Source organism: Enterobacter cloacae complex sp. HYC042_NIDB (assembly GCF_056673315.1).
In genome coordinates this window covers 344304-401974 of the sequence record NZ_CP109650.1, presented here as the reverse complement: position 1 = coordinate 401974, position 57671 = coordinate 344304, and the positions used below count along the sequence as shown (strand labels likewise).

Annotated in this window: 51 protein-coding genes, 1 tRNA gene and 1 pseudogene (1 of these 53 only partly in view); 29 read left to right on the top strand and 24 right to left on the bottom strand. The window is 55.4% G+C overall.

Annotated elements, in window-relative coordinates:
* From dppC to OKF39_RS01880, 7 genes are all read right to left on the bottom strand, one after another.
* Nucleotides 1-654, bottom strand: the 5' portion of a protein-coding gene (dppC, locus tag OKF39_RS01910) for a dipeptide ABC transporter permease DppC (RefSeq protein ID WP_028015093.1). Its footprint begins 249 nt before the window's first position; the window shows 654 of its 903 coding nt (coding positions 1-654); its start codon is at nt 652-654; the stop codon falls past the left edge of the window.
* Between the two features lie 9 nt (nt 655-663).
* The gene (gene dppB, locus OKF39_RS01905) at nt 664-1683 is read right to left on the bottom strand and encodes a dipeptide ABC transporter permease DppB (protein WP_028015092.1); all 1020 of its coding nucleotides are present in this window, start codon (nt 1681-1683) and stop codon (nt 664-666) included.
* A 177-nt stretch (nt 1684-1860) separates the two neighbouring features.
* Entirely contained in the window at nt 1861-3468 is a 1608-nt protein-coding gene (gene dppA / locus OKF39_RS01900; RefSeq protein WP_028015091.1) for a dipeptide ABC transporter periplasmic-binding protein DppA, read from the bottom strand.
* 620 nt (nt 3469-4088) lie between these two features.
* Nucleotides 4089-4165 (bottom strand) — tRNA-Pro (locus OKF39_RS01895).
* A 91-nt stretch (nt 4166-4256) separates the two neighbouring features.
* Complete coding sequence (gene eptB / locus OKF39_RS01890; protein ID WP_028015090.1) at nt 4257-5951, bottom strand: kdo(2)-lipid A phosphoethanolamine 7''-transferase; 1695 nt, start codon at nt 5949-5951, stop codon at nt 4257-4259.
* Between the two features lie 238 nt (nt 5952-6189).
* Nucleotides 6190-7392 (bottom strand): L-lactate MFS transporter, encoded by a 1203-nt coding sequence (locus OKF39_RS01885; protein ID WP_041911599.1) that lies wholly within the window; start codon nt 7390-7392, stop codon nt 6190-6192.
* 236 nt (nt 7393-7628) lie between these two features.
* On the bottom strand, nt 7629-8171 hold the full coding sequence (locus OKF39_RS01880; RefSeq protein ID WP_048998801.1) for a lipase: 543 nt from the start codon (nt 8169-8171) through the stop codon (nt 7629-7631).
* Between the two features lie 160 nt (nt 8172-8331).
* On the opposite strand from OKF39_RS01880, the gene tag reads away from it, so the two are divergent.
* Both tag and OKF39_RS01870 read left to right on the top strand, forming a co-directional pair.
* The gene (tag, locus tag OKF39_RS01875; RefSeq protein ID WP_028015087.1) at nt 8332-8913 is read left to right on the top strand and encodes a DNA-3-methyladenine glycosylase I; all 582 of its coding nucleotides are present in this window, start codon (nt 8332-8334) and stop codon (nt 8911-8913) included.
* Entirely contained in the window at nt 8891-9337 is a 447-nt protein-coding gene (locus tag OKF39_RS01870; RefSeq protein WP_041911602.1) for an N-acetyltransferase, read from the top strand. The genes tag and OKF39_RS01870 overlap by 23 nt, the downstream gene beginning before the upstream one ends.
* Here the strand turns inward: OKF39_RS01870 and OKF39_RS01865 are convergent.
* Nucleotides 9300-11579 (bottom strand): molybdopterin guanine dinucleotide-containing S/N-oxide reductase, encoded by a 2280-nt coding sequence (locus OKF39_RS01865; RefSeq protein WP_248039652.1) that lies wholly within the window; start codon nt 11577-11579, stop codon nt 9300-9302. The two genes, OKF39_RS01870 and OKF39_RS01865, sit on opposite strands and share 38 nt — an antisense overlap.
* 211 nt (nt 11580-11790) lie before the next feature.
* Here OKF39_RS01865 and OKF39_RS01860 point away from each other — a divergent pair, with 211 nt between their 5' ends.
* From OKF39_RS01860 to ghrB, 6 genes are all read left to right on the top strand, one after another.
* A complete protein-coding gene (locus OKF39_RS01860; RefSeq protein ID WP_008502762.1) occupies nt 11791-12453 on the top strand; it encodes an OmpA family lipoprotein in 663 nt (220 codons plus the stop codon).
* A gap of 114 nt (nt 12454-12567) precedes the next feature.
* Nucleotides 12568-13584, top strand: a complete 1017-nt coding sequence (locus OKF39_RS01855; protein WP_028015084.1) for a LacI family DNA-binding transcriptional regulator — start codon at nt 12568-12570, stop codon at nt 13582-13584.
* Between the two features lie 103 nt (nt 13585-13687).
* Nucleotides 13688-14437, top strand: a complete 750-nt coding sequence (locus tag OKF39_RS01850; RefSeq protein ID WP_479983429.1) for a sugar phosphate isomerase/epimerase family protein — start codon at nt 13688-13690, stop codon at nt 14435-14437.
* A 3-nt stretch (nt 14438-14440) separates the two neighbouring features.
* On the top strand, nt 14441-15379 hold the full coding sequence (locus OKF39_RS01845) for a sugar kinase (protein ID WP_126345586.1): 939 nt from the start codon (nt 14441-14443) through the stop codon (nt 15377-15379).
* A gap of 124 nt (nt 15380-15503) precedes the next feature.
* Nucleotides 15504-16784, top strand: coding sequence for an MFS transporter (locus OKF39_RS01840; protein ID WP_028015081.1), 1281 nt, complete (start codon nt 15504-15506; stop codon nt 16782-16784).
* Between the two features lie 26 nt (nt 16785-16810).
* Complete coding sequence (gene ghrB, locus OKF39_RS01835) at nt 16811-17785, top strand: glyoxylate/hydroxypyruvate reductase GhrB (protein ID WP_047366950.1); 975 nt, start codon at nt 16811-16813, stop codon at nt 17783-17785.
* 58 nt (nt 17786-17843) lie between these two features.
* Here ghrB and cspE read toward each other — a convergent pair whose 3' ends face one another.
* Together cspE and OKF39_RS01825 are read right to left on the bottom strand one after the other, a co-directional pair.
* Nucleotides 17844-18056, bottom strand: a complete 213-nt coding sequence (gene cspE / locus OKF39_RS01830) for a transcription antiterminator/RNA stability regulator CspE (protein ID WP_003860775.1) — start codon at nt 18054-18056, stop codon at nt 17844-17846.
* Nucleotides 18057-18303: 247 nt separating this feature from the next.
* Nucleotides 18304-19014, bottom strand: coding sequence for a DUF3053 domain-containing protein (locus OKF39_RS01825; protein ID WP_045260020.1), 711 nt, complete (start codon nt 19012-19014; stop codon nt 18304-18306).
* Between the two features lie 331 nt (nt 19015-19345).
* Between OKF39_RS01825 and OKF39_RS01820 the strand changes: the two genes are divergently transcribed.
* Entirely contained in the window at nt 19346-19633 is a 288-nt protein-coding gene (locus OKF39_RS01820; RefSeq protein WP_028015078.1) for an HTH-type transcriptional regulator, read from the top strand.
* 38 nt (nt 19634-19671) lie between these two features.
* On the opposite strand, the gene OKF39_RS01815 is transcribed toward OKF39_RS01820, so the two are convergent.
* Nucleotides 19672-21291, bottom strand: coding sequence for an ABC-F family ATP-binding cassette domain-containing protein (locus OKF39_RS01815; protein WP_126818417.1), 1620 nt, complete (start codon nt 21289-21291; stop codon nt 19672-19674).
* Between the two features lie 840 nt (nt 21292-22131).
* Here OKF39_RS01815 and OKF39_RS01810 point away from each other — a divergent pair.
* Together OKF39_RS01810 and OKF39_RS01805 are read left to right on the top strand one after the other, a co-directional pair.
* Nucleotides 22132-22311: pseudogene (locus tag OKF39_RS01810) on the top strand (hypothetical protein); the annotation flags it as partial.
* The gene (locus OKF39_RS01805; protein WP_286088285.1) at nt 22239-22649 is read left to right on the top strand and encodes a hypothetical protein; all 411 of its coding nucleotides are present in this window, start codon (nt 22239-22241) and stop codon (nt 22647-22649) included. The pseudogene OKF39_RS01810 and the gene OKF39_RS01805, both read left to right, overlap by 73 nt.
* Before the next feature lie 93 nt (nt 22650-22742).
* Here OKF39_RS01805 and glyS read toward each other — a convergent pair whose 3' ends face one another.
* From glyS to OKF39_RS01790, 3 genes are all read right to left on the bottom strand, one after another.
* Nucleotides 22743-24812: a glycine--tRNA ligase subunit beta gene (glyS, locus tag OKF39_RS01800; protein ID WP_028015075.1), complete on the bottom strand. Its 2070-nt coding sequence runs from the start codon at nt 24810-24812 to the stop codon at nt 22743-22745.
* 9 nt (nt 24813-24821) lie between these two features.
* On the bottom strand, nt 24822-25733 hold the full coding sequence (glyQ, locus tag OKF39_RS01795; RefSeq protein ID WP_003860141.1) for a glycine--tRNA ligase subunit alpha: 912 nt from the start codon (nt 25731-25733) through the stop codon (nt 24822-24824).
* A gap of 160 nt (nt 25734-25893) precedes the next feature.
* Complete coding sequence (locus OKF39_RS01790; RefSeq protein WP_028015074.1) at nt 25894-26199, bottom strand: YsaB family lipoprotein; 306 nt, start codon at nt 26197-26199, stop codon at nt 25894-25896.
* A 182-nt stretch (nt 26200-26381) separates the two neighbouring features.
* Here OKF39_RS01790 and OKF39_RS01785 point away from each other — a divergent pair, with 182 nt between their 5' ends.
* The gene (locus OKF39_RS01785) at nt 26382-27377 is read left to right on the top strand and encodes an acyltransferase (RefSeq protein WP_479983428.1); all 996 of its coding nucleotides are present in this window, start codon (nt 26382-26384) and stop codon (nt 27375-27377) included.
* On the opposite strand, the gene OKF39_RS01780 is transcribed toward OKF39_RS01785, so the two are convergent.
* The 4 genes from OKF39_RS01780 to xylA all read right to left on the bottom strand — a co-directional run bounded on the left by OKF39_RS01780 (nt 27370) and on the right by xylA (nt 31771).
* On the bottom strand, nt 27370-28290 hold the full coding sequence (locus OKF39_RS01780; protein WP_045260023.1) for a GlxA family transcriptional regulator: 921 nt from the start codon (nt 28288-28290) through the stop codon (nt 27370-27372). The genes OKF39_RS01785 and OKF39_RS01780 overlap by 8 nt on opposite strands.
* On the bottom strand, nt 28290-28829 hold the full coding sequence (locus OKF39_RS01775) for an isochorismatase family protein (RefSeq protein WP_028015071.1): 540 nt from the start codon (nt 28827-28829) through the stop codon (nt 28290-28292). The genes OKF39_RS01780 and OKF39_RS01775 overlap by 1 nt, the downstream gene beginning before the upstream one ends.
* Nucleotides 28830-28932: 103 nt before the next feature.
* Entirely contained in the window at nt 28933-30387 is a 1455-nt protein-coding gene (gene xylB / locus OKF39_RS01770) for a xylulokinase (protein ID WP_479983427.1), read from the bottom strand.
* Between the two features lie 61 nt (nt 30388-30448).
* The gene (xylA, locus tag OKF39_RS01765; RefSeq protein WP_088204493.1) at nt 30449-31771 is read right to left on the bottom strand and encodes a xylose isomerase; all 1323 of its coding nucleotides are present in this window, start codon (nt 31769-31771) and stop codon (nt 30449-30451) included.
* Nucleotides 31772-32142: 371 nt separating this feature from the next.
* On the opposite strand from xylA, the gene xylF reads away from it, so the two are divergent.
* From xylF to xylR, 4 genes are all read left to right on the top strand, one after another.
* Nucleotides 32143-33135 carry a D-xylose ABC transporter substrate-binding protein gene (gene xylF, locus OKF39_RS01760; RefSeq protein ID WP_041911619.1) on the top strand — a complete coding sequence of 331 codons (993 nt, stop codon included), beginning with the start codon at nt 32143-32145 and terminating at the stop codon, nt 33133-33135.
* Nucleotides 33136-33207: 72 nt separating this feature from the next.
* The gene (locus OKF39_RS01755) at nt 33208-34749 is read left to right on the top strand and encodes a xylose ABC transporter ATP-binding protein (protein ID WP_479983426.1); all 1542 of its coding nucleotides are present in this window, start codon (nt 33208-33210) and stop codon (nt 34747-34749) included.
* Entirely contained in the window at nt 34727-35908 is a 1182-nt protein-coding gene (xylH, locus tag OKF39_RS01750) for a xylose ABC transporter permease XylH (protein ID WP_333022378.1), read from the top strand. Before OKF39_RS01755 ends, xylH begins: the two co-directional genes overlap by 23 nt.
* 33 nt (nt 35909-35941) lie before the next feature.
* Entirely contained in the window at nt 35942-37120 is a 1179-nt protein-coding gene (gene xylR, locus OKF39_RS01745) for a D-xylose utilization transcriptional activator XylR (RefSeq protein ID WP_041911622.1), read from the top strand.
* Between the two features lie 39 nt (nt 37121-37159).
* On the opposite strand, the gene OKF39_RS01740 is transcribed toward xylR, so the two are convergent.
* The gene (locus OKF39_RS01740; protein ID WP_032644950.1) at nt 37160-37984 is read right to left on the bottom strand and encodes a protein bax; all 825 of its coding nucleotides are present in this window, start codon (nt 37982-37984) and stop codon (nt 37160-37162) included.
* Between the two features lie 313 nt (nt 37985-38297).
* Here OKF39_RS01740 and OKF39_RS01735 point away from each other — a divergent pair, with 313 nt between their 5' ends.
* Both OKF39_RS01735 and avtA read left to right on the top strand, forming a co-directional pair.
* Nucleotides 38298-40328: an alpha-amylase gene (locus OKF39_RS01735; protein ID WP_479983425.1), complete on the top strand. Its 2031-nt coding sequence runs from the start codon at nt 38298-38300 to the stop codon at nt 40326-40328.
* Between the two features lie 200 nt (nt 40329-40528).
* Complete coding sequence (avtA, locus tag OKF39_RS01730) at nt 40529-41785, top strand: valine--pyruvate transaminase (protein WP_048958461.1); 1257 nt, start codon at nt 40529-40531, stop codon at nt 41783-41785.
* 4 nt (nt 41786-41789) lie between these two features.
* Here avtA and yiaJ read toward each other — a convergent pair whose 3' ends face one another.
* Nucleotides 41790-42608: an IclR family transcriptional regulator YiaJ gene (gene yiaJ / locus OKF39_RS01725; RefSeq protein ID WP_041911625.1), complete on the bottom strand. Its 819-nt coding sequence runs from the start codon at nt 42606-42608 to the stop codon at nt 41790-41792.
* A gap of 224 nt (nt 42609-42832) precedes the next feature.
* Between yiaJ and yiaK the strand changes: the two genes are divergently transcribed.
* The 8 genes from yiaK to araD all read left to right on the top strand — a co-directional run bounded on the left by yiaK (nt 42833) and on the right by araD (nt 50408).
* Entirely contained in the window at nt 42833-43831 is a 999-nt protein-coding gene (gene yiaK / locus OKF39_RS01720) for a 3-dehydro-L-gulonate 2-dehydrogenase (RefSeq protein WP_041911626.1), read from the top strand.
* Between the two features lie 10 nt (nt 43832-43841).
* Entirely contained in the window at nt 43842-44309 is a 468-nt protein-coding gene (locus OKF39_RS01715; RefSeq protein WP_479983786.1) for a YhcH/YjgK/YiaL family protein, read from the top strand.
* A gap of 26 nt (nt 44310-44335) precedes the next feature.
* Nucleotides 44336-45262 (top strand): DUF4862 family protein, encoded by a 927-nt coding sequence (locus OKF39_RS01710; RefSeq protein ID WP_045260032.1) that lies wholly within the window; start codon nt 44336-44338, stop codon nt 45260-45262.
* Nucleotides 45263-45304: 42 nt separating this feature from the next.
* Complete coding sequence (locus OKF39_RS01705; protein ID WP_041911629.1) at nt 45305-46624, top strand: MFS transporter; 1320 nt, start codon at nt 45305-45307, stop codon at nt 46622-46624.
* A 76-nt stretch (nt 46625-46700) separates the two neighbouring features.
* A complete protein-coding gene (locus OKF39_RS01700) occupies nt 46701-48206 on the top strand; it encodes an FGGY-family carbohydrate kinase (protein WP_479983424.1) in 1506 nt (501 codons plus the stop codon).
* On the top strand, nt 48203-48856 hold the full coding sequence (gene ulaD, locus OKF39_RS01695) for a 3-keto-L-gulonate-6-phosphate decarboxylase UlaD (protein WP_227442205.1): 654 nt from the start codon (nt 48203-48205) through the stop codon (nt 48854-48856). Before OKF39_RS01700 ends, ulaD begins: the two co-directional genes overlap by 4 nt.
* A 2-nt stretch (nt 48857-48858) precedes the next feature.
* Nucleotides 48859-49719 (top strand): L-ribulose-5-phosphate 3-epimerase, encoded by an 861-nt coding sequence (locus OKF39_RS01690; RefSeq protein WP_045260035.1) that lies wholly within the window; start codon nt 48859-48861, stop codon nt 49717-49719.
* The gene (araD, locus tag OKF39_RS01685) at nt 49713-50408 is read left to right on the top strand and encodes an L-ribulose-5-phosphate 4-epimerase (protein WP_041911632.1); all 696 of its coding nucleotides are present in this window, start codon (nt 49713-49715) and stop codon (nt 50406-50408) included. Before OKF39_RS01690 ends, araD begins: the two co-directional genes overlap by 7 nt.
* On the opposite strand, the gene OKF39_RS01680 is transcribed toward araD, so the two are convergent.
* Complete coding sequence (locus OKF39_RS01680; RefSeq protein WP_045260037.1) at nt 50409-51227, bottom strand: helix-turn-helix domain-containing protein; 819 nt, start codon at nt 51225-51227, stop codon at nt 50409-50411.
* Between the two features lie 225 nt (nt 51228-51452).
* Here OKF39_RS01680 and OKF39_RS01675 point away from each other — a divergent pair, with 225 nt between their 5' ends.
* From OKF39_RS01675 to OKF39_RS01665, 3 genes are all read left to right on the top strand, one after another.
* The gene (locus OKF39_RS01675) at nt 51453-52853 is read left to right on the top strand and encodes an MFS transporter (RefSeq protein ID WP_479983423.1); all 1401 of its coding nucleotides are present in this window, start codon (nt 51453-51455) and stop codon (nt 52851-52853) included.
* Between the two features lie 10 nt (nt 52854-52863).
* Nucleotides 52864-54813, top strand: a complete 1950-nt coding sequence (locus OKF39_RS01670) for a glycoside hydrolase family 127 protein (protein ID WP_479983422.1) — start codon at nt 52864-52866, stop codon at nt 54811-54813.
* 206 nt (nt 54814-55019) lie between these two features.
* Entirely contained in the window at nt 55020-56096 is a 1077-nt protein-coding gene (locus tag OKF39_RS01665) for a type I restriction endonuclease (protein WP_060572008.1), read from the top strand.
* Nucleotides 56097-56099: 3 nt separating this feature from the next.
* On the opposite strand, the gene OKF39_RS01660 is transcribed toward OKF39_RS01665, so the two are convergent.
* The 3 genes from OKF39_RS01660 to OKF39_RS01650 all read right to left on the bottom strand — a co-directional run bounded on the left by OKF39_RS01660 (nt 56100) and on the right by OKF39_RS01650 (nt 57657).
* Nucleotides 56100-56507, bottom strand: coding sequence for a type II toxin-antitoxin system HicB family antitoxin (locus OKF39_RS01660; protein WP_262804742.1), 408 nt, complete (start codon nt 56505-56507; stop codon nt 56100-56102).
* A 14-nt stretch (nt 56508-56521) separates the two neighbouring features.
* Complete coding sequence (locus OKF39_RS01655) at nt 56522-56707, bottom strand: type II toxin-antitoxin system HicA family toxin (protein ID WP_041911637.1); 186 nt, start codon at nt 56705-56707, stop codon at nt 56522-56524.
* A gap of 209 nt (nt 56708-56916) precedes the next feature.
* Entirely contained in the window at nt 56917-57657 is a 741-nt protein-coding gene (locus OKF39_RS01650) for a MipA/OmpV family protein (RefSeq protein WP_136484601.1), read from the bottom strand.
* Nucleotides 57658-57671 lie beyond the last annotated feature (14 nt).

The following is a 57671-nucleotide window of genomic DNA, read 5'->3' as shown; positions in this document are numbered from 1 at the left end:
CGGCGCAAGGCAGTTAGGGAAGATATTAACGAACATCTGGCGCATCGCACCGGCACCCGCCACGCGAGAGGCGGTGACGTAGTCGCGGTTCACTTCCACCAGCACCGCCGCGCGTGTTAATCGCACGTAGTGGGGAAGCGCCACAAAGGTCAGCGCCAGGGCGGCGTTACCGATCGACGGGCCGAAGATCGCCACCAGCACCAGAGCCAGCAGCAGGCTTGGCAGTGCCAGCATGATGTCGACGATACGCATAATTATGTTATCAACGATGCCGCCGAAGTAACCGGCAACCAGGCCGAGGATGATCCCCATAATCAGGGAGAGCACCACCACCAGACAGCCAACCAGCAGCGACAAACGCGCGCCGTACATCAGACGCGACAGCACATCGCGGCCCACATCATCGGTACCCAGCAGGTGCGCCAGACTACCGCCGTCCTGCCAGGCAGGAGGTGCCAGCAACGCATCGCGGAACTGATCCGCCGGGTTATACGGCGCCAGAAAGTTCGCAAACACCGCAATCAGGATCATGATAGCGACATACACCAGCCCGACTACCGCGCCTTTATTGCGCTTGAAGTAGTGCCAGAACTCCTGCAGCGGCGTCATTGGAACCGGTGCAGCAACAGCTTTGTTTTCAGAAACCTGTGACATGATGGCCCCTTACTTCTTATGACGAATACGCGGGTTCACCACGCCGTACAGCAAATCGACCAGCAGGTTGACGAGGATAATCATCGTCGCGACCAGCAGCACCCCACCCTGCACCACCGGATAGTCACGGCGTTGCAGCGCATCAATCAGCCAGCGTCCGAGGCCCGGCCAGGAGAAGATGGTTTCCGTCAGGATCGCCCCCGCCAGCAGCGTACCCACCTGGAGGCCGATAACGGTCACCACCGGCAGCATGGCGTTACGCAGCGCGTGGACGATGATGACGCGCATGCGGGTTAAACCTTTGGCGCGCGCGGTACGGATGTAATCTTCACCCAGCACTTCCAGCATGGAGGAACGGGTCATACGCACGATCACCGCCAGAGGAATGGTGCCCAGCACCATGGCAGGCAGGATCATGTGCGCAACGGCATCAATGAAGTTGCCCTCCTCGCCCCAGATGGCCGTGTCGATCAGCATAAAGCCGGTTAACGGATTGGTATCATCAAGGAAGACCATATCGCTGACGCGTCCGGAGACCGGCGTCAGGTTCAATTGCACCGAGACCAGCATGATCAGCATCATGCCCCACCAGAAGATAGGCATGGAGTAACCGGTCAGCGCCAGACCCACGGCGGTATGGTCGAAAATAGAGCCACGCTTAACGGCAGCCAGTACCCCAACAGGAATACCCACCGCAGTGGCGAAAATCATGGCGCAGATGCCAAGCTCCAGCGTCGCTTTAAAACGCGGCACGAACTCGTCCCACACCGGAAGACGGCTTTTTAACGAAATCCCTAAGTCACCGTGCATCACGCCCCAGATATAGTGGAGGTACTGCTGCCACATCGGCTTATCGAGGCCGAGTTCAGCTAGCAGCTGCGCATGACGTTCAGGGGAGATACCACGCTCGCCCGCCATAATCATTACCGGGTCGCCGGGGATCATATGGACGAAGGCAAAAGTGAGAAGGGTGATACCGATAAACGTCGGGATAACAAGTCCCAGACGTCGGAGGATGAACTGCAACATAACCCGGATTCTCTCTGATGACGCACGGCCAGTGGCGTGACGTCTGTATTGCTCACAAATCTTATTCCCTCCCCTTTCAGAGAGGCAATAAAGCACTGCTGCCGGGTGGCGCTACGCTTACCCGGCCTACATACCGTAGGCCAGTGCAAGCGCAGCGCCGCCTGGCGTTGCTTTTAATTATTCAACCGATACGTTTTCGAAGTGGTGTTTGCCCAGTGGATCAACCACGTAGCCCTTCACTTCTTTACGCACTGGCTCATACACGGTGGAGTGAGCAACAATCAGCGCCGGAGCCTGATCGTGCATAACAACCTGAGCCTGCTTGTAGAGTTCAATACGTTTGTTGTGATCGTCGGTCGCACGCGCCGGCTGGATCAGGTCTTCAAACGGCTTGTAGCACCAGCGAGAGTAGTTAGAGCCGTCTTTCGCTGCCGCACAGCTGAACAGGGTGGCGAAGAAGTTGTCCGGATCCCCGTTGTCACCGGTCCAGCCCATCATTACCGCCTGGTGCTCACCCGCTTTGGCGCGCTTCAGATACTCGCCCCACTCGTAGGTCACAATCTTGGCCTGAACGCCAATTTTCGCCCAGTCAGCCTGGACCATTTCCGCCATACGGCGTGCGTTCGGGTTGTACGGACGCTGTACCGGCATCGCCCACAACTCGACGGTAAAGCCTTTATCCTGGCCCGCTTCTTTCAGCAGCGCTTTCGCTTTCTCAGGATCGTAACTGTAGTCCTTAACGTCGTCGTTATAGCCCCACATGGTTGGTGGGATCAGGTTCTTGGCAGCAACGCCCGCGCCCTGGTAAACGGCCTTGATGATCGCTTCTTTGTTCACCGCGTAGGTCAGCGCCTGACGTACTTTCACGTCATCAAACGGTTTCTTCTCGGTATTGAAGGAGAGATAGCCCACGTTCAGGCCCGCCTGCTCCATCAGGTTGATGTTCTTGTCCTGCTTCATGCGCGCGATGTCTGCCGGGTTCGGGTACGGCATCACCTGGCATTCATTTTTCTGCAGTTTAGCGTAACGTACGGATGCGTCAGGCGTGATGGAGAAGACCAGACGGTCGATCTGCGGCTTGGTGCCCCAGTAGCCCGGGAACGCTTTATACAGAATACGGGAGTCTTTCTGGTACTGCAGCAGCTGGAACGGGCCGGTACCGATTGGGTTCAGGTCCACTTTTTCCGGCGTGCCGGCTTTCAGCATGTTGTCCGCATACTCTTTAGAGAGAATAGAGGCGAAGTCCATGGCCAGGTCAGCCAGGAATGGCGCTTCCGGACGGGTCAGCACGAACTGAACGGTTTTATCGTCTACTTTTTTCACTTCGGCGATCAGGTCAGGCAGACCCATCCCTTCGAAGTATTCGTAGCTGCCGCCAGACACTTTGTGGTACGGGTTCTGGGCGTTTTTCTGACGGTCGAAGGAGAACACAACGTCGTCGGCGTTAAAGTCACGCGTTGGTTTGAATTCTTTGCTGTCCTGCCACTTCACGCCCTGGCGCAGGTGGAAGGTATAGGTTTTGCCGTCTTCGCTGATGTCCCACTTCTCGGCCAGACCCGGAATCACTTCCGTGGTGCCGGTTTTGAATTCAACCAGACGGTTATAGATCGGTACAGAGCTTGCGTCGTAAGTCGTACCAGAGGTAAAGAGCTGTGGGTTAAAGCCTTCCGGCGAGCCTTCAGAACAGTAAACCAGGGTTTTTGCCTGTACGCTTGCTGCCACGGTCATAGCCACCAGGCTCAGACCAAGCTTCAGCATCCCTGACTTCTTCAAGGAAATACTCATTATTCTGCTCCAATGTGATGTTTTGCTTTGTTGTGTTACGCCGCCAGACCTTTATTTATTTTTTACCCGGTCCGGTCGGAGGTGCCCGAAGGCGTTAAAGGGATGGAGAATCCTTTCAGAAGAGCGTTTGAGTTGCAGCGCAGATCGTCCCTGAAATGCCCCTCATGCCCTACAATCTGTCAACAGAATGTGAAAACGTCAATACAGGTGACGGGGATTTGCGCCGAGTGTGAGAAACCGCAAACAAAGATTAAAAAAACCCTGAACGCCAGTTTTCAGCAGGGAAATTTATGCTACTCGCCAACTTGCAGCACAAATATCTTCATATTTCGCAACAATCAGTGATTAACTTTTATTCAGAATGGGTAAATTTTCTTGCAGAATGGTGATTATCTGAGCACTAAATACCGCGAACGTTAAAACGCACAGCGAAAAATGCTGAGGTTATCCATAAGCAACGCGAAAAAAGATCAATCTATATATAAAAAAATACAATGGATTATGTCACAAAATCGTTAACAGGCAGGAAGAAGCGGGGATAAGGGGCATTTTACTGAATCTGGATGAGTAAGCCGTTAATGCAAAAAGGGCTAACCTTGCGGTTAGCCCTTTTCAGAATGTGGTCGGCGAGAGAGGATTCGAACCTCCGACCCACTGGTCCCAAACCAGTTGCGCTACCAAGCTGCGCTACTCGCCGAATGCGGAGCGCATCTTACTGCTGAGGTGCGCCCCCGTCAATCCCTTATTTTCAAAAAGCCATTCAACTGGCGATATTCTCGCCAGAGCAGCTACTGCGCGGCTTTTGCGGTGTTATCAGGGAGTTTACACCAGTTGTTGTTTTCGTTAATCCCACCGTTCGGTGAGGTATAGCCGAGGCAACCCATAATGGTGTCATACAGCTCAACGTGACGGCGCGGCACCTTCATTTCCGCCTCTTTCTTAAGCTGAGCAAACATCTTCGCTTTCTCCGGATTTTCAAGATACTTATCCGACATCCACATGATCATCGGCACGCGGAACTGCTCCGGCGGTGCCAGCTTGCGCGGCGTACCGTGCAGGTGCTCTTTCTCATTAATGGACTCACCGTGGTCTGCGGCGTAGATAACAATCGCTTTTTTATCACGCAGCTGGTCGATCACCCGGCTCAGGAAGGTATCCACATACAGTACCGAGTTATCGTAGGCGTTGATCAGCTCCTGCTTGCTGCAGTCTTTATTAATGCCTACGCACTCAGGCTGCCATTTCGCGAAATCGCGCGTGTAACGCTGGTAATAACTGTAATGCGACCCTTTGGTATGCAGAATGACGAGATGTTTGCCCTGCGGGTGATTCTTCAGAGACTGGGACATCTCCTCAAGCAGCAGCATGTCGTCCACGTTTTTCCCGCGGTTGCGAGGCTCGGCACCAATCTGCTCACGATACGCGATGTTATCTGCCAGCGTGTTGGTGTAGAACCACATCTCACTTTGCATGGCGAACAGATCGGAGCTAAATCCAAGCTGCTTCAGCACGGCAAAGACGTTTTGTTCTTTCAGCGTACGCTGCGGGTTATCGCTCGCCCCGCCTTCACGCACAAACATACAGCGCAACGAGAGCTTCGTGGCGGTATCGCAGGAATAGCCGCGGTAAGCCACCAGATTCTTCTCCTGCGCCAGTTTCGGTGTGGTATCGCGGTCATAACCGAGGATACCCATATGATCCCAGCGCGTCGTTTCACCGATGACAAAGACTACGTAAGTATCATCCAGCCCGTCAGCCGGCGCCTGGTAGGTGAACTTTTTGGTCGGGTTAATCAGTGATTTCACATCGCTGGATTCGTCCGCCTGCGCCCAGGCGTAAAGACCTAACGCGGACAGCCAGTTGGACGGCAGATACGAGTTAGCCACCACGCCGCCATAGCTCGGCATATCCACGCCCGTCGCTTTTTCGATCCGTTTTTGCTGTTTTTCCATCAGGCGAATCGGCGCCCACACCAGCAGGCCCGCCAGCAGAACGACGGCGACGTTGCGGATGCGCTGTCCCCGGGTACGCAGCTGGCGTAACAGGGTATAACGGCAGGTATTACTCCAGATAAAGAAGAGCGGGATTAGGCAGGTCAAAATCGTCCATATGATGAACCCTTGACCCACCACCTCTTTCGAGAGGTCGATGTCCGTGGTCATCACCGAGGCGACAATACCGTAGCCAATGACCACGTTCATGAATGTCATGTAATAGCTTGCGGCGGCAGAGATAATCACCACCAGCGAGGCCAGAATTTGCCATGTACGTCGGCCAAAAAGTGAGAGCAGGCGTAACAGGAAGAAGGTTGCCAGGATAGAGCCAAACACTTCGATGACGGCAAAAATTCCATTTCTTACGCTGAGGTGTTCGAAATAACCTTCCACACGTCTGAACAGTACCGCGCCATTCAGAAACAAACCGATATAGACAGCCAGCATCAGACACAATCTTTGCTGGGTAAGAGACCTAATATATTTCATGCAAACAACCCTGGGGGAAGGGGTATAAAGACCCGCCGAATCTCAGTGAGAAAGCTGACAGAGTAAGTAGATGCGAGCGAAACCGTTATCAGAAACGTCTACAAGCGCGATAAGTAGACCACAGCGGGAAAGAAAAGTGGCAGCAGAGAGTGTGATCGAGGAAATTTTTTACAAAATAACAAGTCCGGAAGTGATGTTGAGATAAAAAAAAGAGGCCCTGAGGCCCCTTTTCATCGAATCATGCATGCGCTTCTTTATACACTTCGCGCTGCGGCTGACGAATCGTTGTGGACAGCGCCAGCGAGATAATCAGCAAGGCAAATATCACGCAGAAGGTCACGTAGAAGCCACCGAACAGCGAGGCAATCAGCGACCCGCAGATACTGCCGATACCGAAGCCGAGATAAATGACGCCGTAGTTTTTCGCCAGATTGTTGAGGCCGAAGAACTCGCTTACCAGCGACGGGAAAACGGTAATGGTGCCGCCGAAGTTAAAGGCGACGCAGGCAATCGCCGCAAAGAAGGTCGCCTCGTTCAGCGGAGCAAACAGCAGCGCCGCCATGCCCACCAGAGAGATGACCTGCCCCAGCGTAATCACGCGGATGCGGGCGATTTTGTCAGACAGGATACCGAGCACCAGACGACCCGAGAGGTTAGCAATGGAGATGACCGTCACCGCATTCGCCGCCGTCGCGGCATCCAGTTTTACCATCCCCTGCGCGATATCTTTCGCCACACCGATGACATACAGACCGCTCATGCAGGCCGTCAGGAACATCACCGCCAGCATCCAGTACTGCGGTTTACGCATGGACTGCGCGAGGGTGAAATCATTCTCCACCACGCCGTTAACGGTTTTCACTTCCTGCTGCGGGGCATCTTTCATCAGCGTGGCGCCAAACAGAATCATCACCAGGACAATAGCCCCCCAGATCATGAACGTTTTTTCGAGGCCAACGGACGCCAGCAGTTGAGAGTCGATAAATTTAAAGCCAAGGCTGCCCAGGCCATAGGAGCCGATAGCAAACGCGGAGATCAAGCCTTTACGCTCCGGGAACCACTTCACGCAGTTCGACAGCGTCAGCAGGTAACCTGCGCCGTCCGCCAGCCCCACCAGCACGCCGGCGCTCAGCCACAGCATCATCAGGTTGCTGGAATGCGCCGTCAGGAAAAAGCCCAGGCCCAGCAGAATGCCGGAGGCCATGGTCACGCGCTTCACGCCGAAGCGTTCCTGAAGTTTGCCCGCCACGGAAGAGGAAATCGCTAATCCAAGACTCAGCAAGCCGAAGGAGAATGCCACCTGGCTTATCGGCGCGCCGAGCTTATCAGACAAGGCGCTGTTAAACAGACTCCAGGTATAAACCGAACCCAGTGCGAACTGGGTAATGATGGTGCCGAATAGCGTCAGCCAGCGCGTGCGGTTATAGGTTGAGGTGTTCATGGCAGTATCCTGCAAGAGAAATTAAGGAAATTCGCTGAGGACACGATAAACAAAACCCCAAAACGCCAGGGGTAAAACGGCATGAAATGCAGGAGAAACGGAATGAAATGCCTGGAAGCGGGAATGAACGACCTTGCCGGAGAAGAAAACGTTTAAAGGTGAGTAACCACTATCACCACAACCCTCGCCGTTATTGTATTAAATATGTTACCGCAGCGTTTAAAAAAGTAACAACCCTAAAATTTGGCGCTTAAGCCCAGGGTATACAAATATTCTTCTTCCGACTGCTGGTTGTAGCTGATCTTCGCCCAGGGGTGTAAATCGCCGTACTGGGTATCAACACGCCACCCCAGCGAGTTCACGCTGGCATGCCAGAGGGGTTCGGTAAGCGACTGCGCGGTGGTTGTATCACTAAACGTATTTACCGTTGAGGGTGGAGTGCCCTCCGTGCGCCACGCCATGACCGGCCCGGTTGTGATATGCCCCGCCACGGGAAAATTCCAGCCAACGCTCAGAACGGTTTCCGCATCCGAACCGGATGGGTCGTTCAGCGCAAAGCCCGCAGCATTCTGCGAATGGTTAATACGCTCCGCGAGAATATCTTCATAACGAGGTTGGTGATCGGCGTCCCATGTATAGCGTTCTGTCGTATTACTTTGTGCATCTGAAACGATATATTCCTGTTGCCACGCAATAGCGGTGTTACATATAAGCAGGCAGGCTGAAACGCCCACCAGGCCAGAAGCAGCATGGCGACCACTGATTTTTTTTATCATCATCAAAGCGACTCCAGAAAGAGCCGAGTTCGGCGATATATGTCATTGTTCGAAGAGGTATTGGGGCATATAGCCCTGTATTAACTATTGTCTCTTTAGCAGACACGTCAAGCCGGGCAGATTGAAATTTTTGCGTTTATCGTATCAGGAAGGGAGATGACCTATGCAACGTTGCGGTTGGGTAAGCCAGGATCAGCTTTATATCGATTATCACGACAAGGAATGGGGCGTACCGGAAACCGACGGTGAAAAACTGTTTGAAATGATTTGCCTTGAAGGCCAGCAGGCCGGTCTGTCGTGGATCACCGTTCTGAAAAAGCGTGAGAACTACCGCAATGCCTTCCACCGGTTCAATCCGGCTGCGGTAGCCGCCATGACCGACGACGACGTGGAAAGGCTGGTTCTGAATCCCGGTATCATCCGCCATCGCGGTAAAATTCAGGCCATTATCGGTAACGCGCGGGCTTATCTGGCGATGGAGCAAAACGGCGAACCCTTCTCAGCATTTGTCTGGTCGTTTGTGGATAACGAGCCGAAGGTGACGCGGGCCGCCACGCTTGCAGAGATCCCAACCTCGACCCCTGCCTCGGATGCCCTGTCGAAAGCGCTGAAAAAACGCGGCTTCAAGTTTGTGGGCACCACCATCTGTTACTCCTTTATGCAAGCCTGCGGGCTGGTCAATGACCATATTACGGGCTGCATCTGCCACCCGGAGGGCAACCATGATCCGCAAATGGCACAGTGAGAATACCGCTCAGCTCCTGAGACTGTGGCTTGAGAGCACCACCGAGGCGCATCCGTTTATCGACGCCGCCTACTGGAAAGCGAACGAAGCGCTGGTGCGGGATGAATACCTTCCCGCCGCCGAAACCTGGGTCTGGGAGGAGAACGGCACGCCGCGCGGTTTTATCAGCGTCATACAGTCGCAGTTTGTGGGGGCGCTGTTCGTTACGCCAGCGTATATCGGAAAAGGCATCGGGCGCGCGCTGCTGAACCATGTTCAACAGCGCTTCCCGCACTTAACCCTGGAGGTGTATCAGAAAAACGTCCGGGCGGTGAATTTCTATCATGCTCAGGGCTTTCGCATTGAAGACAGCGCCTGGCAGGATGATACCCAGCACCCGACGTGGATCATGAGCTGGCAGGCGGATCAAACGCCGTTAAGGTAAGCTCGGGCCCCTCATATTTCTCGACCCAGGCCAGCGCCGTGTTCCCTGCGCAACCATTCCCCAGCTTCGAGCTGGGGAGATCTTTGGTCAGCACGTTAACCGCCCCGTTTTTACAGATCCCACCTTCGGTGGGCTCAAGGTCGGGCCAGGCTCCCTGATGAATACAGATCACGCCTGGCTTAATCCCGTCGCTGACCACCGCCCCTGCCAGCACCTGCCCACGCTGGTTCCAGACGCGCACCACGTCACCGTCCGCAATCCCACGCGCTTTGGCGTCTAAAGTATTCAGCGTAATTGGCTCCCGCCCGGCGACCGCATACTGCTCGCGCAGAGAGGTGTAGTTAAGCTGACTGTGCAGACGATGCGCCGGATGGGCAGACAGAACCTGCAGCTGATCCGGCTGAGCGTTGCCGTGCCACTCGTCCGGCTCCAGCCACGAAGGGTGTGGCGGACAATCGGCATATCCAAAGCTGGCGATGCGCTCGCTGTAGATCACAATCTTGCCGCTCTCGGTTTTAAGCGGATGGTTTTCCGGGTCGCGACGGAAATCGGCGAAACGGACAAATCGGGCGTTCTGTTCGCTTTCCGGCATTTCGAGAATCTGGTTCGCCTCCCAGAATTCAGCAAATGGCGGAAGCGTCACGCCCTGCGCCGCACCGCGCTGTCCGGCGATCTGGTAGAAACTCTCCAGCCACTGCAGGTCATTTTTCCCTTCGGTAAAGCGTTCGCGACCGCCCGCTTCCCAGAGCTCGCTCAGTTCAGCAAACACGTCAAAATCATCACGCGCTTCATCACGCGGGGCCACCACGCGCTTCATCGGCACCATATGCTGGTTGCTGTAATCGCCGGTCATGGTGAGATCGTTACGCTCAAACGACGTGGTCGCCGGCAGCACGATATCGGCATGTTTGGCCGAGGCGGTCCAGAAGCACTCGGAAATCACCACCAGCTCCGGCTTTTGCCAGGCGCGGATCAGGCGATTGGTATCCTGATGGTGCGTGAAGTTTGCCCCGCCCGCCCACCAGACAAATTTAATGTCCGGGAAGTGGCGGTCCAGACCGTTATGCTGATAAAAACCGCCCGGGTTTTCCAGGGCTTCAACGATTCGTGCCACCGGGATTTTATCCACGGCATCCACGCCGCCCTGCACCGAGCCTTGCAGGGACGCCAGCACCGCCGCTTTACGCGTTGGGTTACCGCCGTTCGCAAAGTGATAGGAAAGACCAAAACCGCCGCCCGGCGTACCAATCTGTCCTAGCATCGCGGCAAGGGTCACCAGCATCCAGTGTTTCTGCTCGCCGAACTGCTGACGCTGCATCCCCCAGCCGGACATTAACATCGTGGTATTTTTATGGAACAGTGCCGCCAGTTCGCGGATTTTAGCGGCTGGAACGCCACAAATTTCCGCGGCCCACTCTGCCGTTTTCACTACCCCATCAGATTCGCCCGTCAGGTAGTCGGCGAATTTGTCGAAGCCGGAGGTGCACCGGGCGAGGAAATCGCGGTCGTGCCAGCCATTCTCCACCAGCGTATGGGCGATACCCAGCATCATCGCCACGTCGGTGCCCATATGAGGAGCAATCCACTCGGCGCTGTCGCCGAAGAAATCCATGGTTTCAGAACGCATCGGATCAATGCAGATGATGCGTTTGCCGCTTTTGCGCAGCGCGTCGAAATACCCAATCCCCTGCTCGTCGCTGGCATTCCAGGCAATTTTCAGCGTGTTCAGCGGGTTGGCGCTCCACAGCACCACCACGTCGGTGTGCTGCAGCACCAGCGGCCAGCTGGTCTGCTGCTGGTACACTTCGTTTCCTCCCACGACGTACGGCATGATCGCCTGCGCCGCGCCGGTCGAATAGTCTCCCAGATGACCGGTATAGCCCCCGGCCAGGCTCATGTAGCGCTGCAGCAGGGTCGAGGCCTTGTGCAGCACGCCGTTCGAGCGCCAGCCATAGGAGCCGGCAAAAATGGACGATGGGCCATAGCTGTCGCGAATGCGCTTATGCTGCGTATGGATCAGCGCCAGCGCATCGTCCCAGCTCACGCGAACAAACTCATCCTGACCACGGATCCCCTGCGGCTTATCCGGCGAGGCCAGAAAACCTTTGCGCACCATCGGCCAGCGCACGCGCGTTTTGCTGTGCACCTGATCGCGTACGACGGTCTGTAACGAATTGGGATGTTGTGTTGGCAGTGCCCCACGGGACGACAGAACATTTTCGCCATCGGTTTCGACCAGCATCGGCCCCCAGTGGGCGGCGGTCAGAATGGTTTTTGTTGAGGTGCTCAAGCGTGCGCTCCTGGTTGCGTGCAGGTTTACGGCCTTCTCGTTGAGGCCGTTTATGGTTTGTCACAAATTTCAGAGTTATACCCGGAATTTTCTCCGTATCTGGACGTCATAATCAACTGCCACGCTCGCCGTGGCAAAGAATAAAAAGGATTAAGGAAAGAAGATGAAAAAACGCGTACTCGTTATTGCCGCTCTGGTGAGCGGTGCACTGGCTGTTTCAGGCTGCACAACCAACCCTTACACCGGTGAGCGCGAAGCGGGTAAATCCGGCATCGGCGCAGGTATCGGCTCGCTGGTCGGCGCAGGCGTTGGGGCGCTCTCCTCCTCCAAGAAAGACCGCGGCAAAGGCGCGCTGATTGGCGCAGCGGCAGGTGCGGCGCTGGGCGGCGGCGTCGGTTATTACATGGACGTGCAGGAAGCGAAACTGCGCGACAAAATGAAGGGAACCGGCGTGAGCGTCACCCGCAGCGGCGATAACATCATCCTGAACATGCCGAACAACGTGACCTTTGACAGCAGCAGCGCCACGCTGAAACCTGCGGGCGCGAACACCCTGACCGGCGTGGCGATGGTGCTGAAAGAGTACAACAAAACCGCCGTGAACGTGATTGGCTACACCGACAGCACCGGCAGCCAGGATCTGAACATGCGTCTGTCTCAGCAGCGTGCCGATTCCGTGGCCAGCTCCCTGATAACCCAGGGCGTTGAAGCAAACCGCATCCGCACCAGCGGCATGGGCCCTGCCAATCCTATCGCCAGCAACAGCACGGCGGAAGGTAAAGCGCAAAACCGTCGCGTAGAGATTACGTTGAGCCCGATTCAGTAATCCCCGAGGGAGAGGGCCGGGGTGAGGGCAACAGACCGCACACCCCGGCATGAACCACTTGCCATCGTTGATTTTCCCGCTAAGGTATTCTCACTAAATTCAGGGAAATCAGCGATGAGCAAACCAGCCCGGGCCACCATCAGCGACGTGGCGAAAGCCGCCAAAACCGGTAAAACCAGCATTTCGCGCTACCTTAACGGCGAGAAACATCTGCTGTCCGACGCATTGCTGGCGCGTATTGAACAGGCCATTGCCGATCTCGACTATCGTCCCAGCCTGATGGCGCGCGGGCTCAAACGCGGTCGCACCCGTTTGATCGGCCTTATTATCGCCGATATCACCAACCCCTACTCCGTCAACGTCCTCAGCGGTATCGAGGCCGCCTGCCGCGAGAAGGGCTTCACGCCGCTGGTCTGTAATACCAACAACGAAGTCGACCAGGAGCTGCACTACCTCGATCTGCTGCGCAGCTACCAGGTGGAAGGGATTGTGGTTAACGCAGTAGGCATGCGTGAAGAGGGCCTGAACCGCCTGCAGCAGTCCTCCCTGCCCATGGTCCTCATCGACCGTAAAATCCCGGAATTCGCCTGCGATGTCGTCGGGCTGGATAACACCCAGGCAGCCACAACCGCGACCGAGCACCTGATCGAACAGGGCTTCGAAGCGATTCTTTTCCTGAGCGAACCCCTGGGCATGGTAAATACCCGACGCGACCGCCTGGCGGCATTTCGCGCCACGCTTGCGCGTTATCCCGGAGCGATCGCCGAAAATGCCGAAACGCCGCTTCACGAAGCCGACCAGATCGACAACACCCTGCGCCAGTTCCATACCCGCCATCGCGGGATGCGCAAAGCCGTTATCTCCGCCAACGGGGCGCTGACGCTTCAGGTCGCCCGCTCGCTCAAGCGCATTGGCCTGCACTGGGGCAGCGATATCGGTCTGCTGGGCTTTGATGAGCTGGAGTGGGCGGAGCTCGCTGGCGTGGGTATTACGACCCTTAAACAACCCACCTGGCAGATTGGCTATGCCGCTGTAGAACAAGTGATTCGTCGTATTGAAGGTACCCGCGATGCCGTACGCGAGCAGGTCTTCTCCGGCGAGCTGATCGTTCGCGGCTCCACCGCCCGTTAATTCCCCCTTGTGATAGCGATCATAAATTCGACATCCTGATCTTTTCTTTGGAACCGGTTCCATCTAGCGTAATAGTATTGATATGTTGCGATGGAGTCCGAAGATGGGCAGGAAAATCATGGTGGTCACCGCCGCGTATGGCGCGGAACAGGTGCGACAGGCAGGCGGTCAGCGGGCGATGCTCCCCGTTATTGCAGGCGCAGGGGCAGACGGCGTGGAGATCCGCCGCGAACTGTTTAACAGCGATGAGCTGCTGGCGCTGCCTGCACTGAGCGAATCCATCGAGCTAATGGGTCTGCTGGCGTGCTACTCCGCGCCCGCCGCCCTGTTTATGCCCGACGGCACCCTTAACCCGGACCTGCCCCGCTATCTCTCTGAGGCCAACACCCTTAACGCCCTGTGGCTGAAGGTTTCCCTCGGCCATTTCAGCGACACACATCCTCTCGACGCCCTGCGCGCCCTGCTGAATGCCAGCGGTATGGCGCTTGTTGTGGAGAACGATCAGACCGACTGCGGGCAGCTCGCGCCCATGCGGCGCTTCCAGGCCGCCTGTCGGGAAATGGCGTTGCCCGTCACGCTGACCTTCGACATGGGCAACTGGCTGTGGGTCGGCGACTCCCCCGAAGAGGCCGCACGTCACCTGGCCCCTGCGGTGAGCTATATCCACGTTAAAGCCGCCGTGCCGCATAAAGATAACTTCCGCGCCGTGGCGCCGGACCGCGCAGACGCGCGCTGGCTGGATCTGCTCGGCCAGCTGCCTGTAAATGCTCCGCGCGGTATTGAGTTCCCGCTGGAAGGGGCGGATTTAACCGCCGTTACCCGTCATTACGTCAACCTGCTGCGCGAGGAGTAAATCATGCACAAAACGCTGGATGCCATCACGATCGGCGAGGCTATGGCGATGTTTGTCGCGACCGAAACGGGCGAACTGAGCGCGGTAGAGCACTTTATGAAACGCGTAGCGGGCGCAGAGCTGAACGTCGCGACCGGCCTGGCGCGTCTCGGTCTGAACGTCGGCTGGGTCAGCCGCGTGGGGGATGACAGCTTTGGCCATTTCGTTCTCGACTCGCTGAAAAAAGAGAATATTGATGCCGCAGGCGTCACCCTGGACGGACGCTTTCCTACCGGCTTTCAGCTTAAATCGAAGGTCGAAAATGGAACCGATCCCATCGTGGAGTATTTCCGCAAAGGTTCGGCGGCAAGCCATCTCTCAACGGAAGATTACCACGCCGGCTATTTTGCCTCCGCCCGCCATCTGCACCTGAGCGGCGTGGCGGCGGCGCTCTCTGACAGTTCCTATGAACTGCTGGACCATGCGGCAACGACCATGAAGTCGCTGGGCAAAACGATCTCTTTCGATCCGAATTTGCGCCCGGTGCTGTGGAAAAGCGAAGCGGAAATGGTCGAGAAGCTGAACCGCCTTGCGTTCCAGGCGGACTGGGTTCTGCCGGGCCTGAAAGAGGGGATGATTCTGACGGGTGAAAATACGCCGGAAGGCATTGCTGATTTCTATCTGAATCAAGGGGTAAAAGCGGTGGTGCTGAAGACCGGTGCCGATGGTGCATGGTTCAAAACGGCAGACGGCGAACAGGGCGCGGTCGCGGCGGTGAAGGTTGAGAACGTTGTCGACACCGTCGGCGCGGGCGATGGCTTTGCCGTAGGCGTCATTAGCGCCCTGCTGGAAGGCAAACCGCTGCAGCAGGCCGTCGCGCGGGGCAATAAGATTGGCTCGCTGGCGATTCAGGTGCAGGGAGACAGCGAAGGATTGCCAACGCGAGCAGAGCTCGGCGTTTAAATTCCCTCTCCCGCGAGGGAGAGGGCCAGGGTGAGGGTGAGGGCAGCATGCCACACCAAATAATTAAGCCACCGTGTACCCTACAGACAACGGCGGTAACAACCTCAACAACAGAGGCAAGCCTATGAACAGTTCGACCAATGCAGTAAAACGCTGGTGGTACATCATGCCAATCGTGTTTATCACGTACAGCCTGGCGTACCTCGATCGTGCCAACTTCAGCTTCGCGTCCGCGGCGGGGATCACCGAAGACCTCGGCATCACCAAAGGTATTTCATCCCTGCTGGGTGCCCTTTTCTTCCTGGGCTACTTCTTCTTCCAGATCCCCGGCGCGATTTACGCGGAACGCCGCAGCGTGCGTAAGCTGATCTTCATCTGTCTGATCCTGTGGGGCGCCTGCGCGTCACTGACCGGCGTGGTGAACAATATTCCTGCCCTGGCGGCCATTCGCTTTATCCTCGGCGTCGTTGAGGCAGCGGTAATGCCGGCGATGCTGATTTACATAAGCAACTGGTTTACCAAATCTGAACGTTCACGCGCGAATACCTTCCTGATCCTCGGTAACCCGGTCACCGTACTGTGGATGTCGGTAGTCTCCGGCTACCTGATCCAGTCCTTCGGCTGGCGCGAGATGTTTATCATCGAAGGGGTACCCGCAATTATCTGGGCATTCTGCTGGTGGGTGCTGGTAAAAGATAAGCCTGCCCAGGCGAAGTGGCTTTCCGAAGATGAAAAAGCCGCGCTGCAGGCGCAGCTGGATAAAGAGCAGCAGGGGCTGAAGGCGGTACGCAACTACGGCGAAGCGTTCCGCTCCCGCAACGTTATCCTGCTCTGCGCGCAGTACTTTACCTGGAGTATCGGCGTGTACGGCTTTGTGCTGTGGCTGCCGTCGATTATCCGCAGCGGCGGCGAGAACCTCGGCATGGTGGAAGTGGGCTGGCTCTCTTCCGTACCGTATCTCGCCGCGACCATCGCGATGATCGTTGTCTCCTGGGCGTCGGACAAGCTGCAAAACCGCAAGCTGTTTGTCTGGCCGCTGCTGCTGATTGCCGCTTTCGCCTTCATCGGCTCGTGGGCGGTGGGCGCGAATCACTTCTGGGCCTCTTATACCCTGCTGGTGATTGCCGGTGCCGCCATGTACGCCCCGTACGGTCCGTTTTTTGCCATCATCCCGGAAATGCTGCCGCGTAACGTCGCGGGCGGTGCAATGGCATTGATTAACAGTATGGGCGCTCTGGGGTCGTTCTGCGGATCCTGGTTCGTCGGCTACCTGAACGGTGTGACCGGCAGCCCATCCGCGTCGTACATCTTTATGGGGGTAGCGCTTTTCGCCTCCGTGTGGCTTACTTTGATTGTTAAGCCTGCTAATAATCAACAGCACCTCGTCGGCGCACGCCACGCCTGAATCCTTAAAAATCAACGGAGATTAGCATGAAGCCGTCCGTCATTTTGTATAAAGCTCTGCCGGAAGATCTGCAGAAACGCCTGGAAGAACACTTCACCGTTACGCAGGTGAAGAACCTGAGCCCGGAGACCGTGGCGCAGCACGCCGATGCGTTCGCCAGCGCCGAAGGCCTGCTGGGTTCAAGCGAAAAAGTGGATGTCGCCCTGCTGGAGAAAATGCCGAAGCTTCGTGCTACCTCAACCGTTTCCGTGGGTTATGACAATTTCGACGTGGATGCCCTGAACGCCCGTAAAATCCTGCTGATGCACACGCCGCATGCCCTGACGGAAACCGTGGCAGATACGCTGATGGCGCTGGTGCTCAGCACGGCCCGTCGCGTGGTGGAAGTGGCCGAGCGTGTGAAAGCCGGCGAATGGACGAAAAGCATTGGGCCGGACTGGTTCGGTGTGGATGTGCATGGCAAAACGCTGGGCATCGTGGGTATGGGGCGTATCGGGCTGGCGCTGGCGCAGCGCGCGCATTTCGGCTTCAACATGCCGATTCTGTATAACGCGCGCCGTCATCACAGTGAAGCAGAAGAACGCTTCAACGCGCGTTACTGCGAGCTGGATACGCTGCTGCAGGAAGCCGATTTTGTTTGCCTGATCCTGCCGCTGACGGATGAAACGCGCCATCTGATTGGCAAATCCGCGTTTGAAAAAATGAAGAAGTCCGCCATCTTCATCAACGCGGGTCGCGGCCCGGTGGTGGATGAACAAGCGCTGATTGAAGCGCTGCAAAACGGCGAGATCCACGCCGCGGGTCTGGACGTGTTTGAGCAGGAGCCGCTTCCGGTGGATTCCCCGCTGCTGAGCATGCCAAACGTCGTCGCCCTGCCACACATCGGCTCTGCTACCCACGAGACGCGCTACAATATGGCGGCGACGGCAGTAGATAACCTGATAGCCGCGCTTGCTGGAAAAGTAGACAGGAACTGCGTTAACCCGCAGATCCAACAGTAGAAACGAAAAAACCCGCCAGAAGGCGGGTTTTTGAATTTTGTGCTACTGGGTTGGAAGCTTACAGGCTTACAACGTTACCAGCTGCTGGGCCTTTAGCGCCGCTTTCGATGGTGAAGGAAACTTTCTGACCTTCGTCCAGAGATTTGTAGCCATCGTTCTGGATAGCAGAGAAGTGTACGAACACGTCTTTAGAGCCATCGTCAGGAGTGATGAAGCCGAAACCTTTATCAGCGTTGAACCATTTAACCAGACCAGTCATTTTAGCAGACATAGAAATTACCTTATTAACAAATATATTGTGCCTTCCGGCTTGATGGATTGCGTTACAGATTTTTAAGCGATGAAGGAAGGGTCACTACGAAGGGTATCTATGGATAACAATCTGGACTGCTTTACTAAACTGCTTTAGGTCTGTGTAACAAACCGACGCGAACAGTTATACCGATGTGGTAGAGGAATGACAAGCGTTATTTTCTGAATGCCGAAAAAAAACCCCGCCTGAGGCGGGGTTTTTCGGTTTATTCTGTGGCAGCGACTGCTGCGCCCCACGCCTGGCTAAAGGCCTGGTGCTGGGCGGCCAGCGGCCCAATCAGCGTATTGTACTGACTTGCCTGCTGCGAGGTTGGGAACTGAATGCCGTTGGCAACAAAGCTCACCTGTGTCCCCTGCTGCGAGATGAAATCCCCGACCTGAACCAGCTGCTGAGTGAAGACCTGCGCGGCCGGAATCAGCGGTTGTATCGCTTCAGACGGTTTCGTCACTACTTTCTCATACACTTTATCGAAGACCGGTTTGAGATCCTCGCCCTGCTTCAGCGCAGAACGTGACGCGTCAGCCTGCATTTTCGCATTTTGCAGCTGCTGGCTCAGCACGCCGAGCGCACCGTTGGACTGGCGCAGCGGCTCGCGCTGAGTCATATAATCCTGGGGAACACGGATGGCGTTCACGCTATCCACTACCGGGCGGATACCGGAGTCCATCGCCTGGCTCACCTGCTGTGAATACCCATAAAGAATGGCGTAATCGGACACAAAGGGGCCAAACTGTTTTTTCTGATCCGCAGTCAGCGTCGGCAACCGCTCGCCGCTGCGCATCACTGTATTCTGCAGAAAATCGATAAACGCTTTGCGCTGATCGCCTTCTTTATCAAAACACCCACTCAGGCTAACAACCATCAACAACGCCGCAATAGGCGCAAACCAGCGAGAGCAGGACTTTCCTGTCGCCATTTTATTACTCCTTTCACCCAAAAAAGCGCACACCGGCACACGCGTGCCCGACGCTGACAAGGATAGTCCAGGTCAGCCTTGCAAGATACTCTTTTCATGTAAAACGACTATTGCCGATTTATTTCTTACTATTTACAAAAAAATACCTGGCGAAGCCGACATATGGTTAATCAGGGAATTAGCATAACTATCCAGATAGCTGAATCGCGTAAAGCGATCGTTACCGCACGATTAATCACAGCCGTGACGATCCTTGGTTTGTATTAGGGACTATTCTTAATTGGCTCTCTGATGTTCTTGATCACGATGTGAGATTTAAGAGGAGTTCTCAATGGAATATAAAGATCCTGAGTTTGAGCTGCTGAGCAGTCTGGAACAGATCGTTTTTAAAGATGTACCGCAGGCCATTACCCTGCAACAAAAATCCAATCCCTTTACAGAATATGAGCAATTGCGCAAAGGGACAGGACTGAAAACTGAAGAATTCGCCAGAGCGATGGGTGTCAGCGTGGCTATGGTGCTGGAGTGGGAGTCAAAACGAGAGAAACCCACCCCAACCGAGTTAAAGCTGATGCGCCTGATTCAGGCCAACCCTGCACTCAGCAAACAGATAGCGTAGTAAAGTTTGAACGCCCCCGCCTCTGCGGGGGCTTGTGTTTAAAGGCTCTCGAAACGCCAGCCCGTCTCTTCCCACACCATCTCGTGCGTCAACGTTAACCCTTTTAAAAACGCATCATCGTGTGACACCACCAGCAGCCCGCCGGGGAAACCAGCCAGCGCCGCTTCAATAGCCTGCACTGAAGCCAGATCCAGATGGTTGGTCGGTTCATCCAGCAACAGGAGCTGCGTGGCCTCCCCGCGCCAAAGCACGCAGGCCAGCGCAGCCTTCAGACGCTCACCGCCGCTCAGTTCCGCCAGCGGGAGCGAGACTTTGTCGGCCCCCAGCTGAAGCTGGGCTAAACGGGTACGTAAAATACCCTCTTCCAGGGGCGTATTGCCCAGGTTGAGGTGCGTCATGACCGACTGCGACAGATCGAGCCGGGAAAGATGCTGATCGAGATAAGCACAGCTGACCGACACCTTGCAGGTTCCTGAGCGTGGACTAATGTCGCCGAGGATGGCTTTCAACAGCGTCGATTTCCCGCAGCCGTTCGGACCTTTTAGCGCCACCCGCATTGGCCCATCCATCCGCCAGCTAAGCGGAGGAACAGGCACATGCGGCAGCACCAGATCTTCCAGCACCAGCACCTGTTTACCTTCCGGGATCTGACTCCCCGGCAGGGTAAACATCACCGGGTTATCTTCCTCAACCCGCTCACGCGCCTTGTTTACCGCGGCATTCAGGGCTTCATTTTGCTCGCTGTGCTGTTTTTTCCAGGCGCCAATACGTTCCTTTGCCGCGCCTTTGTATTTGACGCGTTCAAACGACGCGATATTCAGGGTATCGACGGTGCGTAATGTTTTTGCCGAGCGCCGCTGGCTGTCGTCATGCTCTTTTTGCATACGTGCGCGGGTGCGTTTGCGCTCCGTGGCCGCGTGCTCCAGCGCCGCGCGGGCCGCCTGCTGTTCGGCATCGCGCTGGGTTTGATAATCCGCATAATTCCCACCGTAGCTGCGCAGCCCACCGCTGCTTAGCTCAAGAATACGCGGCACCTGCGCCAGCAGCTCACGGTCATGGGAGGCGACGAGCACGCCGCCCTGATAACGGGCAAGCTGGTCGTAGAACCACGCCCGTCCTTGTCGATCCAGATGGTTAGTCGGTTCGTCCAGCAGCAGGAAATCCGCTTCAGCCGTAAATGCCCCGCACAGCAGCGCGCGAATACGCTCGCCGCCGCTGAGCTCACCGGCTGGCTTATCTGGATCAAACGGCGGAAGTTTCGCCCGGGCAAACGCCTCGCCAAGACGTTCAGCTAAATCCCAGAATCCATCAAGCAGTTCCAGATCGTCAGGCTGGTAATCGCCGCTGTCGATACGCGCTCGCGCCGCGAAGATGGCCTCGTACCCGAGCAGCTCAGCCAGCGTCGTGTGCGGCAAAATGTCCTGCTGCTGAGCCACATAGACATGGGTTCCGGTACGTTCAATATGCCCGCTTGCAGGCTCATCAAGCCCCGCCAGCAGACGCAGCAGACGCGTTTTCCCGCTGCCGTTACGGCCAACCAGAGCGCACAGAGACGGCTCCAGAGAAAAACTCAGCGGACCAAAAAGGGTATCGCCCGTCGCAAACTGACAGGTGACCTGATGCAGAATAAAAGAAGGGGACTGCGCAAAATGAGCCATAAGCACTCCTGAATGAAATCAAAACATCCCCTGCCCACGCGGTGGCGTTTAGCAAGGATCGAAATTCATCAGTCGTGTTTGTTCATTTTTGGGGGGCGCTCCAGAGCGAGAAATTTAACGGAGATAAGGATAGCGGTAATGGGTTGACCATTTCAAGGTTAAATTTTGGACGATTTGTACTCCTTCTCCCTTTGGGCTGAGGGATCCCCACCAAATATTGCCTGCACAGACGGCCCCCTCTCCCTTGAGGGAGAGGGCTGGGGTGAGGGGAAGCATACGACTCTGGTGGTCATTCCGTTCACTTTATGTTCCTTGCTACTCTGTAACGACAATACCCGTGAACGTGCCAGGGTGGCTCAATCGCCACCACCCTGGCTACCCGGGCTCCCGGCGGTAAATCGCCGCTACGCGGTACCTTCGGCTTATTCCTTCCGGCTTATCGGGGACGGGCGGAGGTAACATCCCTGTAAAGCCCGCCCTCTCGGCGCATCCATGCGCCTCGCCCAGGCCTGCAGGAAACGCCTCAGCGATTTACAGCCGGACCATAGCGTCGCTGTAAGACCTCTGCCCGCAGTATGCTTTTCATTGCGGTAATTTTGCGAGTCTCTTTCCAGAAATGGTAATATCCTCAGTGGCATAGCTCAAATCTATTGCCGCCTGTTTTGATGAGCAGTAAGTTCTCTTTGCACCTGCAAAATCAGGTGCCGGGTTTAGCATCCTGGCTTATCTTATCGGCGGCACATTATGTGCAGCATGCTTTGCTACATCTCAATGGTGGGCTGAGCAGGGGCATCGAAAGATGCGCCGGTATCCGATAAGGCCGGTAATGCTAACTCTGTTCAGTCCACCACCAGCGAAGTTAGCATTTCCGGTGGTGGAAGCTTTATCACTTATCGGAGGCTGCCAATATGGCTACTACCCCAACCCAAGCTCATTCTTTATTCACCCTGCCCTTCAACCACGCCACCGACTTCACCGAACTGGCGGATAACTGCGAACGTTTTACCGACGCACTGGTAGATTGCGAAGAACCCGCCCCAAAAATGGCGCTTTACGGCAGACTTTATGCCTGTCTGAATCTTCTGCAACCCACGCTTCTGGAACCTGTTCCGGACGCTTTAAAAGCCAGCCTGACCGTGAAGGAACTCCCGTCACGCGTTCCGGCTTTCGAACCCGAATGCGATCAGCTGGGGCGCTACTGTCAGGAGCTTACGCAGATGCTGATGAACGGCTCACTGTCGCGACAATCTGAAATCGTGATGGAAGATTTGCTGTGCGAGCTGGTCAGCTACTTTGCTGATACGCTGAAGGCACCGCGCTGGCTGCAGACAGACGAAGGCACAATCGCGATCGGCTAAACCTGCCGGATGGCGCTGCGCTTATCCGGTCTACAAAAGACCCATAAAAAAACCCGCCGAAGCGGGTTTTTAGCATTTGTTACAACGGGCACATTACTGCAGCAGCGAAATATCCGCCACGCGCAGGAACAGCTCGCGCAGTTTTTCGAGCATGGAGAGACGGTTAATACGCAGCTCTTTATCTTCTACGTTCACCATCACTTTCTCGAAGAAGGCGTCGATCACGTCACGCAGCTCCGCCAGCTCAACCAGCGCTTCCTGGTAGCGACCTTCCGCGAAGTACGGTTCGAGCTTGTCGCGCAGCACCACAACCTGCATCGCCAGGGCGATCTCTTCCGGCTCTTTCAGCGTCGCGGCGTTTACGCGCTCGTTCAGCGTCTCGTCGGATTTCGCCAGGATGTTGGATACACGCTTGTTGGCCGCCGCCAGAGCAGATGCCGCTTCCAGCGTACGGAAGTGGGAAACCGCCTTCATACGCGCATCGAAGTCAGCCGGACGAGTCGGACGACGCGCCAGCACCGCCTGAATGGTGTCGACGGTGTAACCTTCGTCCTGATACCACGCGCGGAAACGGCCGAGCATAAAGTCGATCACGTCATCCACCACGTTCGCGTTGGTCAGCTTGTCGCCGTACAGACGCACCGCTTCTTCGGTCAGGGTCTGCAGATCAAGGTTCAGGTTCTTCTCAACGATGATGCGCAGCACGCCCAGCGCGGCACGACGCAGCGCAAACGGGTCTTTATCGCCTTTCGGATGCTGGCCGATACCGAAGATACCCGCCAGGGTGTCCATCTTATCGGCAATCGCTACAGCGCAGGCAACCGGGTTGGACGGCAGATCGTCGCCCGCAAAGCGCGGCTGATACTGCTCGTTCAGAGCTACGGCCACGTCTTCCGCTTCGCCATCGTGACGCGCGTAGTGCATGCCCATTACGCCCTGGGTGTCGGTGAATTCGAACACCATGTTGGTCATCAGGTCGCATTTGGAGAGCAGGCCCGCGCGGGTCGCGTGGTTAACGTCGGCACCGATTTCACGGGCGATCCAGCCGGACAGCTCCGCGATACGGTCGGTTTTGTCGCGCAGCGTACCCAGTTGCTGCTGGAACAGCACGGTCTGCAGGCGCGGCAGGTTATCTTCCAGACGCTTTTTACGGTCGGTATTGAAGAAGAACTCGGCATCCGCCAGACGCGGGCGCACCACTTTCTCGTTACCGGAGATAATCTGGCTCGGATCTTTCGATTCGATGTTCGCCACGAAGATGAAGTTTGGCAGCAGCTTGCCGTCGTTGGCGTAAACCGGGAAGTACTTCTGGTCACCCTTCATGGTGTACACCAGCGCTTCTGCCGGAACGGCCAGGAATTTCTCTTCGAATTTCGCGGTCAGCACAACCGGCCATTCCACCAGAGAAGTGACCTCTTCCAGCAGGCTGTCGCTCAGGTCGGCATTACCGCCAATCTTACGCGCCGCTTCTTCCGCGTCCGCTTTAATTTTGGCTTTACGCTGTTCGTAGTCGGCAATCACTTTACCGCGTTCCAGCAGGATCTGCGGATACTGGTCGGCATTGTCGATGGTGAACTCTGGCTCGCCCATAAAGCGGTGGCCGCGGATCACGCGATCGGACGCCACGCCCAGAATGGTCGCCGGGATAACGGTGTCGCCCAGCAGCAGGGTCACGGTGTGTACCGGACGCACGAAGTGTACGTCAGACGCGCCCCAGCGCATCAGCTTAGGAATCGGCAGCTTCGCCAGAGAAGTGGCGATCATGTTTGGCAGCAGCGCTTCCGCGCTTTCGCCTTTCACGTGGGCACGATACAGCAGCCATTCGCCTTTATCGGTGGTCAGACGCTCGGCCTGATCGACGGTGATGCCGCAGCCGCGCGCCCAGCCTTCGGCAGCCTTGCTTGGCTTGCCTTCCGCGTCAAACGCCTGGGCAATCGCCGGGCCACGTTTTTCGACTTCGCGATCCGGCTGAGACGCCGCCAGATTTGCCACTTTCAGCGCCAGACGACGCGGTGCAGCAAACCACTCAATTTTACCGTGTGCCAGGCCAGCGTTATCCAGCTCGGCGGTCACGTTCGCAGCAAAAGATTCAGCCAGGCTACGCAGGGCTTTTGGTGGCAGCTCTTCGGTGCCGATTTCCACCAGGAAAGTTTTCTCAGACATGGCCGCCTCTTATTTGTTTCGGTTGCACATCGGGAAGCCAAGGGCTTCACGGGACGCGTAGTAAGCTTCTGCAACGGCTTTGGTCAGGGTGCGAATACGCAGAATGTAGCGCTGACGTTCAGTCACGGAGATCGCTTTGCGGGCGTCCAGCAGGTTGAAGCTGTGGGCGGCCTTCAGAATACGCTCGTAGGCAGGCAGCGGCAGCGGAGTTTCCAGCGCCAGCAGCTGCTGTGCCTCTTTCTCGTACTGCTCGAAGCAGGTGAACAGGAAATCCACGTCCGCGTATTCGAAGTTATAGGTGGATTGCTCCACTTCGTTCTGATGGAACACGTCGCCGTAGGTGGTTTTACCCAGCGGGCCGTCGCTCCAGACCAGGTCGTAAACGCTGTCTACGCCCTGAATGTACATGGCCAGACGTTCCAGACCGTAGGTGATTTCACCGGTGATCGGCTTGCATTCCAGACCGCCAACCTGCTGGAAGTAGGTGAACTGGGTCACTTCCATGCCGTTCAGCCACACTTCCCAACCGAGACCCCAGGCACCCAGCGTTGGGTTTTCCCAGTTGTCTTCCACGAAACGGATGTCGTGGATGGTTGGATCCATACCCAGCTCTTTCAGCGACCCGAGATACAGTTCCTGAATGTTGTCGGGTGATGGCTTAATCACCACCTGGAACTGATAGTAATGCTGCAGACGGTTCGGGTTTTCACCGTAACGACCATCGGTCGGACGACGGGAAGGCTGCACATACGCGGTCGCCATTGGCTCTGGCCCCAACGCGCGCAGGCTGGTCATCGGGTGTGAAGTGCCGGCGCCGACTTCCATGTCCAAAGGTTGAACAATGGTACAGCCCTGACGAGCCCAGTAATCCTGTAAGGTCAGGATCAGGCCCTGGAAGGTCTTGGTATCAAACTTTTGCATAGTATTTCGTGCTGGATACGTGTGGTTTTAAATGGAAGGGACCAGTATACCCGCTGGCTGCAAGATATACAGTACGAAACGGGGTTGTTTAGGGAAAATTGGGAAATAAGCCTTCCGGCCAGAACGCTGGCGGCGTCTGGTTGTTGATTATGCGAGCAGGCTAGCGCATGGAGAGATGTAAAAACTGACCGTCCGCATCAAACGAGCAGACAAAGCCCTCTTTACGCGCCGTATACCCTCTAAGCTCATAGCTGCCCTGAAAGCGCTCGAATCCGATGACGTTAATTTTCTGAACGTCCGAGTTATAGCGCCGAGCGGCCCGCTCTTTACAGAGCGCTTCCATATTCAGCGAACGCTCCGGGCTTATTTTCCCCTGCTGCGCTTTTTGCACGGGGACTTCCTGTGGCGCACTGCATCCTGCCAGCATCAACAGCAGAAAGAGTGATGCCACACGCTTCATCATCATTTTTATTACCGTCCTGGTCAGCGGCTGTTATTTTTAGTATCAACACTTTTATAGATTAAGGTCTGCCATTCTGCGAATCTCGCGGTCTCCCGGCAAGCCTGCGCATAAAACTCAGAATTTTCCAAACGAAGACTTTTGGACAATGGGAGTCCCACTCACTTTACAGGGAATACGAGGAACTGATGCCGTCAAAAATTAACTGGATTGATAACCTGCGAGGAATAGCGTGTCTGATGGTGGTCATGATCCACACGACGACCTGGTATGTCACGAATGCCCACAGCATCAGCCACGTTAACTGGGATATTGCCAATATCCTCAACTCCGCGTCGCGCGTCAGCGTGCCGCTGTTTTTTATGATTTCCGGCTTTCTCTTTTTTGGCGAGCGTAGCGCGCAGCCGAGGCACTTCATCCGCATCGCGGCCTGTCTGGGGTTCTACAGCGCCGTTGCCCTGCTCTATATCACCCTGTTTACCTCCATTAACGCCGGGTTATCCCTCAAATATTTGCTGCAAAAACCGGTTTTCTACCACCTGTGGTTCTTCTTCGCCATCATCGTTATCTATCTGGTCTCTCCGCTCATTCAGGTGAAAAACGTCAGCGGGAAAATGCTTCTGGCCCTGATGGTGGTGATTGGCATCGTCGCCAACCCGAACACGATCTCGCAGAAAATCGACGGTTTCGAATGGTTGCCGGTAAACCTCTATATCAACGGCGACACCTTCTACTACGTGCTTTACGGCATGCTGGGGCGCGCCATCGGGATGATGGACACGCAAAAGCGCGGTCTGAACTGGCTCTGCGGAGCGCTGTTTATCGCCGGCGTGGCGGTGATTTCACGCGGGACGCTACATGAGCTTCAGTGGCGCGGCAATTTTGCCGATACCTGGTATCTGTATTGCGGGCCGATGGTCTTTATCTGTGCCGTATCGCTGCTCACGCTCGTTAAAAACACCTTGAACGCGCGTCCCCTTCCCGTGCTGGGCTTTATCTCGCGGCACTCGCTGGGAATTTACGGTTTTCACGCGCTGGTGATCCACGCCCTGCGAACAAGGGGCGTTGAGCTCAAAAGCTGGCCGGTGCTGGATATCGTCTGGATTTTTGCCGCTACGCTGGTTATCAGCCTGCTGCTGTCGATGCTGCTGCAAAAAATCGACGCGCGCCGCTTCGTCAGCTAACGCTGCGCTGCCGGGCGCGGTGGTACTGGCGCGGGGAGGAGAAGCCTGCCGCCAGCGAGGCCTGTTCCACGCCGCGCCCCTGCATCAGCCACTGCTCCGCCACCGCCAGACGCAGCTGCTCCAGATAATCGCGGACGCTAATCCCTAAATGCGTCTGGAAAAGCCGGGTGAGATGGCGCGGGCTGACGTGCGCCAGTGCGGCGATATCAGGCAAGCTCCACGTTTTTTGCGGCTCGGCGGTGAGCGCATCCTGCGCCCGATGGATCGCCGGATGAAGATGGTTGCGATAGCGCAGCCACGGTGAAAGCTGGGGATCGTCACCGGAACGGCGGAACCAGACCACCATCTCGCGCGCCACGGCCAGCGCCTTTTCGGGACCGCACAGGCGGTTAATCATATGCAGCGCCAGATCGATGCCCGACGTGATCCCCGCGCTGGTCCAGATATTCTCGTCCTGTACAAAGATGCGGTTTTCTTTAATCGTCGCCGTGGGAGCCACAGTGCGTAAACGGCTGATAACGTCATGATGGGTTGTGCACTGTTTGTTATTCAGCAGGCCCGATTTCGCCGCCAGCAGTGCACCAGAACAGACGCACATCACCGTGATATCCCGGCGCTGAATGACCGGCTGCAGACGCATTAGCCAGTGCTGGATCTGCTGCGCCTGCGGCGTTGAGAACTGAACGCGGGAGTCGCTCACCCCCGGCAGGACCAGCAGACTCCCCGGAGGCAGACTTTCCGGCAACGGCTGGATGCCGCCCATCGTCAGGCCTATCGACGTCGGCACGTCCGGTTGCGGCCCAATGTAATGCAGACGAAACGCGTCGCCAGCCAGCACAAAGGTCTCCGCCGGGCCTGACATATCCAGTGCCAGTACCCCGGGTAACATCACGAACCAGACGTCGATGCGCATTATAGTGACTCCAGCGTCTCCGCTACCGTTTTAATTTCGGCAAAACGCCCGGCCAGTACCGTCTCGGTACGATGGCGAATTTCCGCTGCGCTCAGGGTAATGCCCTTGTACATCATGGGAAACGTCAGCGTTGCCTCGCTCACAAACGTCACAGCATAACCCAGATCGGATGCTACCCGAGCGGTGGTTTCACAGCATTGTTCCGTGCGAATGCCGCAGATAATCAGCTGGTTGATATCACGCTCGCGCAGCCAGCGGTCAAGCCCGGTATCCGTGAAGGCATTATGGACGTGTTTCTGGAAAACCACATCCGGCTGATGACGCAAAAAGGCCATCGGTTTGACATAGCCGCTTTGCAGCGTGAAGGGGCCGTCTTCATCCACATGAAAAATATCAACGACTGGAATACCGCGCGCCTGGCAGCCTTCGATCAGCCCCAGCATCGCCTGCTGAAAGGCAGGAATGTCGCCCTCCTGCCAGTAAGGGCGATGATGGAAGGACTGCTGAGTATCAATATTGATGAGTGCAATGCGTGACATGATAAATCTCCTCGCCAGTGGGTGTGTCACCATACTGGCAAGGAAAGAGAGGCACGCACAGACCAAAAAAGGACATCCTCGTGCCTCTGTCGGACAAGCGAGTTTATGACATCAGCGGCAGCAGCTGCTGATAGATTTTGCGGAACACCTCGCGCCTTTCTGCATAACGGGCATGTCCTGCCGCGTCAGGCACATGCGCCTGTTCAAGCGTAAGCTGCGGCAGCAGCTGCGAAAGCGGCTTTTCCGGGTTCATAGCGATCTGCGCCAGACGCGCGGCGCCGAGCGCGGGGCCTACATCCCCTCCCGTGCGGAAATCCAGCTGCAACCCGCTGATATCCGCCAGCATCTGTCGCCAGTAAGGGCTTCGCGCGCCGCCGCCAATCAGGGTGACGCTCGCCGGTTTCAGGCCGCAGTCGTGCACCACATCCATTCCGTCGGCCAGCGCATACCCCACACCTTCCAGAACCGCACGCGCCAGCTCTGCCGGGCCGTGCTGATGGGTTAGGCCAAAGAATACCCCTTTCGCTTCCGGGTTGTTGTGCGGCGTACGCTCGCCAGAAAGATAGGGTAAAAACCAGACGGTACTCGCCGCGTCATCCGCCTGCTGCGCTGCCGCAATGAGTGCCGGAACGTCCGCCATGCCGGTAAGCTTCGCCGCCCAGTCCAGGCAGGATGCCGCGCTCAGCATCACCGACATCAAATGCCATTTTCCCGGAAGCGCATGACAGAAACTGTGCACAGCGCTTTCGGGATTGCTGCGATAGCCGTCGCTGACGGCAAAATAGACCCCAGAGGTTCCCAGCGACAGCATCGCCTGCCCCGCCTCAACCATCCCGACACCCACGGCACCCGCCGCGTTATCACCGCCCCCGGCCACCACCGATACGGCAGGCATATTCCAGCGTTCCGCAACGTCTGGCAGCAGCGTACCCGTCACCTCACAGCCTTCGAACAGCGCGGGCATATGTTCCCGGGTCAGATGGCAGGCATCCAGCATCGCCTCGCTCCAGTCGCGCTTCGCCACGTCGAGCCACATGGTGCCCGCGGCATCGGACATGTCGCTGGCGAAATCGCCTGTCATGCGAAAACGCAGATAGTCTTTTGGCAACAGGACTTTCGCCACCTGACGGAAAATCTCCGGCTCGTGGCGCTGTACCCACAAAAGTTTTGGTGCGGTGAAGCCCGGCATCATCAGGTTGCCCGTAATCTCGCGGGACGTGGGCACACGCGCTTCAAGGATTGCGCACTCTTCCGCACAGCGGCCATCGTTCCAGAGAATAGCCGGGCGCAGAACGCGATGCTGGCTATCCAGCAACGTTGCACCATGCATTTGTCCGGCAATGCCCAGCGCTTTCACGTCGCGCAGGCTGTGCTGCTCGCCTAAGGCTTTCATCGCGCGATCCGTCGCCTGCCACCACTGCTCCGGGTCCTGCTCCGACCACAGCGGATGCGGGCGTGAAACCTGCAGCTTTTCAGTCTGCGTTGCTAACACGTCGCCCTGCTCGCTTAACAGGATGGCTTTCACACCCGATGTGCCAAGATCGATCCCGATATACATTGTGGTGACTCCTTTGACAGAAATGCCCGGTGGCGCTTCCGCTTACCGGGCCTGGATGCTGTTATTTATCGAACAGGTAGTGATTAACCAGGTTTTCCAGCAGTTCCTGATGCCCGCTCTGGTGCTGCGGCGCCAGCTGCTGTTGTTCAGCGTACTTCGCGATGTCCGCAAGCGATAACTGACCCTTCAAAATTTGCTGGCCCAGCTCACTGTTCCAGCCGCTGTAGCGCTTCGCCACGCGCTTATCCAGCTCGCCGTCTTCAATCATACGCGCCGCCACTTTCAGCGCCAGCGCCATGGTGTCCATCGCGCCAATGTGGCCGTAGAACAGATCGTATTTGTCGGTGCTCTGGCGACGCACCTTGGCGTCAAAGTTAAGGCCGCCGGTGGTGAAACCGCCCGCTTTGACGATCTCGTACATCACCAGCGCATTCTCTTCCACGCTGTTCGGGAACTGGTCGGTATCCCAGCCCAGCTGCGGATCGCCGCGGTTCGCATCTACCGATCCGAAGATGCCCAGCGCAATCGCAGAGGCAATTTCGTGATGGAATGAGTGGCCCGCCAGGGTAGCGTGGTTAGCCTCAATATTCACTTTGATCTCTTTTTCCAGACCAAACTGCTTCAGGAAGCCATACACGGTGGCGACATCGTAGTCGTACTGATGCTTTGTTGGTTCCTGCGGTTTAGGCTCGATCAGCAGCGTGCCGCGGAAGCCGATTTTGTGCTTATGGTCGACAACCATCTGCATAAAGCGGCCAATCTGCTCGCGCTCCTGGCGCAGGTCGGTATTGAGCAGGGTTTCATAGCCTTCACGGCCGCCCCACAGGACATAGTTTTCGCCGCCCAGCTGATGCGTAGCGTTCATTGCCGTCACCACCTGCGTAGCCGCCCAGCTAAACACTTCCGGATCCGGGTTGGTGGCCGCACCCGCACCGTAGCGTGGGTTGGTGAAGCAGTTTGCCGTACCCCAGAGCAGCTTCACGCCGCTTTGCTGCTGTTTTTCTGCCAGCACGTCCACCATCTGCGCAAAATTGTTCAGGTACTCTTTCAGCGACGCCCCTTCCGGCGATACGTCAACATCATGGAAGCAGTAGTACGGCACGTTCAGCTTGTGGAAGAACTCAAACGCCACGTCGGCTTTGCGTTTCGCCAGCTCGATGGCCTCACCCGGCTGTTGCCACGGACGGTCAAAGGAACCCACGCCGAACATATCGGCGCCGTTCCAGCAGAAGGTATGCCAGTAACAGGCGGCAAAGCGCAGATGATCTTCCATGCGCTTACCCAGCACCAGCTCATCCGGATTGTAGTGACGAAATGCTAAAGGATTGGTCGTTTTTGGGCCTTCGTAACGAACGCGATCGAGTTGGTCGAAATAAGCTTGCATATTGAGCTCCATAATCAGGGTATGCGGCGAGTCGTTGATTCAGGAGTAATAGTGAATAGACATTTTGGGTTGCTCAATTACGTTATTTCACACTGCTATTGAGAGAATGCACAACTGTGCGCTGGCTCGCAAAATAATGCGCAGACAAACTATTTTTAGGCGCGCATTCCAGAATCAAATGTAATTAAGGCGTTACGAATTTTAAAATCCGATCGCGGTCATAAATTCAGAAATAAACCAAATATCGTAATGAGAAGATAAAAATCTGTAATTGCCAGCCCGCCTTTCCGCGTTAAAAATTTGCTGCGACCCAGTAGTGAATGTTTCTTTTATCTCAGCAACACATACCCCTACAAAAAGGCCTAATAATTATGAAGATAAAGAACCTGACCCTAACGCTCTGCACTACGCTCCTCCTTGTAAGCTTTGCAGGGCATGCCAAGGAGGTCAAAATTGGCATGGCGATTGATGACCTGCGTCTGGAGCGCTGGCAAAAAGATCGCGATATTTTTGTGAAAAAAGCGGAATCACTCGGTGCGAATGTGTTTGTTCAGTCGGCTAACGGCAATGAAGAAACGCAAATGTCGCAGATCGAGAATATGATCAACCGGGGAGTCGATGTTCTGGTCATTATCCCTTATAACGGCCAGGTATTAAGTAACGTGGTGAAAGAAGCGAAGCAGGAAGGCATAAAAGTTCTCGCTTATGACCGCATGATTAATAACGCCGATATTGATTATTATATTTCCTTCGACAATGAAAAAGTGGGCGAATTACAGGCGCAAAGCCTGATCGACAAAGTGCCTCAAGGCAATTATTTCCTGATGGGCGGTTCGCCGGTGGATAACAACGCCAAACTGTTCCGCGAAGGGCAAATGAAGGTCCTTAAGCCGTACATCGACAGCGGCAAAATTAAGGTGGTCGGCGATCAGTGGGCCGACGGATGGTTACCAGAAAATGCCCTGAAGATTATGGAAAATGCGCTGACGGCCAATAACAACAAAATTGATGCTGTCGTGGCCTCCAACGATGCCACAGCAGGCGGGGCTATTCAGGCTCTGAGTGCCCAGGGACTGGCCGGTAAAGTCGCGATTTCTGGTCAGGATGCCGACCTGGCGGGCGTAAAACGCATTATCGCAGGTACTCAGACCATGACGGTCTACAAACCGATTACTGAGCTTGCCAATACGGCGGCGGAAATTGCCGTTGAGCTGGGCAACGGTAAGCAACCTAAAGCAGATGCAACGCTGAATAACGGCCTGAAAGACGTTCCGGCTCGCCTGCTCACGCCAATTGAAGTCAATAAAGAGAACATTGACGCCACCGTTATTAAAGACGGTTTCCACAAGAAGAGCGAACTGTAATCCGGCGCTGCCCCTGCTCTGCGGGGGCGCATCACGTTGTACTGTTCTTCCCTCGGGTTATGTGGAGCAGTTATGCCTTATTTACTTGAAATGAAAAGCATCACCAAGCGCTTCGGCACGGTGAAAGCCGTCGACAACGTCAGTCTCCGGTTGAACCCTGGCGAAGTGGTTTCGCTGTGTGGCGAGAATGGTTCGGGCAAATCAACGCTGATGAAAGTCCTGTGTGGGATCTACCCGCACGGCAGTTACGAAGGCGAAATTGTCTTTGCCGGTGAAATCATCCAGGCGACGCACATTCGCGACACCGAACGTAAAGGCATCGCCATCATCCACCAGGAGCTGGCGCTGGTGAAACATCTCACCGTGCTGGAGAACATCTTCCTCGGAGCCGAGATTTCCCGCCACGGCGTGCTGGATTACGACACCATGACGCTCCGCTGTGAAAAGCTGCTGGCGCAGGTGAGCCTCAACATTTCACCGGATACCCGCGTGGGCGATCTGGGGCTGGGGCAACAGCAGCTGGTCGAAATTGCGAAGGCGCTGAATAAACAGGTCAGGCTGCTGATCCTTGATGAGCCAACGGCGTCACTCACCGAACAGGAAACTGCGGTTCTGCTCAATATTATCCGCGATCTGCAAAACCACGGTATCGCCTGCATATACATTTCGCACAAGCTGAACGAGGTAAAAGCCATTTCGGACACCATCTGCGTGATCCGCGACGGGCAACACATCGGCACGCGTGAAGCTGCGGGCATGAGTGAAGATGACATCATCACCATGATGGTGGGCCGCGAGCTGACCGCACTCTACCCGAATGAGCCCCACAGTCAGGGCGATGAAGTGCTGCGCGTGGAAAACCTGACCGCGTGGCACCCCGTTAACCGCCACATTAAGCGGGTCAATAACGTTTCGTTTTCCCTTCACAGCGGCGAAATTCTTGGGATTGCTGGGCTCGTCGGTGCCGGGCGTACCGAAGCCGTGCAGTGCCTGTTTGGCGTGTGGCCAGGGCGCTGGGAGGGCACGATATATATAGACGGCCAGCCCGTGAGAATCGACAACTGCCAGCAGGCGATTGCCCGCGGCATTGCCATGGTGCCGGAAGACCGCAAAAAAGACGGCATCGTACCGGTCATGGCGGTGGGTAAAAACATCACCCTTGCGGCACTCGATCGGTTCTCCGGCGCGCTGAGCAGCCTGGATGATGCCGCCGAGCAGCAGTGCATCCTTCAGTCACTTGCCCGGCTGAAGGTCAAAACCTCCTCGCCGGAACTGGCGATTGGCCGACTGAGCGGTGGTAACCAGCAGAAGGCGATTCTGGCGCGCTGTCTGCTCCTCAATCCACGCATATTAATCCTTGATGAGCCGACGCGTGGGATCGATATCGGTGCCAAATACGAAATCTACAAACTGATTAATCAGCTTGTACAGCAAGGGATTGCCGTCATTGTCATCTCGTCTGAGTTACCCGAAGTGCTCGGCCTGAGCGACCGCGTGCTGGTCATGCACGAGGGGAAACTGAAAGCCAACCTGATTAACCAGAACCTGACGCAAGAGCAGGTGATGGAAGCCGCTTTAAGGAGCGAACGTCATGTCGAAAACCAATCCGTCTGATATCAAAGTCGCTGTTCCGACGCCCGGCGCGTTCGCGGGGCTAAAAGCGCTGAACCTGCAGGTTTTCGTGATGATCGCGGCGATTATCGTCATCATGCTGTTCTTCACGTGGATGACGGATGGCTCGTACTTAAGCGCGCGTAACGTCTCAAACCTGCTCCGCCAGACCGCCATCACCGGCATCCTGGCCGTGGGCATGGTGTTCGTGATCATCTCTGCGGAAATCGACCTGTCGGTCGGGTCGATGATGGGTCTTCTCGGCGGCGTGGCGGCCATTTTTGACGTCTGGCTCGGCTGGCCGCTGCCGCTGACCGTGGCGGTGACGCTGGTACTGGGGCTGGTTTTAGGGGCCTGGAACGGCTGGTGGGTTGCCTATCGGAAGGTGCCATCGTTTATCGTCACCCTGGCGGGAATGCTGGCCTTCCGCGGGATCTTGATCGGTATCACCAACGGCACGACCGTCTCCCCGACCAGCGCGGCGATGTCCCAAATTGGCCAGAGTTACCTCTCGGACAGCATAGGCTTTACGATCGGCGTGGTGGGACTGCTGGCGTTTGTCGCGTGGCAGTGGCGTGGACGTATGCGCCGTCAGGCGCTGGGTCTTGCGTCGCCAGCGTCAACGTCCGTGGTAGGACGTCAGGCGCTGACGGCGGTCATTGTGCTGGGCGCCATCTGGCTTCTTAACGACTATCGCGGCGTTCCGACGCCGGTACTGCTGCTGGCGCTGTTACTGCTCGGCGGCATGTTTATGGCGACGCGCACCGCGTTTGGCCGTCGTATTTATGCCATCGGCGGCAACCTTGAAGCTGCTCGCCTGTCGGGTATTAACGTCGAACGTACCAAGCTGGCGGTTTTCGCCATTAACGGCCTGATGGTCGCTATCGCCGGGTTGATCCTCAGCTCGCGACTGGGGGCAGGCTCTCCTTCCGCCGGTAACATCGCCGAGCTGGATGCTATCGCTGCCTGCGTCATCGGTGGCACCAGCCTCGCAGGCGGTATCGGTAGCGTGGCGGGCGCGGTCATGGGGGCATTTATCATGGCGTCGTTGGATAACGGGATGAGTATGATGGACGTCCCGACGTTTTGGCAGTATATCGTCAAGGGGGCCATTCTTTTACTGGCAGTCTGGATGGACTCTGCCACCAAGCGACGAGCCTGATAACCGCATTGTGACTTAACTGGGAAGCGAGCCATGTTTGAAAAGCGTCACCGCATTACGTTGTTATTCAATGCCAACAAAGCCTACGACCGTCAGGTGGTAGAAGGCGTGGGTGAATATTTGCAGGCGTCGCAATCCGAATGGGATATTTTTATTGAAGAAGATTTCCGCACCCGTCTGGAGAACATCAAAGACTGGCTGGGTGATGGCGTTATCGCCGACTATGACGATCCCATCATCGAGCAGCTGCTAACCGACGTCGACGTGCCGATTGTGGGCGTCGGCGGCTCGTATCATTCACCCGAACACTACCCGCCGGTCCACTACATCGCCACCGATAACCATGCCCTGGTCGAGGCCGCCTTTCTCCATTTAAAGGAGAAAGGCGTCCATCGCTTCGCGTTTTATGGTTTACCCGCCACCAGCGGCAAGCGCTGGGCCGTGGAGCGTGAACATGCGTTTTGCCAGCTGGTCGCACAGGAGAAGTACCGCGGCGTGGTCTATCAGGGGCTGGAAACCGCACCGGAAAACTGGCAGCACGCGCAAAACCGCCTGGCGGACTGGCTGCAAACGCTGCCACCGCAAACCGGCATTATTGCCGTGACGGACGCCCGCGCCCGACACGTGCTGCAGGTCTGCGAACATTTGCATATCCCGGTGCCCGAAAAACTGTGCGTGATTGGCATTGATAACGAAGAACTGACCCGCTACCTGTCCCGCGTGGCGCTCTCCTCCGTAGCACAGGGCACACGTCAGATGGGCTATCAGGCGGCAAAGCTGTTGCACCGTCTGCTGGATAAAGAGGCTCTGCCGCTTCAGCGCCTGCTGGTTCCCCCCGTCCGCGTCGTTGAGCGTCGCTCAACCGATTATCGTTCCCTAAGCGACCCGGCCGTCATTCAGGCCATGCACTATATCCGCAACCACGCCTGCAAAGGGATTAAGGTCGATCAGGTCCTGGACTCGGTGGGCATTTCCCGCTCGAATCTGGAGAAGCGATTCAAAGAAGAGGTGGGCGAAACCATTCATGCCGTCATTCATGCGGAGAAGCTGGAGAAAGCCCGCAGCCTGCTTGTCTCTACGTCACTGTCGATCAACGAAATCTCGCAGATGTGCGGCTATCCGTCGCTGCAGTATTTCTATTCGGTGTTTCGCAAAGAGTATGACACCACGCCGAAAGAGTACCGGGATCGCCACAGCGAGGTGCTGATCTAGAAAAGAAAACGCCTTCCAGTGGAAGGCGTTTTTTTGAGATTACATATGGGCGGCGATTAAGCGCTGGTTATCCTGGTACATAGCAAACAGATAGTTGTTATAGCTCTGTCCCTTCGTCGAATAACCTTTCAGCTTGTGGATCATCGTACTGGCCGTCACTTCCTGGTCCGCTTTACGCAGCTGAGCGCGTGATTTACGGAACGATGAGTAGGCCGGGTGCGTGTTCAGATTCACCACATAGGCGTTCACGGAATCTTTCACAGATTCAAACTGCGAATAGCCTTTCACCTTGCCAGGCGCATTCGTACAACGCCCTTTCGCACATTTCATGCCGAACAGGTTGTTGTTATTACGCGCAAGCTTAGACGTTCCCCAGCCGCTTTCGGCTGCTGCCATGGTCGCTACCATGCTGCCTGGGATAATGTCCACACGCTCAAGGAGAGCATTCCACGGTACGCGACGCGTGTTACCGTTCCAGCTCAGTTTGTAGCGCTTCGTGATGTCTTTCAGACGCGCGCGTTCAGACGGCGACCAGCGGCTATCGTACTGTTTTGAAATTAACCAGTTACGATCCGCCGTAATCGCGGCATTTTGACTTGTTATGTAAGGCATTACCGTCCGGAGAAACGCTTTTTTTCTTGGTGTTCCGGAAGGGTATTTTCGCAAATCAGGAAGTGAACTACTCTTTGCACTATTGCGAGAATACTCTTGTTTACTGCTAACCTTACTACTTGTCGTCTTTATTACGTGGGCTTTCTTACTCGTTGTATCCGTGTGCGTCTTCGCAAGCACCCCACCCGAAAATGTCGTGGTGAGTAACATGAGTATCGCGGCCCCATATCGTCGAATGGGAGTCGATATCATTAGGTCTCCTGGTCGGATGTAATCATCCCAACACCTTATTTTTTTCACAAATTTGAGAGCGGAATCTCAAATCATATCAAAAATAGACTTCAAGAGCACGTATAGAAATAGTCCAAATCCGAAACTATGTCACCTGAAACTTGCTCATAAAAACATCATTCCTGAAAAAATGTGTGCGATATCGCAGATAACTGTCTCATTTCGCGCGGGATCACTCATCCTCACAGGTCATCCCGACAGAAAGCGATGGGGGATGAGTTTTTAACCACAACCTGATGGCACACTGGTCAAAAATGCCGCGACAGGAAATGGAATGAAACGCACCGCATTAGCTTTTCTGATGTTACCCGCTCTGGCACATGCCGACTGGTCATCGCCGGGGTTTAACACATTACGCGCCGAAGGCACCGGTGTTTTCACCAGCCAGGCAAAGCTTACGAAGGGTACGCGTCCTCTGACGCTGGGTTTTGACAAGACGTGCTGGCAGCCTTCGGAGGCGATAAAACTCAATGAGATGCTGTCGCTCAAGCCCTGCGACGGGTCTCCGCCGCAGTGGCGCCTTTTCCGCGACGGTGAATACCAGATGCGGATTGATACCCGATCCGGCACGCCCACGCTGCTGCTGACAATTCAGAGTACCGCAGAACAGCCGGTTGCAAGCGTTATCCGCCAGTGCCCGAAGTGGGACGGTAAACCGCTGACGCTGGACGTCAGCCATACCTTCCCGGAAGGCACCGTGGTGCGTGATTTCTACAGCAAACAGACCGCGACGGTGCAGAACGGAAACATAACCCTGCAGCCAGACGCCAGCAGTGGTGGCCTGCTGCTGCTTGAGCGCGCCGAAACCGACAAACCAGCGCCGTTTAGCTGGCAGAACGCCACCGTCTATTTTGTGCTAACCGACCGCTTTGTGAATGGCGACCCGGGCAACGACAACAGCTACGGTCGTCACAAAGACGGCATGCAGGAGATTGGCACTTTCCACGGTGGCGATCTCAAAGGGCTCGCCAGCAGGCTCGACTATTTACAGCAGCTGGGGGTGAACGCGCTCTGGATAAGTTCCCCGCTTGAGCAGATCCACGGCTGGGTAGGCGGTGGCACCAAAGGGGACTTCCCACACTACGCCTATCACGGCTACTACACCCAGGACTGGACGAAGCTCGATGCCAACATGGGCACCGAGGATGATCTGCGACATCTTGTTGATGAAGCGCACAGGCGCGGCATTCGCATCCTGTTCGATATCGTCATGAACCACGCGGGCTACGCGACGCTTGCGGACATGCAGGAGTACCAGTTTGGCGCGCTGTATCTGCAGGGTGATGAGCTGAAAAAGACCCTGGGCGACCGCTGGACGGACTGGAAGCCGGGCGCGGGCCAAAGCTGGCATAGCTTCAACGATTACATCAACTTTAGCGACAAAGCCGCATGGGAAAAATGGTGGGGCAAGAAATGGATCCGCACCGACATTGGTGATTACGACAACCCCGGCTTCGACGATTTAACCATGTCGCTGGCGTTCCTACCTGATCTGAAAACGGAATCCACCGCCCCTTCCGGATTACCCAACTTTTATCAACACAAGCCCGATACCCACGCGAAAGCCATCCCGGGATATACCCCGCGCGACTATCTCACCCACTGGCTCAGCCAGTGGGTGCGCGACTACGGCATTGACGGTTTCCGGGTGGATACCGCGAAGCACGTCGAGCTTGCGGCCTGGCAGCAGTTAAAGGACCAGGCTAGTCAGGCGCTGGCCGCGTGGAAAGGGGCCAACCCGGACAAAAAGCTCGATAACGCACCGTTCTGGATGACCGGCGAGTCCTGGGGCCACGGAGTGATGCAAAGCGACTATTACCGCCACGGTTTCGACGCAATGATCAACTTTGATTATCAGGAGCAGGCGGCAAAAGCGGTGAATTGCCTGGCCGATATGGATCTCACCTGGCAGCAAATGGCGGAAAAGCTGCAAAGCTTCAACGTGCTGAGCTATCTCTCCTCCCATGACACACGCCTGTTCCGCGAAGGAGGCCAGCGCGCTGCGGAGCTGCTCCTGCTGGCACCGGGCAGCGTACAAATCTATTACGGTGATGAATCCGAGCGTCCGTTTGGCCCGACGGGGTCTGACCCGCTGCAGGGTACCCGCTCGGATATGAACTGGCAGGACGTGACGAGCAAGCAGGCCTTAACCGTCGCCCACTGGCAAACGCTGGGCCAGTTCCGCGCCCGCCATCCGGCGATCGGTGAAGGCAAGCAAACCACGCTGTCGCTGAAAGAGGGGTACGGCTTCGTACGCGAGCACAAGGGCGATAAGGTGATGGTGGTATGGGCGGGTAATCAATAATTATCCCCCCCTCACCCTGGCCCTCTCCCCGCATGGGGAGAAGGCCGGGGTGAGGGGTGAAACCCACCAGAACTATTCACTACATAAATCCCACTCCGCCATACAAAACAACAAATCCGACCACATCTCCCGATTTGCACCAGCACAGTGCTAGCGTTATGGTTACCCACTTTCAAAATAAGCTCGATAGAACACCTGCTATGACGTTTTCACTTTTTGGCGACAAATTCACCCGCCATTCAGGCATTACTCGCCTGATGGAGGACCTCAACGACGGGCTGCGCACACCGGGTGCCATCATGCTCGGCGGCGGAAACCCGGCGCAAATTCCGGAGATGACAACCTATTTCCAGACGCTGCTCGCGCAGATGCTGGAAAACGGCAAAGCGACCGATGCGCTCTGCAATTACGACGGTCCGCAGGGTAAAACCGAGCTACTGACTCTCCTTGCCAAAATGCTGCGTGAAGAGCTGGGCTGGGATATCGAACCACAGAATATTGCACTAACAAACGGCAGCCAGAGCGCGTTTTTCTACTTGTTTAACCTCTTCGCAGGGCGTCGTGCCGACGGCACCACCAAAAAGGTGCTGTTCCCGCTGGCACCGGAGTATATCGGCTATGCTGATTCCGGCCTGGAAGAGGATCTGTTCGTCTCCGCGCGCCCGAACATCGAGCTGCTGCCGGAAGGCCAGTTCAAATATCACGTCGATTTTGAACACCTGCATATTGGTGAAGAGACGGGGATGATCTGCGTATCGCGCCCGACGAACCCAACGGGCAACGTGATTACCGACGACGAACTGATGAAGCTGGATGTCCTGGCGAACCAGCACGGCATCCCGCTGGTGATCGACAATGCCTACGGCGTGCCGTTCCCGGGCATTATCTTCAGCGAAGCACGTCCGCTGTGGAACCCGAACATTGTCCTGTGCATGAGCCTCTCTAAGCTGGGTCTGCCGGGCAGCCGCTGCGGCATCATCATCGCCAACGAGAAAATCATCACCGCCATTACCAATATGAACGGCATTATCAGCCTTTCACCGGGCGGCATCGGCCCGGCGATGATGTGCGAAATGATCAAGCGCAACGACTTGCTGCGTCTGTCTAATGAAGTCATCAAACCGTTCTATTACCAGCGCGTTCAGGAGACGATTGCGACGCTTCGCCGCTACTTACCGGAAGAACGCTGCCTGATCCACAAACCTGAAGGAGCGATTTTCCTGTGGCTGTGGTTTAAGGATTTGCCGATCACTACAGAACTGCTTTATCAGCGACTGAAAAAGCGTGGCGTGCTGATGGTGCCGGGCGATTACTTCTTCCCGGGTCTGGATAAGCCATGGCCGCACACCCACCAGTGCATGCGCATGAACTACGTGCCCGATCCGGCAAAAATCGAAGCGGGCATCAAAATTCTCGCCGAAGAAATTGAAAAAGCGTGGCACGAAGGCAGCCAGTAACACGCTACCCCTCACGCACGTTAAAACCCAGCTCTTTTGATATCGCCTCTGCCGTTTCGCGCAGAGGCTTGAGCAGGTTTTTCTCGCCAACCTGCTTCATGCGGGACGTCGACAGCGAAATGGAGATCGCATACGGCACGCGACCATGAATATCAAACACCGGCACGGCGATACAGGAGACACCCAGCTCGTTCTCTTCTTTATCCATTGCCATGCTGCGATCGCGAATTTCCGCCAGCTCATCGTACATAGCACTCAGTTCAGTGATGGTATTGCGCGTCAGCGGTTGAATCTGTTCCTGATGGCTTTGCCAGTAGCTGGCCACGTAATCCTGATGACCAAAGGCCATATAGATCTTGCCCATTGCAGAACAATAGAGCGGCATATGCTGTCCGATGTAAGCACGCGTACGCAGCATGCCGGTTGTCGGCTCGAGCTTATAAATTAGGATCGCGTGGTCATCTTCCCGACTGGAAAAGTTCACCGTTTCGCCAGTGGCAATGTTCAGCGCCTCAAGATGCGGGGCCGCCACGTGAATAATGTTGAGCGATGACAGCGCCTTTTGCCCGACAGCAATGAATTTAGTGGTCAAACGATAGCTGCCCGCCGCTGGCGCCGGGGTAACGTACCCGCACGACTGCAGACCCTGGAGTAACCGGTGGACGGTGCTCTTATTCAAACCTGCCAGTTCCGATAAATGCGCAAGCGGACACCCGTTCGGGTAGTTGCTGAGGATCTCAATCAGCATCAGGCCGCGAAACAGGCTCTGGCTGCCCGCTGGCCTCTCTTTTTCCTGCGTTATTTCGCTCTCTTTCATGCTCATCAAATCGCTCCTTTTTATCGCGCTCCTGATGGTAGCGCAAAGTGTGGTTTAGTTCACGATCTCAACAGAAAAAACACAACCAGTTGATTTTAATGATTTTTGAAAAACGTGAATGTCGTTGATCTGACAAAAATTGATCGCTATATTTGAAATCATATTTCGCATAGTGAAATTTAACGATAAAAAAGCGTTCGCACTTGCCCCTAAAAAACAGGAGAACAGGGATGAAAGTGACCTTCGAAGAGTTGAAAGCGGCGTTCAATCGGGTTCTGCTCGATCGCGGCATAAAAGTGGAGACTGCCGATGCCTGCGCAGAGATGTTTGCCCGCACCACCGAGTCCGGTGTCTACTCGCATGGCGTAAACCGCTTCCCGCGTTTTATTCAGCAACTGGATGCGGGCGACATCATCCCTGACGCCCAGCCACAACGGGTGACCTCATTGGGTGCCATCGAACAGTGGGATGCCCGACGCTCCATCGGCAACCTGACGGCGAAAAAGATGATGGATCGCGCCACCGAACTGGCATCCGACCACGGTATCGGCCTGGTGGCGCTGCGTAACGCCAACCACTGGATGCGCGGCGGCAGTTACGGCTGGCAGGCGGCTGAGAAAGGTTACATTGGAATTTGCTGGACCAACTCCATTGCAGTAATGCCTGCGTGGGGATCAAAAGAATGCTGCATCGGCACAAACCCGCTGATCGTCGCTATCCCGTCGAATCCCATCACCATGGTCGACATGTCGATGTCGATGTTCTCCTACGGCATGCTGGAAGTGAACCGCCTGGCCGGGCGCGAGTTGCCTGTAGATGGCGGCTTTGACGACGAGGGCAATCTCACCCGGGAGCCTGGCGTGATTGAGAAAAACCGCCGTATTCTGCCGATGGGCTACTGGAAAGGTTCAGGCTTATCCATCGTGCTCGACATGATCGCTACCCTGCTCTCTAACGGCTCTTCCGTCGCAGAAGTGACCCAGGACAACAGCGACGAATATGGCGTATCGCAGATCTTTATCGCTATTGAAGTGGATCGCCTGATCGACGGGCCAACCCGCGATGCCAAACTGCAACGCATCATGGACTTCATCACTACCGCCGAACGCGCTGATGAGAATGTTGCCGTTCGTTTGCCGGGACATGAATTCACGCGTCTGCAGGAAGAGAACCGTCGCAACGGCATAACCATTGACGACAGCGTATGGGCGAAAATCCAGTCTCTGTAAGGAGGGGATGATGATATTCGGACATATTTCGCAGCCCAATCCGTGTCGCCTGCCGCTGGCGATTGAAAAAGCGCTTCATTTTCTGCGCACCACGGATTTCACCACCCTGGAGCCAGGCGTAGTGGAAATTGAAGGCCGCACTATTTTTGCCCAGGTGCTCGACCTCACCACAAAGGAACAACACGAAAACCGTCCTGAAGTGCACCGCCGCTATCTGGATATTCAGTTTCTGGCCTGGGGTGAAGAGAAAATCGGTATCGCTATTGATACCGGCAATAACAAAATAAGCGAATCATTACTGGAACAGCGAGATATTATTTTTTATCACGACAGCGAAAATGAGTCGTTTATAGAAATGGTACCTGGCAGTTATGCCATATTTTTCCCGCAGGATGTTCATCGTCCTGCCTGTATTAAAAACAAGGAAGCGGTAATTCGTAAAATTGTGGTGAAAGTGGCAATTAGCGAATTATTGTAATTTTCTGACGAATACAGGAACGCGAAATGACCAACACCGGTTTTATTATTGGTGCGTACCCCTGCGCACCCTCGTTTCACCAGAAAGGGGAACAAGAAGAACAATCCTTCTGGCGGGAACTTTCCGACACACCGTACATACGAGGGCTGGAACAACCTTGCCTGGAAAACCTTCATCCTTTCGGTGACGAGTGGCTGTTCCGTCATACGCCGGACGAGTGGCAAATCGTGGTCACGGCGGTGATGGAAACCATGCGCCGTCGTGGCACGAACGGCGCTTTTGGTCTGGCATCAGCAGACGAAGAACAACGTAAAGCATGCGTTGAATTTTACCGGCATCTGCACCAGAAAATTGACGCTGTAAATGTGCGTTTTCCGGGAAAAGTCATAGCCCTGGAGATGCAGGCGGCGCCGCAGGCCGGGAATGCATCCGTCGAACAGGCCACCGAGGCATTCTCCCGCTCAATCCGCGAAATTGTGAGCTGGAACTGGTCCTGCGATCTGGTGCTGGAACACTGCGATGCCATGACCGGACCTGCACCGCGTAAAGGTTTTTTACCCTTAGAACAGGTGCTGGAGGTGGTAAACGGAACCGACATCAGCGTCTGCATCAACTGGGCACGGTCGGCCATTGAAGGCCGTAATTCCACCGTTCCGCTTGAACACGTTCAGGCCGCATGTAAAGCCGGAAAATTGGGCGCGCTGATGTTCTCTGGCACCACCACACGCGGCGAATATGGCGAGTGGCAGGATCTGCACGCGCCGTTTTCTTCGTTCTGTGCCGACAGTTTAATGACGACTGAACAGGCTACATCACTCTTTACTGCGGCGAGCGCCGCAACATTGAAATTCTCCGGTATTAAATTACTGGAAATAAATGCTAATGCTGATGTCAGCCATCGCATCGCCATTTTGCGTGACGGCATTAGCGCTATGAATAAAGCGACACAATAAAAATAAAAACATATTCCGATTACATTCACAGAGACATTAACTATGAATATTTCAACGAATGCTCTACATGCGGATATTCCGCGCCAGCGCTGGCTAAGAATCATTCCACCTATTCTTATCGCCTGCATTATTTCTTACATGGACCGCGTAAATATCGCCTTTGCGATGCCCGGAGGTATGGATGAAGAACTGGGTATTTCCGCCACCATGGCAGGCCTGGCAGGCGGGATCTTCTTTATCGGCTATCTGTTCCTGCAGGTTCCGGGCGGCAAGATTGCTGTTCATGGTAGCGGCAAGAAGTTTATCGGTTGGTCCCTGGTCGCCTGGGCAGTCATCTCAGTCCTGACCGGTATTGTCACCAACCAGTATCAGTTGCTGGTGCTGCGCTTCTTACTCGGCGTGGCGGAAGGCGGGATGCTGCCCGTTGTGTTAACGATGATAAGCAACTGGTTCCCGGATGCCGAACGTGGCCGCGCCAACGCGATTGTGATCATGTTCGTGCCGATTGCCGGGATCATCACCGCGCCACTTTCTGGCTGGATTATTACCGCGCTCGACTGGCGCTGGCTTTTTATCATTGAAGGTTTGATGTCCATAGTGGTGCTGGTGCTGTGGGCGTTCACCGTTTACGACCGTCCGCAGGAAGCCCGCTGGATCTCAGAGGCCGAGAAAAACTATCTGGTGCAAACGCTGGCCGCTGAACAGCAAGCCATCGCCGGAAAAGAGGTGAAAAATGCCTCATTGAGTGCCGTGCTTTCCGATAAAACCATGTGGCAATTAATCGCCCTGAACTTCTTCTACCAGACCGGGATTTACGGTTATACCCTTTGGCTGCCCACCATCCTGAAAGAGCTGACGCACACCAGCATCGGCCAGGTCGGGGTGCTCGCCATTCTGCCTTACATCGGTGCCATTGCGGGGATGTTCCTGTTCTCTACGCTTTCTGACCGCACCGGCAAGCGCAAGCTGTTTGTCTCCCTGCCGCTGATTGGCTTCGCACTTTGCATGTTCCTCTCCGTGGCGCTGAAGGCAAACACCTGGCTGGCCTATGCCGCGTTGGTCGGCTGCGGATTCTTCCTGCAGTCCGCCGCTGGGGTGTTCTGGACGATTCCTGCACGTCTGTTTAGCGCCGAAATGGCAGGCGGTGCGCGCGGTGTGATCAATGCGCTTGGTAACCTCGGCGGATTCTGCGGCCCTTATGCGGTAGGCGTACTGATAACGCTGTACAGCAAAGATGCGGGAGTTTACTGCCTGGCGATTTCTCTGGCACTGGCTGCGCTGCTGGCACTGCTGTTACCAGCGAAATGTGATGCCGGAGCAGAACCCAATCCCACGGTGAATCCGCATAAACGTGCGGCCTGATGCCCTCACCCAACCCACTAAACCGAACCGTAGGCCGGGTAAGCGAAGCGCCACCCGGCGAATAAGTGAGATGAAGATGAGTGAAAAAGAGCCCTTCTGGCTGGGTATCGATTGTGGCGGTACTTATCTGAAAGCCGGGTTATACAACCGCCAGGGAAAGGAAATGTGTATCGAACGTCGCTCGGTGGCCACGCTCAGCCCACGCGCAGGCTATGCGGAGCGGGATATGCACCAGCTCTGGCAGCACTGCCACGCTACCGTCGCCACGCTGCTCAAACGTTCAGGCGTAGACGGAGAGCAGATCAAAGGCGTCGGCATTTCTGCTCAGGGCAAAGGACTGTTTCTACTCGATAAACAGGATCGGCCCCTGGGCAACGCCATGCTCTCTTCTGACCGCCGGGCGCTGGAGATTGTGCAACGCTGGCAGCAGGACGGCATTCCAGAAAAACTCTATTCGCATACGCGCCAGACGCTGTGGACCGGGCATCCGGCCTCGCTTCTGCGCTGGGTAAAAGAGAATGAGCCCCAGCGCTTCGAGAAAATTGGCTGCGTGATGATGGCGCACGATTATCTTCGCTGGTGCCTCACCGGCACCAAAGCCTGCGAAGAGAGCAACATTTCGGAGTCCAATCTCTACAATATGAATACCGGCCAGTACAACCCACAGCTCACACGCTGGCTCGGTATCAGCGAAATTGACGGCGCCCTGCCGCCGATTGTCGGTTCAGCAGAAATTTGCGGGGAAATCACCGCTCAGGCAGCCGCCCTGACCGGTCTCGCGGCGGGTACGCCCGTCGTTGGTGGACTGTTTGACGTGGTTTCCACCGCGATCTGCGCCGGCCTACACGACGAACACACGTTGAATGCCGTAATGGGCACCTGGGCCGTCTCCAGCGGGATTGCGCATGGCATCCGCGACAGCGAGCCGTTCCCCTACGTCTATGGCCGCTACGTTCATCCGCAGCAGTACATCGTTCACGAAGCTAGTCCGACTTCCTCCGGCAATCTTGAGTGGCTCACCGCCCAGTGGGGCGATATGTCATTCGATGAAATCAACCATGCCGTCGCTGGTCTGCCAAAAGCCGGAAGCGATCTGATTTTCCTGCCATTCCTCTACGGCAGCAACGCGGGTCTGGAGATGACCAGCGGTTTCTACGGCATGCAGGCGCTACACACCCGCGCGCACCTGCTGCAGGCGGTTTACGAAGGCGTGGTATTCAGCCACATGACCCATCTTAACCGCATGCTTGAGCGCTTTACCGAGGTGCAGGCACTGCGCGTCACGGGTGGCCCGGCCCATTCGGACGTGTGGATGCAGATGCTTGCGGACGTCAGCGGTCTGACAATTCAATTACCCAAGGTAGAAGAGACTGGCTGTTCCGGTGCCGCGCTGGCCGCACTGGTCGGTACAGGCATCTATCCCGATTTCCACACGGCGCAACGCGCCCTTAAACATGACATCCGGGTGATTGAACCCGACATGAATGCCCATGCGGCCTATCAACGCAAATATCACCGCTATCAGTTACTGATTTCAGCATTACAGGGCTATCACGCCCAGGTTAAGGAGCACGACCTATGAGCCGACCATTACTGCAGCTGGCGCTCGATCACACCTCACTTCAGGCCGCGCAGCGCGATGTTGCCCTGCTTGTGGATCACGTCGATATCGTCGAAGCCGGTACCCTTTTATGTCTGACCGAAGGACTAAGCGCCGTCCGCGCGCTGCGCAAACAGTGCCCGGAGAAAATTATCGTGGCGGACTGGAAAGTGGCCGATGCCGGGGAGACGCTGGCAGAACAGGCGTTTGGCGCGGGCGCGAACTGGATGACCATTATCTGCGCCGCTCCGCTGGCCACCGTTGAGCGAGGGCACGAGGTGGCACTGCGCTGCGGAGGAGAAATCCAGATAGAGCTCTTTGGTAACTGGACGCTGGACGACGCGCGCGCATGGCAACGTATCGGCGTAAAACAGGCGATATACCACCGGGGAAGAGACGCGCAGGCCAGCGGTCAGCAGTGGGGTGAGACGGATCTCGCCAGAATGAAAGTCCTCTCAGATATCGGTTTACAGCTTTCGATTACCGGCGGCATCACGCCTGCCGATCTCCCCCTGTTTAAGCAAATCAACGTCAAAGCGTTTATCGCCGGGCGCGCGCTGGCGGGCGCGGATAATCCGCCTCAGGTGGCACAGGCATTCCATTCGCAAATCCGCGATATCTGGGGAGCGTAACCATGCGTCAGCATCCGTTAGGTATTTATGAAAAAGCGCTGCCGAAAGATCTCTCCTGGCCGGAACGCCTGGTCCTGGCGAAGAGCTGCGGATTCGATTTCGTTGAGATGTCGGTTGATGAAACCGACGAGCGTTTATCGCGCCTTGAGTGGAGTACCACGCAGCGCGCCTCTCTGGTTGAAGCGATGCTGGAAACCGGAGTGTCTATCCCTTCTATGTGCTTGTCTGCCCACCGTCGTTTCCCGTTTGGCAGCCGCGACGAAACGGTGCGCCAGCGCGCCCGTGAGATCATGACCAAAGCCATCAGGCTGGCACGCGACTTAGGTATTCGCACCATTCAGCTTGCGGGTTATGACGTCTATTACGAAGAGCACGATGAAGGTACTCAACAACGTTTTGCCGAAGGACTGGCATGGGCCGTCGAGCAGGCCGCCGCCGCACAGGTGATGCTGGCGGTCGAGATCATGGATACCGCATTTATGAATTCCATCAGCAAGTGGAAAAAGTGGGACAGCATGCTCGCCTCGCCGTGGTTCAGCGTTTACCCGGACGTTGGCAACCTGAGCGCGTGGGGTAACGACGTTACCGCCGAGCTGACGCTGGGCATTGACCGCATTGCGGCTATTCACCTGAAAGATACCCAACCCGTTACCGCGCAAAGCCCCGGACAGTTCCGCGATGTACCGTTTGGCGATGGCTGCGTCGATTTTGTCGGCGTGTTTAACACGCTGAATAAGCTGAACTATCGCGGCGCGTTTCTGATTGAAATGTGGACCGAAAAAGCCAAAGAGCCGGTGCTGGAGATTATCCAGGCACGCCGCTGGATTGAAGCCCGTATGCAGGAAGGAGGCATGACATGTTAGAACAACTCAAAACCGAGGTACTGGCGGCAAACCTGGCGCTGCCAGCCCACCAGCTGGTGACCTTTACCTGGGGCAATGTCAGCGCAATAGATCGCGAAAGCGGCATGATGGTCATCAAGCCGTCCGGCGTGGAGTACGACGTGATGACGGCGGAGGATATGGTGGTGGTGAACATTGCCACCGGCCTGGTGGTCGAAGGCAGTAAAAAACCCTCCTCTGACACACCAACCCATCTGGCACTGTATCGCCGTTATCCGGAGATTGGCGGCATCGTACATACCCATTCCCGCCACGCCACCATCTGGTCGCAGGCGGGACAGGATTTACCCGCCTGGGGCACGACGCACGCAGACTATTTCTACGGAGCGATCCCCTGCACGCGGCTGATGACCACGGCAGAAATTGCCGGGGAATACGAATACCAGACGGGCGAAGTGATCATTAAAACCTTCGAGGAGCGCGATCTCAGCCCAATGCAGGTCCCGGCGGTACTGGTTCATTCCCACGGCCCGTTCGCCTGGGGCAAAGACGCTGCCGATGCGGTCCACAATGCCGTCGTGCTGGAAGAGTGCGCCTATATGGGCCTGTTCTCACGCCAGCTCGCACCACAGTTACCGGCTATGCAGCAGGCGCTGCTGGACAAGCATTATCTGCGCAAGCACGGGGCGAATGCCTATTACGGGCAGTAATCAACCGGAATTAATATGCTCCTTACAGTACCGCCGTTTCCAGACGGCGGGGGTTAACCCGGTATGCTTCGAGAATATCTGCCGGAAATATCCCACGTCGTTAAAGCCGCAGCGCGCTGCGACCTCGGTTAATGACGCAGCGTCGTTGAGCAGGAGTTTTTCCGCCGCCCTGACGCGCTGGCGATGTATCGCCTCCGTCAGGGTTAAATGGAAAGTCCGGCGAAAGACGCGCCCGAGATAATCTGCATTACAGTGCAACGCTTTTGCCAGCTGCGAGGTGGATATCGGTAAATGAAACTGCGTGCGAATAAGCTGTTTTGCCTTCCATGCCATCGCCGCGCCGGCCTGATCTGCGCTGTCTTCATATCCTGAAGAGTTCGACACCTGCTGTAAAATCAATAATAAAATCATCTCCAGCGCCAGGCTACGCCGTAATTTCTCCTGCTCGCTGAGGAATTGACGAAAGAGCGCAATCACATATTCCGCATCCCTTACGCGGCAGTGTTGTTCTATTGCCAGAGGAGCAGCGTTGGGTAACGTTGGGTCTTGCGGCTCCACCTCAAAATGCAGCCAGTAAAAGCGCAGGTCCGCCGGGAAATCCTCCACGCCCACATGCCGACGCTGCGGCCAGAGCAATAAACTCTCTCCCGCATTAACATCAAAAACATGATTTTCTTCCTGGATCGTTAAAGTCCCTTTTTCGACAAAAATAATCTCCCACGATGTTAATTTTCGCGCAGGGTGGCGGCCCACTCCGCGGGAGATAAATAGCCCGCCATTTTGAACCTTAACCGGAAGCGCTATGGATAATTCGAGCATGGATATTCACCATTCCGCTTTTATTGTCGTTAATATTCGACTTACCCGTTGATTATTAATCAATATTAAAATATCTGTCCGATCGGAATCACATTTTTATCATCAGGTCGGAATCGTCACCTTTTTATACTTTTCCCTTCCCTTGTTGGCCTTTCCGTTCGATGCAGAATAAAGAGGTACCCAGCATAAATACGATAATAAATTCGATCTCCGAGGAGTTACTTCATGACTTCCACACCGATTACAGACGCAGACGCTGCAAAACAGAAAGTCGATGACCGGCTGTCCGTCCGCGAGAAAATGGGCTACGGCCTGGGCGATGCGGGCGGCACGGTGATTACCTGCCTGATCATGAACTTTCTGACCTTTTTCTATACCGATGTATTTGGTCTCACCCCTGCGCTGGTGGGCACGCTGTTTATTGCCCTTCGCGTGTTTGACGCCATTTCCGATCCGGTGATGGGCGTCATTGCTGACCGCACGCAGAGCCGCTGGGGCCGATTTCGTCCCTGGCAGCTGTGGGTCGCCGTCCCGATAGGCATTATCGGGGTAATGACCTTCACCGTTCCGGAAGCCAGCATGGGCGTGAAAATCGCCTGGGCGTTCGGCACCTATTTGCTGTTATCCGTGGGCTATACCGCCATCAACGTGCCCTACTGCGCGCTGATTAACACCATGACCACCCGCCACAACGAGGTGATCGCCTGCCAGTCCTGGCGCTTTGTGCTGTGCGGCGTGGCGGGCTTTCTGGTCTCCGTTGGCCTGCCGTGGCTGGTAGCGGAGCTGGGTGAGGGCGATGCCGCGAAGGGTTATCAACTGGGCGTTGGCGTGCTGTGCGCTATCGCCGTGGTGATGTTCTTGTGCTGCTTCTTCTGGGTTCGCGAACGCGTTCCGCTGGCGCTGATGGGCAAATTCACCCTGCGCGAGCACCTGGCGGGCCTGCGTAAAAACGATCAGCTGCTGCTGATGTTGTTGATGTCGTTTCTGCTGATCAACGTCTTCAACATTCGCGGCGGTGGATATATGTACTTTATCACCTACGTGCTTCAGGGCAGCACGGCGTACACCTCGCTGTTTTTCACCATGGTGACCTTTGCCGCTATTCTGGGCGCGGTGATCGTCAGCCCGCTGTCGCGCCGTATTGATACCGTCAAACTCTACTACTACACCAACCTGGTGCTCGCTGCGCTTGCGGTGGGCATGTGGTTTCTGCCGGGTGGCCCGGCGCACCAGACGCTATGGCTGATCGTCATTTTAAGCAACGGCGTGATCCTGGGCTTCACCCTGCCGCTGCACTTCTCGCTAATGGCCTTTGCCGATGACTACGGCGAGTGGAAAACCGGCGTGCGTTCGTCGGGCATGAACTTCGCCTTCAACCTGTTTTTCATCAAGCTTGCGTGGGCGTCCAGCGCCGGGATTATCAGCCTGGTGTTTATTGCCGTGGCCTATCAGCCAGGCGCGGGCAACCAGACGCCAGCCTCACTGCAGGGCATCACCGCCATGGAGACGCTGCTGCCTGCCCTTTTCCACCTGCTGCTGGCGGTCGCTATCCGCTGGTGCAGGCTTAATAACCCAATGATGTCGCGCATTTCCACCGACCTGCGCCAGCGTCACGTACCGTCCTGAGGAGAACGCTATGTCCATAATGGAACCCGACCTGCACCAGCTGAAAATCAACGATCCGTTTCTCGGGCAATATCAACGGCTGGTCCGTGACGTGGTGATCCCTTACCAGTGGGATGCGCTTAACGACCGCGTGGCGGAGGCCGAACCCAGCCACGCCATCGCTAACTTCCGCATCGCGGCCGAGCTGGAACAGGGGGAGTTTTACGGGATGGTGTTTCAGGACAGCGACGTGGCGAAATGGCTCGAAGCCGTGGCGTGGTCGCTGTGCCAGAAGCCGGATGCAGCACTGGAAAAAACCGCCGACGAGGTGATTGAGCTGGTCGCGGCGGCGCAGTGTGAAGATGGCTACCTCAACACCTACTTTACGGTAAAAGCCCCCGAGGAACGCTGGACGAATCTGGCCGAATGCCACGAGCTGTACTGCGCCGGGCATATGATTGAAGCGGGCGTGGCGTACTTCCAGGGAACCGGAAAACGTCGCCTGCTGGACGTGGTGTGCAGGCTGGCGGACCATATCGACAGCGTGTTTGGCCCGGGAGAAACACAGCTACACGGTTACCCTGGTCACCCGGAAATCGAGCTGGCGCTGATGCGGCTGTACGACGTCACGCAGGAGCCGCGTTATCTCAATCTGGTGAAATACTTTATCGAAGAACGCGGCGCGCAGCCTCACTTCTACGATAGCGAATACGAGAAGCGCGGCAAAACATCTTACTGGAACACCTATGGTCCGGCGTGGATGGTCAAGGACAAAGCCTACAGCCAGGCGCATCTGCCCCTTGCGGAACAGCAAACGGCCATCGGCCATGCCGTGCGTTTCGTCTATCTGATGGCGGGCATGGCGCATCTGGCGCGCCTGAGCAACGACGAGGGGAAACGTCAGGACTGTCTGCGTTTGTGGAACAACATGGCGCAGCGCCAGCTGTACATTACCGGCGGGATTGGCTCGCAGAGCAGCGGGGAGGCGTTCAGCAGCGATTACGATCTGCCCAACGATACGGTGTACGCCGAAAGCTGCGCCTCAATCGGCCTGATGATGTTCGCCCGCCGGATGCTGGAGATGGAGGCAGACGGCCACTACGCCGACGTGATGGAACGCGCGCTGTACAACACGGTGCTGGGCGGGATGGCGCTGGACGGTAAGCATTTCTTTTATGTCAATCCACTGGAAGTGCATCCGAAAACGCTGGCCTTTAACCATATCTATGACCACGTGAAGCCGGTGCGTCAGCGCTGGTTCGGCTGCGCCTGCTGCCCGCCGAATATCGCCCGCGTGCTGACCTCGCTGGGGCACTACATTTATACCGTTCGCCCGGATGCGCTGCTGATAAACCTGTACGTGGGGAACGACGTCGCCATTCCGGTGGGCGATAACACCCTACAGCTGCGCATTAGCGGTAACTATCCGTGGCAGGAGCAGGTGAAGATCGAAATCACCTCGTCGGTTCCGGTCACCCACACGCTGGCACTCAGGCTGCCGGACTGGTGCGCGGAGCCTGCCGTTTCGCTGAATGGCGAAGCCATTACCGGTGAAGCGTCACGCGGATATCTCTACCTCTCCCGCTGCTGGCAGGAAGGCGACAACCTGACCCTGACGCTACCGATGCCGGTCCGCCGCGTGTACGGTAACCCCCAGGTGCGCCAGCAGGCGGGTAAAGTCGCGCTACAGCGCGGGCCGCTGGTTTACTGCCTGGAAGAAGCTGATAACGGCGCCAACCTGCATAACCTCTCCTTGCCCCGAGATAGCGAGTTCCGGGTGTATGAAGGCAAAGGCATTTTCGCGCATAAGATGCTGATACAGACAGAAGGGATTGGGTGTCACATGAAGGAAACGGATGCGTTGTGGCAGTACGACCGCTCGCCGGTACAGCGTCAGCCCCGTACGTTGACCTTTATTCCGTGGTTTAGCTGGGCTAACCGGGGAGAAGGGGAAATGCGGATATGGGTGGATGAAGCATAAATAAGGGTAATACTAATTTTCATAATATATAATATTTTTATCGAGCTCGGTGATGCCGAGCTCTGTGATTTATTATCAATCGAAAGACAATGTGATCTAACCCTCGGTATTGTTTTTTTTGGTGTCCATCATCTCAGCATACCATTGTCTAGTACACATTTTAGTGTTATTCCATAAAGACACACAGCTAAAAATAAGGATATCCCATGGAATTCACTGAAAGATTAAATGCCTTATCAAATAAAATAAAACAACAAATTGATGTAATAAATACTGAAGAAGGAACAAAAACTGCATTTGTAATGCCATTCATTCATAATGTCCTGGGCTACGATGTTTTTGATCCTTCAGAGGTAACACCTGAATTTGTCTGTGATATTGGCACAAAAAAAGGAGAAAAAATCGATTACGCCATAATGAAAAACAATGACGTACAAATACTTATTGAATGTAAAAAAATTGGCGAACCATTAAATATAAATCATGCGTCGCAGTTATTCAGATATTTTCACGTAACAAACGCAAGGATTTCAATTCTTACCAATGGTCAAAATTATAAATTTTTCACTGACCTTGACGCACCAAACAAAATGGACGAAAAACCATTTTTGGAAGTCGATCTACTTGATATTGACGAAAATATAATACCTGAATTAAAGAAACTAACTAAATCTTCATTTGATCTCGAATCAATTATCAATGCTGCTGGTGAGTTAAAATATGTTAGCCAAATCAAAAAAATCCTTCACTCTCAGCTTAATAATCCCGAAGATGATTTTGTGAAATTTTTTGCATCCAGGGTTTATGATGGAATTCTGACGCAAAAAGTCAGAGATTCATTTTTAAATTTAACTAAAAAGGCTGCAAGTCAGTACATAAATGATCAAGTTAATGAGCGACTTAAGTCTGCCATTACGGGTATAACCCCAGCGATTACCGAAACATCAAATGAGCCATCGCATATTGAAGAAGATGACCATAAAGATGAAAGCGATGTGATAACAACGCTAGAGGAACTTGAGGGATATCATATTGTTAAAGCAATTACCAGAGCAGTACTAGAGGCACCACGTATCACTCACAGAGATACCAAAAGCTATTTTGGCATTCTTGTGGATGATAACAACCGCAAACCAATATGCCGATTGCATTTTAATCGTACGCAAAAATACATCGGACTTTTCGACATAGAAAAAAACGAAACACGTCACCCTATATCGACAGTCGATGATATCTATTCCTTTGCAGATATCCTTAAAGCAACGGCGGCTCTATATAATTAATTTTTACCCAGGCAGCACGCGACGTGCTGCCTCAGCCAGAAATGCGCTTCGATTACCGAACTGAGGATGCTCGCTAACAAAGGAATCAATCTTTACCAGCAAACGTCGAGGCATCGTGATGTTGATACGCTCGGCTCTGCCGTCAAACTGCTTCATATTAATATCCACCAGCAACCATTGCCCGCCCGTGAAGTCGTCAGGGTGATTTTCAAGGTGCACTTCGACATTCCCCGGAAGAGGCAATGCTTCATCCATTTCAAACAGCGCTTCGAAGTGCGCGGTGAGCGCCTCACGTGCATCCTGAAAAGCGTCGTCCAGGGAATCACCCGCAAAAAAACAGCCTGGAACGTCAGGAAAAAAGCCGCTGGCGCTACCGTCGGTGTCAGAATGAATGTAAGCCGGATAAAACATAACTACTCCTGATATCAGTGTTTAATTCCCGCCTGCCGCCATATCTGCGCGAGCGTGCCCGGTTTAATATCCTTCTTAGGATGTGGGACAGTAACCAGCCCTTTCTGTTCGGGATGGCGAAACTGATGATGGCTTCCTTTCGTTCTGACACATTTCCAGCCGTGGCCGATCAGAACGGTAATGACATCCGCACTTTTCACATCCCAGCCCTTCCATGATTATACACATGATACACACCATTGCTATCGGGTCGAATCACATTAGCGCATAAGGAACATCAGTGCAGCCGTGTTTTGGCGGAACAGGAAGAAGCATCGAGAAATGAAAAAGGAATACGTTGTATTGCAGATAAAAATGCAGGCAAGATCGTAGGCCGGGCAAGGCAACACCGTCGCCCGGCTTTACCCCATCAGAAGCGCCAGGTCAGGCCGGTCATTAGCGTGAAGCTATCATCGCGGTCGATCATCGGGCTGTTCTTCACGTCATCAGGCAACACGGTGTAGACCGCGCTGGCGTTGAGGTACAGCTTCTGGGTTAACTGATATTTAGCTACCAGACCAACGTAGGGCGTCCAGCTGTCGCCGGCGGTGTATTGATCCAGACCTGAGCGGCGTGACTCGCTGCCGGATACGCCGTAGTAGTAGTCGTTATAGCTCTCGTCGCTGTAAAAAACACCGACAGAAGGCGTCAGGGTCAAACGCTCCATCCTGATTGGACGGAAGTAGGATACCTCGCCCACCACGCCGCCGCTTTCATCCGTGGCATCGCCTGAGACCGCCACTTTCAGAGAACCCCAGCTTTCGTGGCGGTAGTACGCACCGCCGAGGAACGCAGAGGCTTTACGCTCATCAAGCTGCTTCATCTGGTGGTCGTCGTTATCATCCGGATCAAAATGCAGCGGCATCCAGGATGCGGTCAGGCTGAGTTCATTTTTTGCGTCTTTCCACAGGATCCATCCGCCCGTGGTCTGGCGAACATAGAAGCGATCGCCCTCATAGCTAATTAACGGCACCGCGGTGGTATTTTCGTTATAGCCTTTATAAGGAGACTCATTAAATACGGCCCCCGCGCCAAGTGAAAAATCACCGGCCATTGCAGAAGAGGTTGCAAATAACGTGGCAGCAATCAGTAAATTGTATTTAATAGTCATGTGAAGTAATCCAT

Coding starts and splice junctions, on each gene's coding strand:
- OKF39_RS01740 (WP_032644950.1), bottom strand. CDS start 37,984: ATGATATCGACTCCCATTCGACGATATGGGGCCGCGATACTCATGTTA.
- OKF39_RS01680 (WP_045260037.1), bottom strand. CDS start 51,227: ATGCTCGAATTATCCATAGCGCTTCCGGTTAAGGTTCAAAATGGCGGG.
- OKF39_RS01865 (WP_248039652.1), bottom strand. CDS start 11,579: ATGCTGGTCGAAACCGATGGCGAAAATGTTCTGTCGTCCCGTGGGGCA.
- OKF39_RS01705 (WP_041911629.1), top strand. CDS start 45,305: ATGAATATTTCAACGAATGCTCTACATGCGGATATTCCGCGCCAGCGC.
- tag (WP_028015087.1), top strand. CDS start 8,332: ATGCAACGTTGCGGTTGGGTAAGCCAGGATCAGCTTTATATCGATTAT.
- OKF39_RS01820 (WP_028015078.1), top strand. CDS start 19,346: ATGGAATATAAAGATCCTGAGTTTGAGCTGCTGAGCAGTCTGGAACAG.
- xylH (WP_333022378.1), top strand. CDS start 34,727: ATGTCGAAAACCAATCCGTCTGATATCAAAGTCGCTGTTCCGACGCCC.
- OKF39_RS01785 (WP_479983428.1), top strand. CDS start 26,382: ATGCCGTCAAAAATTAACTGGATTGATAACCTGCGAGGAATAGCGTGT.
- OKF39_RS01690 (WP_045260035.1), top strand. CDS start 48,859: ATGCGTCAGCATCCGTTAGGTATTTATGAAAAAGCGCTGCCGAAAGAT.
- OKF39_RS01870 (WP_041911602.1), top strand. CDS start 8,891: ATGATCCGCAAATGGCACAGTGAGAATACCGCTCAGCTCCTGAGACTG.
- OKF39_RS01860 (WP_008502762.1), top strand. CDS start 11,791: ATGAAAAAACGCGTACTCGTTATTGCCGCTCTGGTGAGCGGTGCACTG.
- OKF39_RS01885 (WP_041911599.1), bottom strand. CDS start 7,392: ATGAACACCTCAACCTATAACCGCACGCGCTGGCTGACGCTATTCGGC.
- OKF39_RS01775 (WP_028015071.1), bottom strand. CDS start 28,829: ATGTCACGCATTGCACTCATCAATATTGATACTCAGCAGTCCTTCCAT.
- OKF39_RS01660 (WP_262804742.1), bottom strand. CDS start 56,507: ATGTTTTATCCGGCTTACATTCATTCTGACACCGACGGTAGCGCCAGC.
- glyQ (WP_003860141.1), bottom strand. CDS start 25,733: ATGCAAAAGTTTGATACCAAGACCTTCCAGGGCCTGATCCTGACCTTA.
- dppB (WP_028015092.1), bottom strand. CDS start 1,683: ATGTTGCAGTTCATCCTCCGACGTCTGGGACTTGTTATCCCGACGTTT.
- OKF39_RS01840 (WP_028015081.1), top strand. CDS start 15,504: ATGAACAGTTCGACCAATGCAGTAAAACGCTGGTGGTACATCATGCCA.
- OKF39_RS01855 (WP_028015084.1), top strand. CDS start 12,568: ATGAGCAAACCAGCCCGGGCCACCATCAGCGACGTGGCGAAAGCCGCC.
- xylR (WP_041911622.1), top strand. CDS start 35,942: ATGTTTGAAAAGCGTCACCGCATTACGTTGTTATTCAATGCCAACAAA.
- OKF39_RS01675 (WP_479983423.1), top strand. CDS start 51,453: ATGACTTCCACACCGATTACAGACGCAGACGCTGCAAAACAGAAAGTC.
- OKF39_RS01825 (WP_045260020.1), bottom strand. CDS start 19,014: ATGGCGACAGGAAAGTCCTGCTCTCGCTGGTTTGCGCCTATTGCGGCG.
- glyS (WP_028015075.1), bottom strand. CDS start 24,812: ATGTCTGAGAAAACTTTCCTGGTGGAAATCGGCACCGAAGAGCTGCCA.
- xylF (WP_041911619.1), top strand. CDS start 32,143: ATGAAGATAAAGAACCTGACCCTAACGCTCTGCACTACGCTCCTCCTT.
- OKF39_RS01845 (WP_126345586.1), top strand. CDS start 14,441: ATGCACAAAACGCTGGATGCCATCACGATCGGCGAGGCTATGGCGATG.
- OKF39_RS01700 (WP_479983424.1), top strand. CDS start 46,701: ATGAGTGAAAAAGAGCCCTTCTGGCTGGGTATCGATTGTGGCGGTACT.
- OKF39_RS01780 (WP_045260023.1), bottom strand. CDS start 28,290: ATGCGCATCGACGTCTGGTTCGTGATGTTACCCGGGGTACTGGCACTG.
- eptB (WP_028015090.1), bottom strand. CDS start 5,951: ATGAAATATATTAGGTCTCTTACCCAGCAAAGATTGTGTCTGATGCTG.
- avtA (WP_048958461.1), top strand. CDS start 40,529: ATGACGTTTTCACTTTTTGGCGACAAATTCACCCGCCATTCAGGCATT.
- OKF39_RS01650 (WP_136484601.1), bottom strand. CDS start 57,657: ATGACTATTAAATACAATTTACTGATTGCTGCCACGTTATTTGCAACC.
- OKF39_RS01665 (WP_060572008.1), top strand. CDS start 55,020: ATGGAATTCACTGAAAGATTAAATGCCTTATCAAATAAAATAAAACAA.
- xylA (WP_088204493.1), bottom strand. CDS start 31,771: ATGCAAGCTTATTTCGACCAACTCGATCGCGTTCGTTACGAAGGCCCA.
- dppA (WP_028015091.1), bottom strand. CDS start 3,468: ATGAGTATTTCCTTGAAGAAGTCAGGGATGCTGAAGCTTGGTCTGAGC.
- OKF39_RS01670 (WP_479983422.1), top strand. CDS start 52,864: ATGTCCATAATGGAACCCGACCTGCACCAGCTGAAAATCAACGATCCG.
- ulaD (WP_227442205.1), top strand. CDS start 48,203: ATGAGCCGACCATTACTGCAGCTGGCGCTCGATCACACCTCACTTCAG.
- xylB (WP_479983427.1), bottom strand. CDS start 30,387: ATGTATATCGGGATCGATCTTGGCACATCGGGTGTGAAAGCCATCCTG.
- OKF39_RS01815 (WP_126818417.1), bottom strand. CDS start 21,291: ATGGCTCATTTTGCGCAGTCCCCTTCTTTTATTCTGCATCAGGTCACC.
- OKF39_RS01715 (WP_479983786.1), top strand. CDS start 43,842: ATGATATTCGGACATATTTCGCAGCCCAATCCGTGTCGCCTGCCGCTG.
- ghrB (WP_047366950.1), top strand. CDS start 16,811: ATGAAGCCGTCCGTCATTTTGTATAAAGCTCTGCCGGAAGATCTGCAG.
- yiaK (WP_041911626.1), top strand. CDS start 42,833: ATGAAAGTGACCTTCGAAGAGTTGAAAGCGGCGTTCAATCGGGTTCTG.
- araD (WP_041911632.1), top strand. CDS start 49,713: ATGTTAGAACAACTCAAAACCGAGGTACTGGCGGCAAACCTGGCGCTG.
- OKF39_RS01850 (WP_479983429.1), top strand. CDS start 13,688: ATGGGCAGGAAAATCATGGTGGTCACCGCCGCGTATGGCGCGGAACAG.
- cspE (WP_003860775.1), bottom strand. CDS start 18,056: ATGTCTGCTAAAATGACTGGTCTGGTTAAATGGTTCAACGCTGATAAA.
- OKF39_RS01790 (WP_028015074.1), bottom strand. CDS start 26,199: ATGATGATGAAGCGTGTGGCATCACTCTTTCTGCTGTTGATGCTGGCA.
- OKF39_RS01880 (WP_048998801.1), bottom strand. CDS start 8,171: ATGATGATAAAAAAAATCAGTGGTCGCCATGCTGCTTCTGGCCTGGTG.
- OKF39_RS01710 (WP_045260032.1), top strand. CDS start 44,336: ATGACCAACACCGGTTTTATTATTGGTGCGTACCCCTGCGCACCCTCG.
- yiaJ (WP_041911625.1), bottom strand. CDS start 42,608: ATGAGCATGAAAGAGAGCGAAATAACGCAGGAAAAAGAGAGGCCAGCG.
- OKF39_RS01755 (WP_479983426.1), top strand. CDS start 33,208: ATGCCTTATTTACTTGAAATGAAAAGCATCACCAAGCGCTTCGGCACG.
- OKF39_RS01735 (WP_479983425.1), top strand. CDS start 38,298: ATGAAACGCACCGCATTAGCTTTTCTGATGTTACCCGCTCTGGCACAT.